Here is a 57,671-nt window from a genome sequence, read left to right on the forward strand (position 1 = left end):
CCCGCAATTGGCCGAGTTGATCAAGAGCGGGAAAGTGGGCCTGGTGGACAGCCGCGCGCCGGACCTGTCCATCGACGAAATCGTGCAGCTGCTTCTCGGTGAAATCAGCCGGTTGAACGCCACCCGTGTAGTGATTGACTCGCTGTCAGGCTTTGAACTGGCGTTGGCGCCTACCTTCCGTGCGGATTTTCGCGAGTCGCTGTCACGCATGGTGACGGCGCTGACTGCCGTTGGGGTCAGCGTGTTGTTGACCTCGGAGCTCGAAGACCGTTACACCGACCTGCGCTTCAGCCCTTATGGCACGGCGTTTCTGACCGACGCGATCATCGTGCAGCGCTATATCGAGGTGCAGAGCCGGTTACTGCGCATCATGGCCGTGGTCAAGGTGCGCGCCAGCGCCCACTCCGACCAACTGCGCCAGTACCACATCGACGATAACGGCCTGCAGATTCGCGACATGCTGCCGGAGCAGGAAGGGTTGCTGGGTGGGCACCCGACCCGGCAGGTTTCGGCGAAAACCAAACATGTGTGAGCCCGACTCATGAGTGGCGGCGACGGCAAGCATGAAAGTGAGCTGACCACGGCGGCTCACGAGCTGTTCCTGATTGGCCAAAAAACCGTTGAGGCACGTGCGGCGCTTGCGGCGCTGCAGCAGCAACTGACTGACGCCAGCAGCCGTCTGGTGGATACCCAGCACGTCGAGCAGGTGATTGAGGCTAACCAGCAGTTGGTGCTGGCGATTCTCCTTGCGCAGTCGGACGCCGCCAGCCCGCCGCCCATGGAGGAACAACGCCTGTACCAGGAGCTTCGCGAGGCGAATGCGCAGTTGGTGATCGCGGCCCTCAGTGCGCAAGACTTGCAGGCCACGGCCGAGCGCGCGTTGAGTCAGCAAAAAAACATCCTGGCGATGGTGGCGCATGAGCTGCGCAACCCATTGACGCCGATCAGCATGATCGCCGAGCGCATGGTTCGCATGCCCAGCGACCAGCTGCCGCGCATGCGTGCGCTGATTGAAGGTCAGGTGCAGCATATTTCACAGTTGGTCGACGACTTGCTGGACGTGTCCCGCGTCAGCACCGGCAAGCTGCGCATCGATCGACGCGATGTGGACATGCTGCAGATCCTTAGAAGTGCCATTGATGCCTGCGGCCCGGTGATGCGGGCGAAAAGACAGCAATTTGATGCCCACCTGCCTGACGGCCAACTGATGGTGAGCGCAGACCCCGGGCGCCTTGCGCAGATTCTGCACAACCTGCTGGCCAACGCGGCCAAGTACACGCCGGTGGGTGGCTCGATTGTGCTGTCTGTGACCGCGACGGACGCGCTGAGGATCAGCATTTGTGACAACGGCATCGGCGTTTCAGCCAAGGCACTGCCGCTGATCTTTGACCCTTACGTGCAGGATGAACACGCCATCGGCTTCAACGGCTCGGGCTTGGGGATCGGGCTCACGGTGGTGCGCGAGCTGGTTGAAGCACATGGCGGCAAGGTCACCGCCAAAAGCGCGGGCAAGGGCAAGGGCAGTGAGTTTGTGGTGACGCTGCCGTTGTTGAACGGCTGACTCGTGTATTCCTGCCCGGCATAAGGTTTATGCCTGCGACCGGCCTACTGCTTGCCCTGGCTGATAGGGAATGCTCCACGACACGCGGTGACACACGCCTGCGCCACTAGGTCGATATTCCTACAGGTAAAACCATGCAAACAAACCGGGTAACGCGCCAGCAAGTGCTGGAAGCGAGTAAGGGCATGCTGCAAAAGCAGTTCTATGTGGTGTTTTCAACGCCAACCGACGGGCTTGGCCCGGTGATGCAGAACCTGCCGATTCACCTTGAGCATCAATGCCAGATCGAGCGCGACGGTATCCTCGTCGCCGCCGGGCCGCATTGGAGTGAGGACGAGCAGTATTGGGACGGCGACGGCATGTTTGTGATTCGTGCAACGTCGCTTGAGCATGCCAAGGCCATCGCCGCGCAAGACCCGATGCATCAGTGCGGCGCGCGCAGGTTTTCGATTCGGCCGTGGTTGGTGAATGAAGGGAGGCTTAATTTGAAGGTCGAGTTTTCAACCGGAAAGGTCACTGTGGACTAATCCACAAACACCGCAGATCAACGGTGGGAGCTGGCTTGAGTGGGAGCGGGCTTGCTCGCGAATGCAGTCTGTCAGTCGACAAATTTGCCAACGGATACACCGCCTTCGCGAGCAAGCCCGCTCCCACAGTTGGAGGGTGTTGACTGTTTTATTTGCGATCCAGCCATACGGTCTGTGCGTTGCAGAATTCACGCACACCCACCTACACCGCAAATCAAAGGTGGGAGCTGGCTTGAGTGGGAGCGGGCTTGCTCGCGAATGCAGTCTGTCAGTCGACAAATTTGCCAACGGATACACCGCCTTCGCGAGCAAGCCCGCTCCCACCGTTGGAGGGTGTTGCCTGTTTTATTTGCGGTCCAGCCACACGGTCTGCGCGTTGCAGAATTCACGCACGGCCACCTACTCCGCAAATCAAAGGTGGGAGCTGGCTTGAGTGGGAGCTGGCTTGCTCGCGAATGCAGTCTGTCAGTCGACAAATTTGCCAACTGAAGCACCGCTATCGCAGGCAAGCCAGCTCCCACAGTTGGAGGGCGTTGCCTGTTTTAGTTGCGATCCAGCCATAAGGTCTGCGCGTTGCAGAATTCACGCACGGCCACAAACACCGCAGATCAAAGGTGGGAGCTGGCTTGCCTGCGATTGCAGTGTGTCAGCCAAAGAGTTGTCACTGATGCACCGCTATCGCAGGCAAGCCAGCTCCCACGGTTGGAGGGGGTTGCCTGTTTTAGTTGCGATCCAGCCACACGGTCTGTGCGTTGCAGCATTCACGCACGGCCACAAACACCGCAAATCAAAGGTGGGAGCGGGCTTGCTCGCGAATGCAGTCTGTCAGTCGACAAATTTGCCAACGGATACACCGCCTTCACGAGCAAGCCAGCTCCCACAGTTGGAGGGTGTTGCCTGTTTTATTTGCGATCCAGCCACACGGTCTGCGCGTTGCAGAATTCACGCGCGGCTACAAACACCGAAGATCAAAGGTGGGAGCTGGCTTGCCTGCGATTGCAGTGTGTCAGCCAAAGAGTTGTCACTGATCCACCGCTATCGCAGGCAAGCCAGCTCCCACAGTTGATGGGGGGTTGCCTGTTTTAGTTGCGATCCAGCCACACAGTCTGTGCGTTGCAGAATTCACGCCCACCCACCTACACCGCAAATCAAAGGTGGGAGCTGGCTTGAGTGGGAGCGGGCTTGCTCGCGAATGCAGTCTGTCAGTCGACAAATTTGCCAACGGATACACCGCCTTCGCGAGCAAGCCAGCTCCCACAGTTGAAGGATGTTGCCTGTTTTATTTGCGATCCAGCCACACGGTCTGTGCGTTGCAGAATTCACGTACGCCAAAGTGGGACAGTTCGCGCCCGAACCCACTCTTTTTCACTCCGCCAAACGCTACGCGCGGGTCGGACACGCTGAACGAGTTGACGAATACTGCGCCAGTTTCCAGCTGGTTGGTGATATCCCGTGCCTTCACCGCGTCGGTGGTGAAGATGCTTGCTGTGAGGCCGAATTCGCTGTCGTTGGCCAGGGCCACGGCGTGGTCGGCATCGCGGGCGGTGATGATCGAGGCCACGGGGCCGAACAGTTCCTGTTTGAACGAGGTCATCTGGTCGGTGACGTCGGCCAGCACGGTCGGTTCGTAGTAGTTGCCGGCACCGGCGACTTTGTTGCCGCCCAGCAGCAGGGTTGCGCCTTCTTCCAACGTGGCCTGCACCTGGCCGTGCAGCTCGTCGCGCAGGTCGAAGCGGGCCATTGGGCCGACGTAGGTGCTGGCGTCGGTCGGGTCGCCCATCACCAGGGCGCGGCTGGCGGCGAGGAATTTGGCGGTAAAGGCTTGCACCACACCTTCTTCGATGATCAGGCGCTTGGCGGCAGCGCAGACTTGGCCGCTGTTCTGGAAACGCCCGATCACGGCGGCCTGGACGGCGGCGTCGAGGTCGGCGTCGTTGAGCACGATGAACGGGTCGGAGCCGCCCAGTTCCAGCACGCATTTCTTCAGCGCGGCGCCGGCCTGAGAGCCGATGGCGGCGCCGGCGCGCACGCTGCCGGTGAGGGTGACCGCGGCGATGCGTGGGTCGGCGATGGCCTTGGACACGCCGTCGTTGGTCACGTTGGCCACTTCAAACAGGCCATCGGCGAAGCCGGCTTTTTGAAACGCCGCCTTCATCAGGTAGGCGCTGCCCATCACGTTGGGTGCATGTTTGAGCACGTAGGTGTTGCCGGCGAGCAGGGTCGGCACGGCGCCGCGCAGCACTTGCCAGACCGGGAAGTTCCACGGCATGACGGCGAGGATCGGGCCCAGTGGGCGGTATTCGATCTGGGCGCTGCCGTTGTCCACCAGCGTCGGCTCCGGGGCGAGCATGGCCGGGCCGTGGGCGGCATACCATTCGCTGAGTTGCGCGCATTTTTCGATTTCGGCGCGGGCCTGGGCGATGGGTTTGCCCATTTCCAGGGTGATCATCTGCGCCATGTCTTCGGCTTGCTCACGCAACGCATCGGCCAGGGCCAGCAACAACTCGGCGCGCTGGCTTACTGGTTGGCGGCGCCAGGTGCGGAAGGCCTCAGTGGCGCGATTAAGCGCCGCGTCCAACTGCGCCTCGGTTTCGTAAGGGTAGCTGCCAACTGTTTCGCCAGTGGCGGGGTTGATCGACAAGGCGTGAGTCTGGTGAGTGATAGCGTTCATGGCACCGTCCGGCTGAATGAGTGGATGGGTTCAGCCTACGGGGCTGCATGTTTTCTGGAAACTGAATAATATTAAGCAATGCATTCACGATTGGAGAATGACTTGGACCTGGTGCAGCTGGAAATCTTCAAGGCCGTTGCCGAGCAAGGCAGCATCAGCGCCGCCGCGCAGTTGATTCATCGCGTGCCGTCGAACCTGACCACGCGCATCAAGCAACTGGAGCAGGACCTGGGCGTTGAGTTGTTTATCCGTGAGAAGAGCCGCCTGCGCCTGTCGCCGGCCGGGTGGAATTTCCTCGGCTACACGCGGCGCATTCTTGATCTGGTGCAGGAAGCCCGCGCCACGGTGGCGGGGGAGGAGCCCCAGGGCGCGTTTGCGCTGGGTTCGCTGGAGAGCACGGCGGCGGTGCGCATTCCGGCGTTGCTCGCGGCGTATAACCAGAAGCACGCCAAGGTTGAGCTGGACCTGAGCACCGGGCCGTCCGGCACGATGATCGAGGGCGTGTTGTCGGGACGCCTGGCGGCCGCGTTTGTCGACGGGCCGGTGCTGCATGCCACGCTGGAAGGCGTGCCGGTGTTTGAGGAGGAGATGGTGGTCATTGCGCCGCTGCACCATGCGCCGATCACGCGCGGGCAGGATGTGGCGGGGGAGAGCATCTATACGTTTCGCTCGAACTGCTCGTATCGCCATCACTTCGAGCGCTGGTTCTCACAGGATGGCGCGGTGCCGGGCAAGATCTTTGAAATGGAGTCTTATCACGGCATGCTCGCCTGCGTCAGTGCCGGGGCCGGCCTGGCGCTGATGCCGCGCAGCATGCTGGAGAGCATGCCAGGGTTCACGGCGGTGAGTGTGTGGCCGCTGAGCGACGCGTTCCGCATCCTCAATACCTGGCTGATCTGGCGCCGGGGCACGGTGTCGCAGAGCTTGAACAGTTTTGTGAAGCTGTTGGAGGAACGTGGTCTGGTAGCCGCTTAGATCTGATGTGGGAGCTGGCTTGCCGGCGATGGCGGTGTATCAGCCAAGGCCGTGCAGGCTGGGCTGACGCCATCGCAGGCCAGCCAGCTCCCACCGGTTGATCGTGTTTTCAGCCGCCAAATTGCAGGGTGCCCATGGCGAGTTTTGCCATGATGGCCGTGGCGCCCAGTTGTACCAACCAAAGGGCCAGGCCACCGAGGAACACACCCAGTGCCACTTGCAGCACCAGGCTTTTCTGGCGCTTGGCTTGCGGCGCGCGCGGGGTGAAGTCATGCAGTTCGTCGCGGTCGGCACGCAGGTCCAGGTCGTCGTTTCTCATAAGGCTCTCACAGCAAAGGGGCAGTTGGGGTTCAGTCTAGGGCTGGTCGCGGCAAGCGGCGAGGTTTTCCTCTTGTGGCGAGCGGGCTTGCCCCGCGTTGGGCTGCGCAGCGGCCCCTTGTTCAGGCACCGGGTTCTTTCAGTAAGTTCACGGGGGGGCTTTATGGAGCTGCTTCGCAGCCCAACGCGGGGCAAGCCCGCTCGCCACAGGAAGCCTGTTTGCCACGGGAAGCCTGCTGGCGACAAAAAAGGGGAAGCCATTGAATGACTTCCCCTTTGTCACCACCGTTGCAGGCTTACAGCACCTGAACAATCGCTTTGGTCACCGCACCAATGTTCGACTGGTTCAGCGCCGCTACGCAGATGCGGCCGGTGTCGAGCGCGTAGATACCAAACTCGGTACGCAGGCGGGTGACTTGCTCCACGGTCAGGCCGGAGTAGGAGAACATCCCACGCTGGCGGCCAACGAAGCTGAAGTCGTGACCTGGGGCAGCCTTGGCCAGTTCAGCCACCATCTGCTCACGCATGCCACGGATGCGCAGGCGCATTTCGGCCAGTTCCGCTTCCCACTGGGCGCGCAGCTCAGGGTTGTTCAGCACCGCCGCCACAATCGCCGCGCCGTGGGTCGGCGGGTTGGAGTAGTTGGTGCGGATTACGCGCTTGACCTGGGACAGGATGCGCGCGCTTTCTTCCTTGGATTCGCTGACGATCGACAGCGCACCTACGCGTTCGCCGTACAGCGAGAACGACTTGGAGAACGAGCTGGACACAAAGAAGGTCAGGCCCGACTCAGCAAACAGGCGCACGGCTGCGGCGTCTTCGTGGATGCCATCGCCAAAGCCCTGGTAGGCCATGTCGAGGAACGGCACCAGGTTCCTGGCCTTGACCACGTCCAGCACGTTTTGCCAGTCGGCCGGGCTCAGGTCGACGCCGGTCGGGTTGTGGCAGCAGGCGTGCAGCACCACGATGGACTGTGGCGGCAGGGCGTTGAGGTCTTCGAGCAGGCCGGCACGGTTGACGTCGTGGGTGGCGGCGTCGTAGTAGCGGTAGGTTTGCACCGGGAAGCCGGCTTTTTCGAACAGCGCCTGGTGGTTTTCCCAGCTCGGGTCGCTGATGGCAACCACGGCGTTGGGCAGCAGTTGCTTGAGGAAGTCTGCGCCGATCTTCAGCGCGCCAGTGCCGCCGACGGCTTGCGCGGTGATCACACGGCCAGCGCTGAGCAGGGGCGAGTCGGCGCCGAACAGCAGCTTTTGCACCGCCTGGTCGTAGGCGACGATGCCGTCGATCGGCAAGTAGCCACGGGCGGCGTGTTGCGCCACGCGAATGGCTTCCGCTTCGGCAACGGCACGCAAGAGTGGAATCTTCCCCTCCTCGTTGCAGTAAACGCCCACGCCAAGGTTGACCTTGGTGGTTCGTGTGTCGGCGTTGAATGCTTCGTTGAGGCCCAGGATTGGATCGCGTGGTGCCATTTCGACAGCGGAGAACAGGCTCATTTTTGCGGCAGCTCTATGGGGGAATGGAGGGACGTGTCGCGCTCCAGCCGAATGCACTAGAGCGGTGCACAAACGGGGAGCTAGTATAGAGGCCATCCAGGCTCAGGGCGACAACCGAAACGGCTTTTCGGCCAAGTTTTTCGGTTTATTTGCCGACCGTTAGTCTTATTGCAACAGAGGGCGGCGACGGCAGGTAGGACGATTGCCTTGAAACCCGTCACATTCGCCTCCACTTCTACAGCTATCATGGTTTTTTCCTGCAACCTGCGTTGACTATTCGCGGGTTGCTGAGCTTTTTCGTCCCTGGCGGTTTCGAGTCTGGGGTGACTACACGAGGTACGTTATGTCGGATTTCCAGCTCGTCACCCGCTTTGAACCCGCCGGCGATCAACCCGAAGCCATTCGCCTGATGGTTGAAGGCATTGAAGCCGGCCTGGCGCACCAGACGCTGCTTGGGGTGACCGGTTCAGGCAAGACCTTCAGCATTGCCAATGTGATTGCGCAGACCAATCGCCCGACCCTGGTGCTGGCGCCGAACAAAACCCTGGCCGCCCAGCTGTATGGCGAGTTCAAGGCGTTTTTCCCGAACAACGCGGTGGAGTACTTCGTTTCCTACTACGACTACTACCAGCCCGAAGCCTATGTGCCATCCTCTGACACCTTCATCGAGAAGGACGCGTCGATCAACGACCACATCGAGCAGATGCGGTTGTCGGCGACCAAGGCGCTGCTGGAACGCAAGGACGCGATCATCGTCACCACGGTGTCGTGCATCTACGGCCTGGGCAGCCCGGAAACCTATTTGAAGATGGTGCTGCACGTCGATCGCGGCGACAAACTCGACCAGCGCGAGCTGCTTCGGCGCCTGACGAGCTTGCAGTACACCCGCAATGACATGGATTTTGCCCGCGCCACGTTTCGTGTGCGCGGCGATGTGATCGACATCTACCCGGCCGAATCCGACCTGGAAGCGATTCGCATCGAGCTGTTCGACGATGAAGTCGAAAGCCTGTCGGCCTTCGACCCGTTGACCGGTGAGGTGATTCGCAAGCTGCCGCGCTTCACCTTCTACCCCAAAAGCCACTACGTAACGCCGCGCGAAACGCTGATGGGCGCCATTGAGGGCATCAAGGCCGAACTGGTGGAGCGCCTGGATTACCTGCGCGCCAACAACAAGCTGGTGGAAGCCCAGCGCCTGGAGCAGCGCACGCGGTTCGACCTGGAAATGATCCTGGAGTTGGGTTACTGCAACGGCATCGAAAACTACTCGCGCTACCTTTCGGGTCGCGAATCCGGGCAGGCGCCGCCCACCTTGTTCGATTACCTGCCGGATGACGCCTTGCTGGTGATCGACGAATCCCACGTCAGCGTGCCGCAGGTGGGCGCGATGTACAAAGGTGACCGCTCGCGTAAGGAAACCCTGGTGGAATACGGTTTCCGCCTGCCGTCGGCGCTGGACAACCGGCCGATGCGTTTCGACGAGTTTGAAAGCATCAGCCCGCAGACGATCTTCGTCTCGGCCACGCCGGGTAACTACGAAGCCGAACACGCGGGCCGCGTGATTGAGCAACTAGTGCGCCCGACAGGCCTTGTGGACCCACAAATCGAAATCCGCCCGGCGCTGACCCAGGTCGATGACTTGCTGTCGGAAATCACCAAGCGCGTGGCCCTGGAAGAGCGGGTGCTGGTGACCACGCTGACCAAGCGCATGTCCGAAGATTTGACCGATTACCTGGCCGACCATGGCGTGCGCGTGCGCTATTTGCACTCGGACATCGACACCGTGGAGCGCGTCGAGATTATCCGCGACCTGCGCCTGGGCACCTTTGATGTGCTGGTGGGCATCAACCTGTTGCGTGAAGGGTTGGACATGCCGGAGGTGTCGCTGGTGGCGATTCTGGACGCCGACAAGGAAGGCTTCCTGCGCTCCGAGCGCTCGCTGGTCCAGACCATCGGCCGGGCGGCGCGTAACCTCAATGGCCGGGCGATTCTGTACGCGGACCGTATCACCGGCTCCATGGAACGCGCGATTGGCGAGACCGAACGCCGCCGTGACAAGCAGATCGCGTTCAACCTGGAGAACGGCATCATCCCCAAAGGCGTGTTCAAGGACGTCGCCGACATCATGGAAGGCGCCACCGTGCCGGGCTCGCGCAGCAAGAAGCGCAAGGGCATGGCCAAGGCCGCTGAAGAAAGCGCCAAGTACGAGAACGAATTGCGCTCGCCGAGTGAGATCACCAAGCGTATCCGGCAGTTGGAAGAGAAGATGTACCAGCTGGCGCGTGACCTTGAGTTTGAAGCGGCGGCGCAGATGCGCGATGAGATCGGCAAATTGCGCGAGCGGTTGCTGGCTGTTTGATTTGCGGTGAATGGGCGGGCCTCATCGGGGGCAAGCCCCCTCCCACACGTTGGCGTGTGAACGCCGGCAAATGTGGGAGGGGGCTTGCCCCCGATGACCGCGCCTCGGTTTTCCAGAAATCCCCCAGGCTGTTACCATTCGCCCCTTGTTTCAATTTTCAGTTATATCGCCCATTCGAGACCTGCCATGACCACCGTCCGCACGCGCATTGCGCCATCGCCTACTGGGGATCCCCACGTCGGCACTGCTTACATCGCCCTGTTCAACTACTGCTTTGCCAAGCAGCACGGCGGTGAATTCATCCTGCGGATCGAAGACACCGATCAACTGCGTTCGAGCCGTGAGTCGGAACAGCAGATTTTCGATGCCTTGCGCTGGCTGGGCATCACCTGGGCCGAAGGCCCGGACGTCGGCGGCCCGCACGGCCCGTATCGTCAGAGCGAGCGCAGCGACATCTACAAGCAGTACACCCAGCAATTGGTCGACATGGGCCATGCGTTCCCGTGCTTCTGCACTGCCGAAGAACTCGACCAGATGCGTGCCGAGCAACAGGCCCGTGGCGAAACCCCGCGTTACGACGGCCGCGCGCTGCTGTTGTCCAAGGAAGAAGTGGCCCAGCGCCTGGCTGCCGGTGAGCCTCACGTGATTCGCATGAAAGTGCCGAGCGAAGGCGTGTGCGTGGTGCCGGACATGCTGCGCGGTGACGTCGAAATTCCCTGGGACCGCATGGACATGCAGGTGTTGATGAAGACCGACGGCCTGCCGACGTACTTCCTGGCCAACGTGGTCGACGACCACCTGATGGGCATCACCCACGTGCTGCGCGGCGAAGAATGGCTGCCGTCGGCGCCGAAACTGATCCTGCTCTACGAATACTTCGGCTGGGAACAGCCGCAGCTATGCTACATGCCGCTGCTGCGTAACCCGGACAAGAGCAAGCTGTCCAAGCGCAAGAACCCGACCTCGGTGACGTTCTACGAGCGCATGGGCTTCATGCCCGAAGCGATGCTCAACTACCTGGGCCGCATGGGCTGGTCGATGCCGGACGAGCGTGAGAAGTTCTCGCTGCAGGAAATGGTCGACAACTTCGACCTGTCCCGCGTATCCCTGGGCGGGCCGATTTTCGATATCGAGAAGCTGTCGTGGCTCAACGGCCAGTGGCTGCGTGACCTGCCGGTAGAAGAATTCGCCAGCCGTGTGCAGCAGTGGGCGTTGAACCCCGAGTACATGATGAAGATCGCGCCGTTGGTGCAGGGCAGGGTGGAGACGTTCAGCCAGGTTGCTCCGTTGGCCAGCTTCTTCTTTGCCGGTGGCGTGAACCCGGATGCCACGTTGTTTGAGTCCAAGAAGCTCTCGGGCGATCAGGTTCGCCAACTGATGCAATTGATCCTGTGGAAGCTCGAAAGCCTGCGTCAGTGGGAGAAGGATGCAATCACTGCGACGATTCAGGCGGTGGTCGAGTCCCTTGAGCTGAAACTGCGCGATGCCATGCCTCTGATGTTTGCAGCGATCACCGGGCAGGCCAGTTCGGTGTCGGTACTGGATGCGATGGAAATTCTCGGCCCGGACCTGACGCGTTTCCGTCTGCGCCAAGCCCTTGATTTGCTTGGTGGTGTGTCGAAGAAAGAAAACAAAGAGTGGGAAAAGCTGCTGGGCGCTATCGCTTAAGTCGGCTGTTGTTACGACGAAACCCCGGTTTTCCGGGGTTTCGTCGGTAAGTGATTGTTATCCCGGCAAAAAATTTTGGAAATAGTTGAAAATAAATTTGACACGTTTCCAAACCGCCATTAAGATTCGCCCCGTCCTCACCGATGAGGGGCTATAGCTCAGCTGGGAGAGCGCTTGCATGGCATGCAAGAGGTCAACGGTTCGATCCCGTTTAGCTCCACCAATTTACAGGTTCAAGGTCTGGCCACACCGTCCTTGAATCGATCAGCTCTCAGCGCTGGTCAGTTGTATAGAAGGTTTGTGTCCCCTTCGTCTAGTGGCCTAGGACACCGCCCTTTCACGGCGGTAACAGGGGTTCGAGTCCCCTAGGGGACGCCACGATTACCCGCTCTGCGGGATTTTTAAGGGTCATTCAATTATTGAATGGCCCTTTTGTTTGTCTGGCGTTTGGGTTTTCGCGCAGCCGTTTACGGCATCCTGCGTACCACGTTGGCGGTGCGCAGGGATTTGTTGATGCGCGCCAGCTCTTTTTGCTGATCAACCTGTGGGCCTCTGTTCTGGGCATTCTCCAGTGCGACGTTCCACATTTCGACGCGAATGCCGGGCAAGCGTGAAATCGCACGCAGGCAGCCCTGGTCTATTTCGTCGTTGGGGTGGTAGATATTCGCGGTTTCAATCACCAGCCGGGTGTTTGGAAAGCGCAGCAGGATGTCTTCCATGAACTGCTTGAACAGCACGCAGCATTGCCGACACGGTGAGTTGTTGATGCTCACCACGATCTCCTGATACCCCGCATCGAATACCCAGTCATTGGCGCGCAGGGCCTCCAGGAAGTTGGCCTCGGCATGCCCGTCGGCGTCGTTGAAGAATTTGCCAAACGGCTGGTTGCCCACGCCTTCGCCTTCAACCTTGGCGATCAGCACCGTGCGAAAGCCGCTGATGAAGTTCGCGGTGTACTCGTTGGCGAACACGTAGGGGGCTTCTCCGGCTACCCACGCGCAGTTCTGGTTTTGCTGCCGCCAGGCCATGTCGTTCTCTCCGATGTGCAGTTCATTGCAATGAGAACGGCTGGGGCGAGCGGTTTATTCCCTTGATGTGATCTGTGCTGCTCGGACGAGCGGTCATGCGGGTGGCTTGCGAAATATTATTATGGTAATAATATTCAACCCATGAGAGACGGAGGCAACGATGAGCGATAAAAAAGCGCAAACCCGCGAACGCATTTTGCAGGCTGCCAGCGCGGCGTTGATCCAGCGCGGCCCGGCCGAACCGAGTGTCGGCGAAGTCATGGGCGCGGCGGGGCTTACGGTCGGCGGTTTCTACGCGCACTTTGAAAGCAAGGACGCGTTGATGCTGGAGGCCTTCACCCAGTTGCTCGCCCGGCGACGCGCGTCGATTGACGACATGGACGCGCAACTCACCGGTGAGGAGCGCAGAGGCCTGGTGGCGGCGTTTTATCTGTCGCGCAAGCACCGTGACTCCACGGACCAGGCCTGCCCGATACCAGCCACCGTGGGCGAGATGAGCCGCTTGCCGGATGAGTTTCGCCAGGCGCTCAACGAGCACACGGAGCTGATGGCCGCGCAGTTGGCCGCCAGCCCGGAGGACACCGACAAAGCCCTGGCGGATATGGCCTTGATGATTGGCGGCCTGGCCTTGGCTCGAGCGCTCGGGCCGGGCGAGTTGTCGGACCGCGTGTTGCGCGCGGCCAAATCGGCGGTGCGCTGAAAAAGGAGTCGCCTGATGGGCGCGTTGACCTGGATCCGAGGCTTTAATGGCACCGTCGGCCGCGTGGCGCCGCACCTGGTGGCCAGCAAGTTGCGCCGTACCTTCATGACGCCACGCACTCTGCCGCCGCGCGACTGGGAGTTGCCGCTGTTGGCGCAATCGGAGCGCATCACCTTGCGTTTCGGCTTGTCGGCGTTGCGCTGGGGCCAGGGCCCCGCCGTGCTGCTGATGCACGGATGGGAAGGGCGCCCCACGCAGTTCGCCAGCCTGATCACGGCGTTGGTGGATGACGGTTATTCGGTGATTGCCCTGGACGGCCCGGCCCATGGCCGTTCACCGGGGCGCGAGGCGCATGTGCTGCTGTTCGCCCGCGCCATGCTCGACGCCGCCGCTGAGTTGCCGCCGTTGCACGCGGTGGTGGGGCATTCCATGGGCGGTGCAAGCGCGATGCTGGCGGTGCAACTGGGCCTGCGCACCGAGGCGCTGGTGAGCATTGCGGCGCCTTCGCGCTTTCTCGATGTGCTGCGCGGTTTCGCCGGCATGGTCGGGTTGCCGCCACGGGCGCGCTCGGCGTTTATCCAGGAAGTCGAATTGGCCTTCGGCATGCCGCTCAAACACCTGGACGTGGCTCACTACCAGATGAATATCCCCGGTTTGATCGTGCACGCCGAAGACGACACCTTTGTGCCGGTCAGAGCCTCGCAAGCCATTCACGAGGCCTGGTTCGACAGCCGCCTGCTGCGACTGGAACAAGGCGGGCACCAGAAAGTGCTGGCCGACCCGCGGGTGATCGAGGGTGTGCTTGCCCTGTTGGCCGGCCGTCGTCTACAGGCGCGGCAAACTGCCTGATACACTGCCCCGCCGACATCAATCGACTGGAGCAAGGCATGGGCTGGGATTTGGCAACGCCATTCATCATCGATCTGCAGGTTGGCGCTGAAGACATCGACGGCCTCGGGCACGCCAACAATGCGGTGTACGTATCCTGGCTAGAGCGCTGCGCCTGGCGCCATTCCCAGCGCCTGGGGCTGGACCTTACCGAATACCGCCGACTCGACCGCGCCATGGCCGTGGTGCGCCATGAGATCGACTACCTGGCGGCCGGCTACGAAGGTGATGAGCTGCAGCTGGCGACCTGGATCGTCGACTGGGACCAGCGCCTGAAAATGACCCGCCGTTTCCAGCTGGTCCGTCCTCGCGACGGCGCGACCTTGCTGCGCGCCCACACCACGTTTGTCTGCATCGAACTCTCCACGGGCAAGCCCAAGCGTATGCCGGCCGAATTTCTCGACGGCTACGGTCCCGCGCTGACAGGGGGTTAACGTTTCTTGCAGGAAACCCAGTAAACTGCGCCACGATTTTTGTTGAGTGTTTTCCATGCAAATTGCTTTGGCGCCCATGGAGGGGTTGGTCGACAACATCCTGCGCGATGTGCTGACCCGCGTGGGCGGTATTGACTGGTGCGTGACCGAGTTCATCCGCGTCAACGACCGCCTGCTGACTCCCGCCTATTTCCACAAGCTCGCCCCGGAACTGCTGCACGGTGCCCACACCGCAGCGGGCGTGCCGCTGCGTGTGCAGTTGCTGGGTTCGGACCCGGTGTGCCTGGCCGAAAACGCCGCGCTGGCGTGCGAGCTGGGTTCCCAGGTGATTGACCTTAACTTCGGCTGCCCGGCCAAGACGGTCAACAAGTCGCGCGGCGGCGCCGTGCTGCTCAAGGAGCCGGAGCTGCTCAACCAGATTGTTGAACATGTGCGCCGTGCCGTGCCCGCGCATATCCCCGTGACCGCCAAGATGCGCCTTGGTTTCGACAGCCCGGACGGTGCGCTGGTGTGCGCCACGGCGCTGGCTGAAGGCGGCGCAGCGCATATCGTGGTGCATGCGCGTACCAAGACCGACGGCTACAAGCCGCCGGCCCACTGGGAATGGATCCCGCGGGTGCAGGACGTGGTCAACGTGCCGGTGTTCGCCAATGGGGATATCTGGAGCGTCGAAGACTGGAAGCGTTGCCGTGAAATCAGCGGCGCCGAAGACATCATGCTCGGCCGTGGCCTGGTGGCACGGCCTGACCTGGCGCGCCAAATTGTGGCAGCCAAGGCGGGCGAAGAGGTGGTGGAAATGACCTGGGCGCAGATGCAGCCGATGCTTCAGGCGTTCTGGAGCCAATCAGTGGCGCAACTGACTGAAAAGCAGGCGCCGGGCCGGCTGAAGCAATGGCTGGCGATGCTGACGCGCAATTATCCCGAGGCGGTGGCGCTGTTTACCGCATTGCGGCGCGAGACGGATTTAAAACACGTCAGCCACCTGCTGGGCATGCAGCACCCCGTTGCAGCCTGATTGTTCACGTTCACTAAAAAAGGGTGCCATTGGCGCCCTTTTTTCGTTTGTGGGCTAGCACAAAAGAGTGGCGAACAGGCGGTTTAATCTTGTCGGTGAGTTGCATGCCCGCAGTGTATTAACGGGTGTGACGATTCTTCAGCGTCACGAGGGGCTTGCGCCAAGGCCCTGTCGCGATAGTTCATGCGGCAAAGTCTGATAACGCGCATTGGTTTCCTTATATGAGCTGCGATTAGCGGAACTCGATAGCCTAACTTCCCACGTAAGTAAGGACTGTGAAGCAACGTTGTTGTTCTCAGCTGTTGACACGCTCACTTCTCTGGCCCGCTGATCGGCCAGGCACTGTTAAATAAGGAATTGCTAAATGTCGCTGTCGGTTAATAATCCATCGTTCATGAAAGTTAATGCGTCTGTGCTGGATCGCAACAGTATTTCATCCGCTAAGTTGGCGGAAACAACAGACGTGCAGGTTTCCGGAGTGCGTGTTGCCACCACGCCGCTGAGCACTGACAACGTCCGGTTCTCGCCCAACGAACTGATGATTCCGGGTGCCGCGCTCACGCGGTTATTTGACATGCTCGAACAGGTTTTCAAGGCTATACGTGAAATGGTCTCCGGAAAGGATTTGACGCCCGCGCTGCTGTCCGGCCCAGGCGTTGTGCCAGACGCCAAGCCTGAGGCGCGCACATTGCCGGTGAGTTTCGATGTCGCCAAGCAGCCGAGTACGCCGGAGGTGGGCAACTTGCCGGCCGAACCGCAGGCGCCGCAGCCGCAAGCAAAGCGGCAGCTGATGGACGCTGCGGTGCTAGTGCCCTCGGCACTCAAGGCGCCAGTGGCGCTGCCACATCAGCCCGCGTCCGAGCCGGCGATTACCGTGACGAATGACGGCAAGACCAACGTACACGTCAATGTGAATGCCGGTCATTGCCATTGCACGGATGCGCAGGCGGTTGTGAACAACGTGCCCCAACTAAAGCGTGTGCTGGATCTGTCGCCATTGCCTGAAACCGCCCCGCAGCCGGGGATCAAGCCAGGTGTGACACCGGACGTGAAGGCTGACATCACGCCAGAACCTGCCCCTGAGGTGCCCGGCACGGTCACGCCTGAGGTCGAGTCGGGTATCAAGCCTGGCGTGCCGCCAGCGCCAAACACCGAGATCAAGCCAGACCACACACCGGCGGTGCCAGGCAGCGTCACGCCGGTGGTCACGCCAGAGCCAGCGCCCTCGGTGATGCCGGACATCACTCCAAAGCCCTTGCCTGATACGCCGGTTCCGGACTTAACCAGCCCAGGCCCGGTTGAAGATCATTTTGATCCAAGAAACTGGCGGTTAAATACCAGGCCAGTGTTCAAGGCCTGATCGTCCCAAACCCGTTTTAACTTCTTGAAGAAAACAGGCACCTCTTTGGCTGTAAGTTGCAAAGAGGCGCCTGCCCATGGGGGGCATATGTCTAACTGTTTAATTAATAATATTGCGCGTGTCATCGATGTCAGGCAGGCGATCAATAGTGATTTAAGAAGTGCCAATCATCCAGCGGATATTCACTTGAACCTGATTGAACAAAAGACTGCGGCGACTATTTGTCGTCCCTCTGTCAGTCATTCAGAGCGCCGGGTGCGCGGCGATAATGAACGCGATGCTGTTCAATCGTTTGCTGCGCTGTTGAGTTCTTTATTGACTCAGATACTGAGGGTGTTGTCGGCCGACAAAGATAAGTCCGTCCCCGTTATACCCACGCCACCGGTCAATCCGTCGGTGGTGCATGAGCCGATCACCCCCAGGCCCAATTCCGAAGCCGCGATCCCGTGCCTCTCAAACAAGCGCGGCGGTGCGAAGCCGGACAACATCTGGGGTGGGTTTCGCCAAGGCCCCGATGGCAATTGCGTAACGGTGTCGGCGATCAAGGCGGCGATGCACCGATTTGGCCAGAGCCCCACGGATATCTACCAGCACGTCACCCGCCTCAGCGGCGGTTATCGAGTGGTGATGCGCGATGATTTTCAGCTCACCCTGACTGACCGTGAATTGGCCGAAGGCGCGCGAGGCGCGAAGTTCAGAGGGCAGGACAAGGGCATGCTCAAGGATGCGCAATTTCTGTTTGCGGTCAGTGCCAAGCGCGCACAGATGGAAAACAACGATTACACGGCGGGCAGAAGTTATCAGGCTGCGATTCGCAGCCTGAACAACGGTGAGGATGAGCATGGGCCGGGGGAGGGGTTCATGCGACTGGGGCTGCGCAAGCACATGAAAACGGTCTCTGTGCGCGAGCTCGCCCGTGGGCAATTGGGCATGTGCAATCGCACCGGGCATTCGGTGGCGGTGATCAACGGCCGCGAAGAGTTGTGGGGACGCAGGGGCGCCACGCCTGCCCGCGGTCAGGCGATAGCACTTTTCTAGGGCGCGACCACAGGCGATGCGGGCTGCTCACCCCAGCGCAACGCCGCCCCGATTGTGTTTTGCAGGTTATTGCTTCGGTAAGTCTCAGGAATCAGTGAATGAATATCACAGCAAGTAATGGCCCAGGCTCGCCGGCCAACGGGTACGACGACGCGGCTTCGGTGTTTTCGTCAAAACGTGCGGGGGAAAAACCTGCGCAGATCATCCGTGCATTCAATGCGGCGCACGGCCAGTTTGGCGAGCACTTTGACACCAGCACCCACGCAGCCGTCATCAAACTGATGATGACAACCTTCGGGCAACACCCGGCTGGCATGTTCAATGCGCTGACTGCCACGGGCGATGGGTACCACATCACCATGAAGGACGAGTTCAAGGTTCAGTTGTCTCGCCAGGAGTTGGCGCAGGCGACGCAAGCCTCAAGGTTCAGCGGTGACGATCGCGGGGCAGTCAAGGACGCCAACTTTGTGTTCGCGGCGTTCGTAAAGCGCAAGCAACTGACCGGGAATTACCCGACGTTTGAAGCCGCGCTGGCAAAAACACTGGAGGGCGAGACCGTCCAGCGGTGTTTGCAGGGCATGGGCCTGTTCGGCCTGTGCCAGTACGTGGCGTCAAGTGCCATGCAGGCAAAGGGCGCGGTGGGGGTCATGGGGACCCACAACTTTGGCTCGGCGCTGGTGATGGAGGGCGTAAGCCATCATTACCACGAGCGGCGCACGGTCAAGCAGGGTTACGGGTACGTGTTGTTCGACGACAAACCGGCGGCCCCCGACAACGCCAGGCAGGTGTCCGATGTGGTGTCCGGCATGACGCCCGAACAGATCTGGGGTGGTTTTTATCAGGGCGTGGAAGGCAATTGCGTCACGGTGTCGGCGATCAAGGCGGCGATCATCCGGTTCTGGCAGGACCCTCAGGGGATCTATAAGCGCATCCAAGTCACCGCCGACGGTTTTGAGGTGGTCATGAGGGACTCCTTCACGCTGACGGTGACCCATGATGAACTGCGCCAGGCCATCGTCGCGTCAAATTTCCATGGCAGTCATACGCAGCTGATCAATTACGCCAACTTCTTGTACGCGGTCAGTGCCAAGCGCGCGCACATGGAGAATAACGACATGCGCGCCGGGCAGAGCTATGCAACGGCCCTGCACACCCTCAACGACGGCGAGTACCCGGGGGAGGCGCTGCGGCGGCTTGGGTTGTACGCCTATATGCGTGAAAGCACGGTTGAAGAACTGGCCCGGGGCGCGGTCGGCACGCTGGCGGACACGGGCCACTCGGTCGCGGTCATCAATGGCGCGCTGGACTTTTATGGGCAAAAGCAGGACCTGGCGTCATCGCGATGGATGAACACCGGGTTTCGCGCATTGAAGCTCGTGTAAGGGTCAGCCCAGTAGCTTCCTGAACGCCTCGATGGGCAGAGGCCGGCTGTGTAAATACCCCTGGAACAAATGGCAGCCCAGCTTTTGCAGGAATGCCAGTTGTTCCGGGGTTTCCACGCCCTCGGCGATCACATCCAGGTTCAAGCTGCGCGCCATGGCGACGATGGCGCGGATGATTTCGGCATCGTTGGGGTCGTGGGTGGCGTCGCGCACAAAGGACTGATCGATCTTCAACGCATCCACCGGCAAGCGCTTGAGGTAGGTCAGCGACGAATAGCCGGTGCCGAAGTCGTCCATGGCAAAGCTCACGCCGAGTTTTTTCAGGCGGCGCATCTTGGCCACAGTGTCATCCAGGTTCTGGATCACGATGCCTTCGGTAATTTCCAGTTTCAGCAGGCTATACGGCAGGTGATGGTGCTTGAGGCTGCGCTCCACCCGCTCCACGAAGTCGTTCTGGCGGAACTGGCGCGGGCTTATATTCACGCACAGGCTGAAATTCAACGGGTCTACCAAGCCATCGGCGATCAATTGGGCAAATGCGCCGCAGGCTTCATCAAGAATCCAGGTGCCGACTTCCAGGATCAGGCCGCTGTCTTCCAGCACTTTGATAAATTCGGTGGGTGACTGCGCCCCCAGTTGCGGGTGCTGCCAGCGCACCAGCGCTTCGGCACCGATGATGCGATTGCCGCGCGCATCCACTTGAGGCTGGTAATGCACGCTGAACTCACCGCGTGACAGCGCCAGACGCAGGTCGGTCTCCATGCGCAGGCGTTCACTGGCGGTTTTCTGCATGCTGTTATGAAACATCTGCGTGGTGTTGCGTCCTGAATCCTTGGCCCGATACAGCGCAATGTCGGCACGCTTGAGCAGGTCTGCGGGTGTCGAGCCATGGTCGGGGATCAGCGCCACGCCAATGCTCGGCGTGACCTGCAGGCGATGGCCATCGAGGAACATCGGTTCCGAGAGCAATTCGCGCAGGGTGTCCGCCAGTTCCTGTACCTGGGCGCTGACTTCCACGCGTGTACCTTCCAGGCCGCTGAGCAGCACCACGAACTCATCGCCGCCCAGGCGCGCCACCGTATCTTCCATGCGCACGCTGGCTTCGAGGCGTGCGGTGACGATTTTCAGCACGGTGTCGCCCACCGGGTGGCCGAGGGAATCGTTGATGTGCTTGAAATGGTCGAGGTCGAGAAACAGCAGGGCGCCCCGCAGGTTATGGCGTTTGAGCAGGGCGATCTGCTGGCTCAGGCGGTCCATCAGCAGCGCACGATTGGGCAGGTTGGTCAGCGGGTCGTGATAGGCCAGGTGACGAATCTGCGCCTGGGCGTTTTTCAGCAGGCTCACGTCTCGCGCCGTCAGCAGCAGGCACGGCGTTTCATTGAGGGTGATCGGTTCGACCGATACCTCCACGGCCAACAATTCGCCACGTTTGTTGTGCCACAGCATTTCCAGGTGATGAATACGGCCCTTGATCTGCAGTTCGGCCAGCAGCGCCGCGCGCTGATTCTCATCGGCCCAGATGCCGATCTGATACAGCGTCAGCCCGATGGCCTCCTCGGCGCGGTAACCGGTGAGGCGGCAGAAGCCGTCATTGACCTCCACATAACGGCCGGTGTCACGTTCGGTAATGGAGATGGCGTCGGGGCTTGAATGGAAGGCCTTGGCGAATTTTTCTTCGCTGGCCTTAAGGGCGGCCTCGGAGCGTTGTTGCTGGGTGATATCGCGCAGGGTCGTGACAATGCAGGGTTGGTCGCCGACCTTGATCAGGCGGCTGGAAATCACGCAGGTCAGGCTTTGGCCGTTTTTGTGATGCACCACAATGGCGACATTGTTTAACGACTGCTCGCGAATGACCCGTTCGATACGTTGCAGGCGCTTGCTCGAGTCATCCCACAGCCCGATTTGGTCGGCGCTTTTGTCGATCACCTCGGCGGCGGTCCAGCCAAAGGTCTGAGTGAACGCGGGGTTGATTTCGATAAAGGCGCCGCTGTCCAGATAGGTCACGCAGATTGGGTCGGGGCTGGCCTGGAACAGGCTGGCGAACTTTTCTTCGGAGGCGGTGATGCGCTGCTCGCGTTCCACCTGGTCGGTGATATCCAGCAAGGTGCCGGCCATGCGCAACGGTTTGCCCGATTCGTCGCGATACAGCCGCGCGCGGCTTTCCAGGTAACGAGCGCTGCCGTCCTCCATCTGTACGCGGTAGGTCAGCTGGTAATTGCCGTCCGGGCCTTCACGCAGGCTGCGATAGGCGTTGCGCATGCCCTCGCGTTCTTCATCGGACATGCCTTCAAAAAACGCATCGAAAGGTTCGTGAAACGGCAACGCCTCCAGGCCGTGCAGTTGCGCCGCGCGGGCCGAGCCATACAGCATGCCGCTGGGGATATGCCAGTCCCAGGTGCCCAGCTGTGCCGAATCCAGGGCCAGGTCGAGGCGCTCCTGGCTGTCCTTGAGCGCCTGCTCGGCGTTTTTGCGCTCGGTGGTGTCGACAAACGTGCTGATCAGGTAGGCCTCGCCCTCCAGCTCGACTTTTTGTGCGCTCAAGGTGCCGTCGTGGATCTGGCCGTTGCTGGCGCAGAACTGCACTTCCATGCTGATGGGTTCGCCCTTGCGTTGGGTGGCCCTGACCAGCAGGGCGCGCTGTTGCGGGTCACGCCAGAGGCCCAGGTCCAGCGTGGTGCGGCCGATGGCCTGGGCCACGGGCCAGCCGAAAAGCATCTCGAAATACTGGTTGGCTTCGCTGATCAGGCCGTCGGCCTGGCGGGTCAGCAGGACCATATTCGGGCACAGATGAAACAGTGTGGCGAAGCGTTTTTCCGAGTGGATAAGGGCGTGTTCGCGCTCGCGCTGGCGAGTGGTTTCGCGAATCACGCCGATCATGCGGCGCCGGCCGGTCTTGTCCGGTGCCAGGCTGCCGTTGATTTCCAGCCAGTGGTGGCTGCCATCGGGCCACTGGATGTGGTGGTGCATGGCCTGTTCAAACGGCTCGCCCGCCAGCACGGCGTGAAAGGCTCGCACCACGCGCGCGCGATCCGAAGGCGCGAGCAGATCCAGGTAATCCAGGTCTTTGGGTAGCGGCTGGCGCGGATCGTAGCCGAACAGCGCCTGGGTGCCGCGTGACCAGCTGATCCGGCCGGTGTCGATTTCCCAGCACCACGCGCCCAGGCGGGCAGCGTTGAGGGCTGCCAGCAACTGCGGGGCGCTGTCCCAGCTTTGTTCCGCCTCTTGAGGGTCCAGGGCGTAAATGCGGGGCAGGGGTGGCACGGAATCGACGGGGTTGCGCATTATCAAAGGGCCTTGGCTCAATGGGCGTTCGGCGCGGTTTATTCAGACCTTGAGGCCGCACAGCTTCATGCCGGTGTCCCTGGCAGATCGACCTGTGCATCCAATAGGCTCATGAAAGCCCGCGCAGCGTTCGACAGCGTCCTTTCGGTGTGCACGATATAGCCTAGCTGGCGACTGAGCTGTATGCCCGGCAAAGCGATACTTGCCACCTGTTCATCGAGCATGGTGCGCGGCAACACACTCCAGGCCAGGCCGATGGACACCATCATCTTGATGGTTTCCAGGTAGTTGGTGCTCATGGCGATGTTCGGTGTCAGGCCCTGGGCTTCAAACAAGCGGCTGACAATATGGTGGGTAAAGGTGTTGCCACCGGGGAATACCGCCGGGTGTTTGGCGATATCGGCCAGGTTGACCGTGCCATTGGCGGTCAGGCTGTGCTCGGGCGCCACCACGAAATCCAGCGGGTCGTCCCACACCGGCGTGGCGCGTACCAGGTTGTGCGGGTCGGGCGCCAGGGTGATAACGGCCACTTCAGCGCGACCATGGAGGATTTCCTCGTAGGCCACTTCCGAATCGAGGAACTGAATATCCAGCGCCACGTTCGGGTACTCGCGGGTAAAGGTGCGCAAAATCGGTGGCAGGCGGTGCAGGCCGATGTGGTGGCTGGTGGCCAATGTCAGGCGGCCGCTGACTTCGCCGGTCAGGTTGGTGAGCGCGCGGCGGGTGTCGTCCAGCACATTGAGAATCTGGTAAGCACGCGGCAGCAGAGCGCGCCCGGCCTCGGTCAGGCCGACTTCACGGCCCAGGCGGTCGAATAAACGTACCTTTAATTGTTGTTCCAGACCGGCAATGCGCTTGCTGATGGCCGGTTGGGTCAGGTGCAGGCGTTCGCCGGCGCCGGAGAAGCTGCCGGTCTCAGCGATGGCAATAAAGGCATTAAGGTTGGCCAGGTCCATTGTGGTATTCCAGTTGGTAATCCAAAGCATAAAAAATATGAATTTGAGTTATTTAATGTAGCGCCATACCATCAGCCTCACAAGCCAAAGGGTTATTGAATGTCTCAAAAGCCCGGGGCATAGAAAGACCGATGATGAGGACCGACTGATGGCCGGCAAAACGCTTTACGACAAGCTTTGGGATTCCCATGAAGTGAAACGGCGCGACGATGGCTCGTCGCTGATCTATATCGACCGTCACATCATCCATGAAGTGACCTCGCCCCAAGCGTTTGAAGGCCTGCGGCTGGCCGGGCGCAAGCCCTGGCGCGTCGACTCGATCATCGCCACCCCGGACCACAACGTACCGACCACCCCGGAGCGCAAAGGCGGCATCGAGGCCATTGCCGACCAGGTGTCGCGTTTGCAGGTGCAAACCCTCGACGACTATTGCGATGAATATGGCATTACCGAATTCAAGATGAATGACGTGCGTCAGGGCATCGTGCACGTGATCGGCCCGGAGCAGGGCGCCACCTTGCCGGGCATGACCGTGGTCTGCGGTGACTCTCACACCTCCACCCACGGCGCATTCGGCGCCCTGGCCCATGGCATCGGCACCTCCGAGGTGGAACATGTGTTCGCCACCCAGTGCCTGGTCGCCAAAAAGATGAAGAACATGTTGGTCAAAGTCGAAGGCACATTGCCATTTGGCGTGACCGCCAAAGACATAGTGCTTGCCGTGATTGGCAAGATCGGTACCGCCGGCGGTAACGGCCATGCCATCGAGTTCGCCGGCAGCGCCATCCGCGACCTGTCCATCGAAGGCCGCATGACCATCTGCAACATGTCCATCGAAGCCGGTGCCCGTGTCGGCATGGTCGCGGCGGATGAAAAAACCGTTGAATACGTCAAAGGCCGTCCTTTCGCTCCGCAAGGCGCCGATTGGGAGGCTGCCGTAGAGGCCTGGAAAGACCTGGTGTCCGACGCCGATGCTGTCTTCGACACCGTGGTTGAGCTCGACGCCGCGCAGATCAAGCCGCAAGTCAGCTGGGGCACCTCGCCGGAGATGGTCCTGGCCGTCGACCAGAACGTGCCGGACCCGGCCAAGGAAACCGACCTGGTCAAGCGTGGCTCCATCGAGCGCGCCTTGAAGTACATGGGCTTGAAGGCCAATCAGGCGATCACCGACATCCAGTTGGATCGCGTGTTTATCGGTTCCTGCACCAACTCGCGGATCGAAGACCTGCGCGCCGCGGCGGTGATCGCCAAGGGCCGCAAAGTGGCCTCGACCATCAAGCAAGCCATCGTGGTGCCAGGTTCGGGCCTGGTCAAAGCGCAAGCCGAAGCCGAGGGCCTGGACAAGATCTTCCTTGAGGCCGGTTTTGAATGGCGCGAGCCGGGCTGCTCCATGTGCCTGGCGATGAACCCGGACCGTTTGGAGTCGGGCGAGCATTGCGCGTCCACCTCCAACCGTAACTTCGAAGGGCGTCAGGGCGCCGGCGGGCGTACCCACCTGGTCAGCCCGGCCATGGCCGCTGCCGCTGCCGTCAACGGTCGTTTCATCGACGTTCGCGAATTGATCTGAGGAAAACCCGATGAGAGCTTTTACCCAACACACCGGTCTTGTCGCGCCGTTGGACCGTGCCAACGTCGACACTGACCAGATCATCCCCAAGCAGTTCTTGAAGTCGATCAAGCGCACCGGCTTTGGTCCGAACCTGTTCGATGAGTGGCGCTACCTGGACGTGGGCTACGCCTACCAGGACAACTCCAAGCGCCCGTTGAACAAGGACTTCGTGCTCAACGCCGAGCGTTACCAAGGCGCCAGCGTATTGCTGGCCCGCGAGAACTTCGGCTGCGGCTCCAGCCGTGAACACGCGCCGTGGGCCCTGGAAGAATATGGCTTTCGCAGCATCATCGCGCCGAGCTACGCCGACATCTTCTTCAACAACAGCTTCAAGAACGGCTTGTTGCCGATCATCTTGAGCGACGCCGAAGTGGATGAGTTGTTCAAGCAGGTCGAAGCCAATGTCGGCTACCAACTGACCGTTGACCTGGCTGCGCAGACCGTGACCCGCCCGGACGGCAAGGTGTATCACTTTGAAGTCGATGCGTTCCGTAAGCACTGCCTGATCAATGGCCTGGACGATATCGGCCTGACCTTGCAGGACGGCGACGCGATTGCAGCGTTTGAAACCAAGCACCGGGCGAGCCAGCCCTGGTTGTTTCGCGACGCTTGATTTGAGGTAGGCCGTGCGGCCCCCATCGCGGGCAAGCCCGCTGCCACATGTTGACCTGTGAACACGGTCGAGTGTGGGAGCTGGCTTGCCTGCGATAGCGGCCATACCAACACCACAAAACCCAAGGAAAACCACCATGACCAGCACCGCCCACACCCAAGTCGTGCAAAAACAGTTCGGCGAACAGGCCTCGGCCTACCTGAGCAGCGCAGTTCACGCTCAAGGCACCGAATTCGCGCTACTCCAGGCCGAATTGGCCGGGCAGGGCGCTGCGCGACTGCTGGACCTGGGTTGCGGTGCCGGGCATGTGAGCTTCCACGTTGCGCCGCTGGTTAAAGAAGTGGTGGCCTACGACCTGTCCCAGCAGATGCTCGACGTGGTGGCAGCCGCCGCAAAAGAGCGTGGCCTGAACAACATCCACACCGTGCACGGCGCCGCTGAGCGCCTGCCATTCGCCGATGGCGAGTTCGACTTCGTGTTCAGCCGCTACTCGGCTCACCATTGGAGCGACCTCGGCCTGGCCCTGCGTGAAGTGCGCCGGGTGCTCAAGCCCGGCGGCGTGGCCGCGTTCGTGGACGTCTTGTCACCGGGCAGCCCGCTGTTGGACACTTACCTGCAAACCGTCGAAGTGCTGCGCGATACCAGCCACGTGCGCGATTACTCCGCCGCCGAATGGATGCGCCAGCTCAGCGAGGCCGGCCTGCACGTACGCAACAGCAGCCGTCAGCGCCTGCGCCTGGAATACACCTCGTGGGTGGAGCGCATGCGCACCCCAGAGGTATTGCGCGCCGCGATCCTTGAGTTGCAGCAGGCGATGGGCCAGGAAGTACGCGATTACTACGAGATTCAAGCCGACGGCACCTTCAGCACCGACGTGCTGGTGGTCTTTGCCGAACGCTGATTAATTTTCCCGACCTGCCCACGGGCGGGTCGCTTGATGAAATGAGGAACGCATGAGCAAGCAGATTCTGATTCTTCCTGGCGACGGTATTGGTCCGGAAATCATGGCCGAAGCGGTCAAAGTCCTGGAATTGGCCAACAGCAAGTACAGCCTGGGCTTCGAATTGAGCCACGACGTGATTGGCGGCGCCGCCATCGACAAGCACGGCGTGCCCCTGGCCGACGAAACCCTGGACCGCGCCCGTGCTGCCGACGCCGTATTGCTCGGCGCCGTGGGCGGCCCGAAGTGGGACAAGATCGAGCGTGACATCCGCCCGGAGCGCGGCCTGCTGAAAATTCGCGCGCAACTGGGCCTGTTCGGCAACCTGCGTCCGGCGATTCTCTACCCGCAACTGGCCGATGCGTCGAGCCTCAAGCCGGACGTGGTGGCGGGCCTGGACATCCTGATCGTGCGTGAGCTGACCGGCGGTATTTACTTCGGCTCGCCACGCGGCGTGCGCACCCTTGAAAATGGCGAGCGTCAGGCCTACGACACGCTGCCGTACAGCGAGAGTGAGATCCGCCGTATCGCCCGTGTCGGTTTCGACATGGCCCGCGTGCGTGGCAAGAAGGTCTGCTCGGTCGACAAGGCCAACGTACTGGCCTCCAGCCAACTGTGGCGCGAAATCGTCGAAGAAGTGGCCAAGGACTACCCGGACGTCGAACTGAGCCACATGTACGTCGACAACGCCGCCATGCAGCTGGTGCGTGCACCCAAGCAGTTCGACGTGATCGTCACCGACAACCTGTTCGGCGACATCCTGTCCGACCAGGCGTCGATGCTGACCGGTTCCATCGGCATGCTGCCGTCGGCGTCGCTGGACACCCACAACAAGGGCATGTACGAGCCGTGCCACGGTTCGGCGCCGGACATCGCAGGCCAAGGCATTGCCAACCCGTTGGCGACCATCTTGTCGGTGTCGATGATGCTGCGTTACAGCTTCAACCTGAGTGAAGCGGCGGATGCAATCGAGAAGGCTGTGAGCCTGGTACTGGACCAGGGTTTGCGCACCGGCGACATCTGGTCGCAGGGTTGCACCAAGGTTGGGACGCAAGAAATGGGCGACGCAGTAGTCGCCGCGCTGCGGAATCTGTAATCTCTCGGGCCCGCTTGCAGTTGTTGCTGCAAGGCGGCCCACTTTTTAACAAGGTGTAGTTGCGATGAAACGTGTAGGTCTGATCGGTTGGCGCGGTATGGTCGGTTCCGTGCTCATGCAGCGGATGCTGGAAGAGCAGGATTTCGATCTTATTGAGCCGGTGTTTTTCACCACGTCGAACGTGGGTGGCCAAGGGCCGTCCGTGGGCAAGGATATTGCTCCGCTCAAAGACGCCTACAGCATTGAAGAGCTCAAAACCCTCGACGTGATTTTGACCTGCCAGGGTGGCGACTACACCAGCGAAGTCTTCCCCAAGCTGCGCGAAGCCGGCTGGCAGGGTTACTGGATCGACGCCGCCTCGAGCCTGCGCATGCAGGACGACGCCGTGATCATCCTCGACCCGGTGAACCGCAAGGTTATTGACCAGCAGCTGGACGCTGGCACCAAGAACTATGTGGGCGGCAACTGCACCGTCAGCCTGATGCTGATGGGCCTGGGTGGCCTGTTCGAAGCTGGCCTGGTCGAGTGGATGAGCGCCATGACCTATCAGGCGGCCTCCGGCGCCGGCGCGCAGAACATGCGCGAGCTGATCAAGCAAATGGGTGCCACCCACGCGGCCGTTGCCGATCAATTGGCTGACCCTGCCAGCGCGATCCTCGACATCGACCGTCGTGTGGCCGAAGCCATGCGCAGCGATGCCTACCCGACCGAAAACTTCGGCGTGCCTTTGGCCGGTAGCCTGATCCCGTGGATCGACAAGGAATTGCCGAACGGCCAGAGCCGCGAAGAGTGGAAGGCCCAGGCTGAGACCAACAAGATCCTCGGTCGCTTCAAGAACCCGATCCCCGTGGACGGCATCTGCGTGCGCATCGGCGCCATGCGCTGCCACAGCCAGGCGCTGACCATCAAGCTGAACAAAGACGTGCCGATCGCCGATATCGAAGGGCTGATCAGCCAGCACAACCCGTGGGTCAAGCTGGTGCCGAACAACCGCGACATCAGCATGCAGGAGCTGAGCCCGACCAAGGTTACCGGCACCCTGAATGTGCCGGTTGGCCGTCTGCGCAAGCTGAACATGGGTACTCAGTACCTGGGCGCGTTCACCGTCGGCGACCAACTGCTGTGGGGCGCGGCTGAACCGCTGCGTCGCATGCTGCGGATTTTGCTGGAGCGTTGATCGCTGCTGGTGAGTAAGAAACCCGCGTTCTGGTGACAGGCGCGGGTTTTTTATTGCCCTTCAGGGCCTCTTTGCGGGCAAGTCCACTCACATTCGATCGCATTTCAACGTTGGGAGGCGTTTGAATGTGGGAGCTGGCTTGCCGGCGATGAGGCCATCAGCCACGCCAACAACCCCAGGTCAATTGCCTCACTCCCCACCACCCGGTAAAGTGCCGCTCCCCCCGCAATGCCCGAGGCAGCCACCATGACCCAGACCTTTGAAATCGCCGTGATCGGTGCAACCGGCACCGTGGGTGAAACCCTGGTGCAGATTCTCGAAGAGCTGGATTTTCCGGTAGGCACCCTGTATCTGCTGGCGGGCAGCAACTCGGCCGGCGCCTCGGTGCCGTTTCGCGGCAAGAATGTGCGGGTCAAGGAAGTTGATGAGTTCGACTTCAAAAAAGCCCAGTTGGCCTTCTTCGCGGCAGGCCCGGCGGTGACCCTGAGTTTCGCGCCACGCGCCACGGCGGCCGGTTGCTCGGTGATCGACCTCTCCGGCGCCTTGCCGGCCGATCAGGCACCTCAGGTCGTGCCGGAAGCCAACGCGCATATTCTCAAGGGCCTGAAAAAGCCCTTCCAGCTTGGCAGCCCGAGTCCGTCGGCCACCAACCTGGCGGTGGTTCTGGCGCCGTTGCGCGGCCTGCTGGAGATCCAGCGCGTCAGCGTCACTGCCAACCTGGCCGTTTCGGCCCAGGGCCGCGAGGCCGTCAGCGAGCTGGCCCGGCAGACCGCCGAGTTGCTGAACGTGCGCCCGCTGGAGCCGAAGTTCTTCGATCGGCAGATGGCCTTCAACCTGTTGGCGCAAGTCGGCACGCCTGACGCCCAGGGTCATACAGCCCTGGAGAAACGCCTCGTACACGAGTTGCGCGCGGTGCTGGAAACACCTCTGCTAAAGATTTCCGCAACCTGCGTTCAAGCCCCGGTGTTTTTTGGCGATAGCCTGACAGTGTCATTGCAGTTGGGCGCGCCGGTCGACCTGGCCGCTGTCAACCGTGCACTGGAGGCCGCGCCGGGGATCGAGCTGGTGGAAGAGGGCGACTACCCCACGGCCGTTGGGGATGCGGTCGGCCAGGATGTGGTCTACGTTGGCCGAGTGCGTGCGGGCGTGGACGACCCGGCGGAACTAAATCTGTGGCTGACGTCAGATAACGTACGCAAAGGCGCGGCATTGAACGCCGTGCAACTGGCGCAGTTGTTGATAAAAGGCCTTGTGTAAAAGATACTTGGCGGCAATTTGTAGATTGATTCTAGCCAAGCGCTATGCTTGGCCCCAAGCGAAACAGAAGCGCGTCGGTAACCTATCGGCTCGCCATGCCTTATGGCAGCGGTTACCAACCTTCTCGCAGGCCGGGGAGTGTTCAAACAAAGGATGAGGCTATGGTTCAAGTTCGCAAACTGGTGTTAGCAATAGCGGCCGCCTCGGCGCTGTCTTCCGGTATGGCGCAGGCGCTGCAGCTTGGGGAGATGACCCTCAAGTCGAAGTTGAACCAGCCGTTGGCGGTGGAAATCGAATTGCTCGATGTCGGCGGCCTCACTGCCTCCGAGATCACCCCGAGCCTGGCGTCTGACCAGGCGTTTGTGGACGCCGGCGTGGATCGCCAGGCGTTTCTGAATGACCTGACGTTTACCCCGGTGATCAACCCCAATGGCCGCAGTGTGGTGCGCGTCACCTCCAGCAAGCCGCTGCCTGATTCCTACGTACGGTTTCTGCTTCAAGTGCAATGGCCCAACGGCCGCCTGATGCGCGACTACAGTGTGCTGCTCGACCCGGCCAAGTTCGAGCAGCCGGCACCGACCGCCAGCGCACCGGCACCGCGCTTGAGTGCGCCGACCCAGTCGGCACCTGCCAGCACGGCGCCCACGGTCAGCAAAGCTGCGCAGCACACCACGACGTCTCGCGATACCTTGTGGGAAATTGCCGCGAAGAACCGCAACGGCGCGTCGGTCCAGCAGACGATGCTGGCAATCCAGGCGCTCAACCCTGATGCCTTTATCTACGGCAATATCAACCGCCTGAAAACCGGCCAGGTGCTGCGTCTTCCGGATCGCCAGCAAGCCACCAGCCTGCCGCAGCCGGAAGCGATTGCCGAAGTCACTGCGCAAAATGCCGCCTGGCGCGAGGGCCGTCGCACGACCAATAATCAGGCCGCCGGCAAGCAACAACTGGACGCCACTCGGCGCACCCAGGCAGGCGACGCGCCCTCGAGCACCAATGCCAAGGACAACTTGAGCCTGGTGTCGGCCGAGTCCGCCAAGAAAGGTGCCAAGGGCAGGGCCGCTGACGGGCGTGCATTGAGCGACAAGCTGGCGATGACCCAGGAAGAACTGGACACCACGCGCCGCGACAATGCCGAGCTGAAAAGCCGCGCGGCCGACCTGCAAAGCCAGTTGGACAAGCTGCAAAAGCTGATTCAATTGAAAAACGATCAACTGGCCAAGTTGCAGGCTCAGGGCGGTAACCCGGCAGTGCCGGGCACTGCGCCGACGACGGCAGCCATCCCGGCGCAGCTGCCAGGCGAGCCTGCGGCGACTGCAGCGACTGCGCCGGCGCCCGATGCGACGCCGGCTGCCGTGGTAGCTACGCCCGAGCCGATCAAGCCGGATACCGCGCCTGCCAGCAGCACCGAAGGTAAATTCAACGATCTGCTGACCAACCCGATTGTTCTCGGGGTCATCGGCGGTGCTGCCGGCTTGCTGGTGTTGTTGCTCCTGCTGCTGTGGGCCCGTCACCGCAATGCCCGCCTCGAAGAGGAAAAGCACCTGCGTATGGCGCGGGCGCTGGCTGAAGAACCACAGTTTTCGCCGAATGTGGATCACGACCTGCCACCGGACAGCTTCGAAGGCCTGGAAGTGCCGCCGCCGAACGTCAAGCTGGCGGCCGCGCCTGCGCCTGCCCCGGTGGTTGAGCCTGTCGTGGTGCCGAGCGTGGCTTCCGTGCTGGCGCCGTTGGCCGTCGCCGTGGCCCCGGAAAATTCCAGCGATGCGCTCGCACAAGCCCAATCCCATATCGACCGTGGTCACCTGAATCAGGCCGCCGATGTGTTGGAGCAGGCGATCAAGCGCGAGCCCAAGCGCAGTGACCTGCGCTTGAAGCTGATGGAAGTCTACGGTCTGCAAAGCGATAAGGACGGCTTCGTCACGCAAGAGCGTCAACTGGTGGCCACGGGCGAAAACCACGCCCAGGTCGAGCAGCTCAAGAGTCGCTTCCCGGCCATGGCCGTGTTGGCCGCGGGCGTCAGCGCTGCGGTGGCTGCGGCGGCGCTGGACGCTCAATACGTGAAGAACTTGCTTGAAGACAAACCGGCAGCGCCGGCGCCGGAAGCCGACGCGTTCGACACGGATTTCGACTTGAGCCTGGACGATCTGGAAGCCGCTTCGCCGGCCGTGGTCAGCCCCAAGGATGAGTCGAGTTTCGAGTCTGTCCTGCAGCGCCAGACGCAAGCCAAGCCTGCGGCGGATGATGTGTCGGACTTCGATCTGGACCTGCAGCTGGACGCGCCGTCGTCCACGCAATCGGACGATGACTTCCTCTCGGGCCTTGAAGACCAGATGAAGGATGTGCCGGCCGTTGAGCCGCCGACCCTTACCCCTGCCGCACTGGATGATTTCGACCTGCCGGAAGACTTCGACCTGTCCCTGGCTGACGAACCGCAAGCGCCGCCGGCCGCCAAGCCGGATGCCTTCACATCCGAGCTGGACGACGTCAACGCTGAGCTCGATCGCCTGTCCCAGAGCCTCGAGCATCCGCCGATCGAGCCTTCCTTTACCGCCGAAGATGCGGCGTTGGGCGCTGATGAGCCGGAGTTTGATTTCCTCTCTGGCACCGATGAGGTGGCCACCAAGCTCGACCTGGCCCAGGCCTACATCGACATGGGCGATGCCGACGGCGCGCGCGACATTCTGTCCGAAGTGCTGACTGAGGGCGATGAAGCCCAGCGCGGTGAAGCCAAGGAAATGCTCGGCAAAATCTGAACAGTGGTGTAACGCCAATGTGGGAGCGGGCTTGCTCGCGAGCGTGACGTGTCGGTGAGCGGATTGAGCGCCTGGCACGTTGCATTCGCGAACAGGCCCGCTCCCACAGTTGCTTTGGCGCGTGGCCTCGCAACAAAAGCGCCCCTCATGCGTGCTCCGCCTTTATAATGGGCGCCTTTGCGCAACTCATCGGGCTCTCAGTTCTTGGCAAATCTAGATAACGCGGCCGCCGAAATGGCGGCCGCAGGCTTTAACCGCATCGCCCTGGGCGTGGAATACAAAGGCTCGCGCTATCGCGGCTGGCAGCGCCAGGCCTCGGGTGTGCTGACGGTGCAGGAAACCCTCGAAAACGCCTTGTCGAAGGTCGCCGACTCGCCGGTGTCGTTGATGTGCGCCGGGCGAACCGACGCCGGTGTGCATGCCTGTGGCCAGGTGGTGCACTTCGACACCCAGGCCGAGCGCACGATGAAAGCGTGGGTGATGGGCGCCAATATCAACTTGCCCCATGACGTCAGCGTCACTTGGGCCAAGGTCATGCCTGCGCATTTTCATGCGCGCTTCAAGGCCATTGCCCGGCGATATCGCTACGTGATCTATAACGACCAGATCCGTCCGGCGCACCTCAACCAGGAAATCACCTGGAACCATCGCCCGCTGGATGCCGAGCGCATGGCCGAGGCCGCGCAGCATTTGGTCGGTGTGCATGATTTCAGCGCGTTCCGTGCCGGCCAGTGCCAGGCCAAGTCGCCAATCAAGGAAGTCCATCACTTGCGCGTGACCCGTCACGGCAAGATGATCGTGCTGGATATCCGCGCCGGTGCCTTCCTGCACCATATGGTGCGCAATATTGCAGGCGTGTTGATGACCATCGGCACCGGCGAGCGCCCGGTGGAGTGGGCCAAAGAGGTGTTGGAAAGTCGCATCCGCCGCACAGGTGGGGTGACGGCGCATCCCTTTGGCCTGTATCTGGTGGACGTGGAGTACCGCGACGAGTTCGAATTGCCGGATCGCTTCATCGGGCCACACTTTCTCACAGGTTTCAGCGAACTTGGCGGCTGACGCCCGGAATAGCTTTTGTTACCATCCGGGACTTTCTCGGTTCAACCCCTGAGGTTTCTACGACATGTCAGCCGTTCGCAGCAAGATTTGCGGGATCACCCGCATAGAAGACGCGCTGGCGGCAGTCGAGGCGGGGGCGGATGCCATCGGTTTTGTGTTTTATGCCAAGAGCCCACGGGCGGTGAATGTGCTGCAGGCGCGTGCAATCATCGCCGCGTTACCGCCGTTCGTGACCACCGTCGGCTTGTTCGTCAACGCCAGCCGCTGCGAGCTCAACGAAACCCTGGATGCCGTGCAGCTGGACATGCTGCAGTTTCACGGCGATGAAAGCCCCGACGAGTGTGAAAGCTACCAACGCCCGTATATCAAGGCGCTGCGCGTCAAGGCCGGGGATGACATCGCCGCTGCGTGTGCTGCCTATACTGGCGCTCGTGGCATTCTGTTGGACACCTATGTCGAAGGCGTGCCGGGTGGTACGGGCGAAGCATTCGACTGGACGCTGATTCCCGAGGGGCTGAGCAAGCCGATTATCCTCGCCGGCGGGCTCAACCCCGCGAATGTCGGAGCCGCCATCGAGCAGGTTCGGCCGTACGCCGTGGACGTCAGCGGTGGGGTGGAGCAGGGCAAGGGCATCAAGGATCACCACAAGATTCGCGCATTCATGCAAGCGGTGCGCAACAGCAATGGTGTGATGTGACGGCTCGCAGTCTGCCGCCGTCCATAACTACCACTGTGTAAAACAGCATCGGCGCCGCCTGCGGGAGGCCCGGAAACGTAGTGGCAACCCGCGCTGCGGGTTGTCTGGACGGCTGAGGATACAGGCAGGAAATGGCTGGTCGAACGTCTGACCCCGTCCCGCCTGTGTCATCGCCACATATGAATTTAGCTCAAGGGCATACGCGGGGCTGTGTTCAAGCCACCGGTACTGGAGAAAGAAAGCATGAGCAACTGGTTAGTAGACAAACTGATCCCTTCGATCATGCGTTCCGAGGTGAAGAAAAGCTCGGTTCCTGAAGGTCTGTGGCACAAGTGCCCATCCTGCGACGCGGTGCTGTATCGCCCGGAGCTGGAAAAGACCCTGGACGTTTGCCCCAAGTGCAACCACCACATGCGTATCGGCGCCCGCGCCCGCATCGACATTTTCCTCGACGCCGATGGCCGTGCCGAGCTGGGCGCTGACCTGGAGCCGGTTGACCGTCTCAAGTTCCGCGATGGCAAGAAGTACAAGGATCGCCTCACCGCCGCGCAAAAGCAGACCGGTGAAAAGGACGCGCTGATTTCCGTCAGCGGCAAGTTGCTGGGCATGCCCGTGGTGGTGTCGGCGTTTGAGTTTTCCTTCATGGGCGGTTCCATGGGTGCCATCGTCGGTGAGCGTTTCGTACGTGCCGCCAACTACGCGCTGGAAAACCGTTGCCCGATGATCTGCTTCGCCGCTTCCGGTGGCGCGCGCATGCAGGAAGCGCTGATTTCCCTGATGCAAATGGCCAAGACCTCTGCGGTACTGGCGCGTCTGCGTGAAGAAGGCATTCCGTTCATCTCCGTGCTGACAGACCCGGTCTATGGCGGCGTTTCTGCCAGCCTGGCGATGCTGGGTGACGTGATTGTCGGCGAACCCAAGGCCCTGATCGGCTTTGCCGGCCCGCGCGTGATCGAGCAGACGGTTCGTGAAAAACTGCCGGAAGGTTTCCAGCGCAGCGAGTTCCTGCTGGAGCACGGCGCGATTGACATGATCATCGCCCGTGGCGAGCTGCGTCCACGCCTGGGTAACCTGCTGGCGCAAATGATGGGCCTGCCGACGCCTGTGTACGTCGCGCCTAAAGTCGAACCGATCGTTGTACCGCCGGTGCCTGCAAACCTATGACCCAACGTACCCTTGGCGAATGGCTCGCCTACCTTGAGCAGTTGCATCCGTCAGCCATCGACATGGGCCTGGAGCGCTCGCAACAGGTAGCGGCCCGCCTCGGGTTGGGCCGGCCGGCACCGCGCGTGATCACGGTGACCGGCACCAACGGCAAAGGCTCAACCTGTGCCTTTGTCGCGGCGCTGCTGCAAGCCCAAGGGCTGAAAGTTGGCGTCTACAATTCTCCGCACCTGCTGCGTTACAACGAGCGGGTGCAGCTCAATGGCGTCGAAGCCACTGATGAGCAGCTCTGCGAAGCCTTTGCCGCACTGGATACCGGGCGCGGCGAAATTTCCCTGACCTACTTCGAAATGGGCACCCTGGCGGCGTTCTGGCTGTTTGAGCGTGCGCAATTGGATGTGGTTGTTCTGGAAGTCGGCCTGGGTGGGCGTCTGGATACCGTCAACGTGGTGGATGCCGACATGGCGCTGGTCACCAGCATTGGCGTGGACCATGCCGACTACCTGGGCAATACCCGCGAGTCGGTGGCCTATGAAAAGGCCGGGATCTTCCGCCAGGGCAAGCCTGCGCTGTGTGGTGATCTGGACCCGCCGCAACCCTTGCTCGACAAGGTGCGCGAGTTGGATTGTCCGTTTTACCTGCGCGGCCGCGAATTCAATCTCGACATCGGTGCTCAACATTGGCAATGGTGTGGGCGTGATGCGCGCGGGCAGGCGGTAGAGCTGCATGATCTGCCGCTGCTGAACCTGCCGATGGAAAACGCTGCGCTGGCGTTGCAGGCCTACCTGCTGCTGGATCTGCCGTGGCATGCCGAACAAATTGCCGCGACATTGCTGGCCACTCGGGTGGTCGGGCGCCTGGATCGTCGCACCTTCGAGTGGGAGGGCAAGCGCCTGAACCTGCTGCTGGATGTGGGGCATAACCCGCATGCCGCCGAGTACCTGGCGCAACGCCTGTCGCGTACGCCACCGGTGGGTCGCCGCCTGGCGGTATTCGGGCTGTTGGCTGACAAAGACCTGGGCGGCGTGGTTGCGCCGTTGCTGGGCGATGTGCAGGCTTGGGCGGTGGCGCCGCTGGATACGCCGCGCAGTCGGCCGGCCGCCGAATTGGAAACGGCCTTGCAGAACCTTGGTGCGCCAGTGGCGTCGTATGCAAGCGTCACCGCCGCGCTTGAAGCGCAGTGTGCGGTGGCAACGGCCGAGGACGAGATTCTGTTGTTCGGATCATTTTATTGTGTTGCCGAGGCGCTAGAGTGGTTGGCCCGGCGCTCCACGGAGGAAGCTGCACATGGCATTACTGGATAGCGCATACAAGCAGCGAATGGTTGGAGCCCTGGTGTTGGTGGCGTTGGCGGTGATTTTTCTGCCGATGCTGTTTTCGCGTCAGGATGAGCAGCGCCAGGTAGTCGTTGAGGCACCGGCTGCGCCCCAGGCGCCGACGGTACCGCAAGTTCAGGTCGAGCCGGTGGTGGTGCCCGAGCCGCAGGCGTTGCCTGAGGAGCCTGTGCCGAGTGATGCGGATGTGGCTGCGCAGCAGGCGCCGAGCATGCCGGTGCAGCCGAGTGTGCCGGTGGTCAAGCCCGCACCTGCACCTGCGCCGGCAGCGCCTGTGGTTGCCGCCAAACCGGCCGCGCCGGCGCCAGCGCCCAAGCCGGTTGCGCCGCAACCTGCCGCGCCGGGCAAGCCGGACGTTGGTCAAAGCCGTATCGATCCCAATGGTCTGCCGATCACTTGGTCGATCCAGCTCGCCAGCCTGGCCAATCGCGAGAGCGCCGAAGCCTTGCAGAAAAAGCTGCGCACTCAGGGCTACAACGCTTATATCCGCAGTGCCGATGGCAAGAACCGCGTGTTTATCGGGCCGCTGATCGAGCGCGCCGAGGCCGATCGTCTGCGCGACTTGCTGGGTCGCCAGCAGAACCTGAATGGTTTTGTGGTGCGTTTTCAGCCTGAGCGCGGCTGATTTCACCCCCGTTTCAGCTTGGAATGCACTCAATGTGGGAGGGGGCTTGCCCCCGATGGCGGTAGGTCAGTCAGCCTCTCTGATAATGACCCGTCGCTGTCGGGGGCAAGCCCCCTCCCACATTGTATTGGGTGGTCCTGAGGGGCCTTCGCCCTACTCAACCCATTGATTTGCAAAGCACCCGCAATCACAGCTTACCGACAGCCCGGCGCTCTGCTAAAATGCGCCGCCTTATCCGTACGTAGGCTGCACTGTGCCATTTACCTGGGTTGATTGGGCGATCGTTGCAATCGTCGCCATCTCCGCTTTGATCAGTCTAAGCCGCGGCTTCGTAAAAGAAGCACTGTCGTTGCTGACCTGGATCATCGCAGGAGTCGTAGCCTGGATGTTCGGTGGTTCATTGTCGGTTTATCTGGCCGGTTACATCGAGACACCTTCGGCTCGCGTCATCGCGGGCTGCGCCATCATGTTCATCGCCACGCTGCTGGTGGGGGCAATGGTCAATTATCTTATTGGCGAGTTGATACGTGTCACCGGCCTCTCCGGGACCGATCGATTTCTCGGCATGGCCTTCGGCGCTGCGCGTGGCGCGTTGCTGGTGGTCGTGGCGGTCGGGCTGTTGAGCCTGGGGCCGGTACAGCAGGATTCGTGGTGGCAGGAGTCGGTACTCGTGCCAAAATTTCTATTGGTTGCAGATTGGTCCAAGAACCTCATTCTGGGGTGGAGCAGTCAGTGGCTGGCCAGCGGAATCAGCGTACCCGCTGATCTTCCGTTCAAGGAACACCTCTTGCCGGCCAAAACGCCTCAGTAAGCAGTGTTCAGTCAAGATTCATTAAGTAGGGGTTGCGTCGCATGTGTGGCATCGTCGGTATCGTCGGTAAGTCGAACGTGAATCAGGCGCTGTATGACGCGCTAACCGTCCTCCAGCACCGCGGCCAGGACGCTGCCGGTATTGTGACCAGCCACGACGGCCGGTTATTCCTGCGCAAGGACAATGGCCTGGTGCGTGACGTGTTCCATCAACGTCACATGCAGCGCCTCGTCGGGCACATGGGCATTGGCCATGTGCGTTACCCGACTGCGGGCAGCTCGACCTCGGCCGAAGCTCAACCGTTTTACGTCAACTCGCCTTACGGCATTACCCTGGCGCACAACGGTAACCTGACCAACGTTGAACAACTGGCCAAGGAGATTTACGAATCTGACCTGCGCCACGTCAACACCAGTTCCGATTCGGAAGTGCTGCTCAACGTGTTCGCCCACGAGCTGGCCCAGCGCGGCAAGCTGCAGCCCACCGAAGAAGACGTGTTCGCCGCCGTGACTGACGTGCACAACCGTTGCGTCGGTGGTTACGCGGTCGTGGCCATGGTCACCGGTTACGGCATCGTCGGTTTCCGCGACCCGCACGGCATCCGCCCGATCGTGTTCGGCCAGCGCCACACTGACGAAGGCGTCGAGTACATGATCGCCTCCGAAAGCGTGTCCCTGGACGTGCTCGGCTTTACCCTGATCCGCGACCTGGCCCCGGGCGAAGCGGTGTACATCACCGAAGACGGCAAGCTGCACACCCGTCAGTGCGCCGTGGCGCCGAAACTCACCCCGTGCATCTTCGAACACGTCTACCTGGCGCGTCCGGATTCGATCATCGACGGCGTTTCGGTGTACAAGGCGCGTCTGCGCATGGGCGAGAAGCTGGCGGAGAAAATCCTGCGCGAGCGTCCTGAGCACGACATCGACGTGGTAATCCCGATTCCGGACACCAGCCGCACCGCTGCGCTGGAGCTGGCCAACCATTTGGGCGTCAAGTTCCGCGAAGGCTTCGTCAAGAACCGCTACATCGGCCGTACCTTCATCATGCCGGGCCAGGCAGCGCGCAAGAAGTCGGTCCGCCAGAAGCTCAACGCCATCGAGCTGGAGTTTCGCGGCAAGAACGTGATGCTGGTGGACGACTCCATCGTACGTGGCACCACCTGCAAGCAGATTATTCAGATGGCCCGTGAAGCGGGCGCCAAGAACGTGTACTTCTGCTCCGCTGCGCCTGCTGTGCGGTACCCGAACGTGTACGGTATCGACATGCCGAGCGCCCACGAGCTGATTGCCCACAACCGTTCGACCCAGGACGTTGCCGACCTGATCGGCGCCGACTGGCTGATCTACCAGGACCTGCCGGACCTGATCGAAGCGGTTGGCGGCGGCAAGATCAAGATCGAGCAGTTCGATTGCGCCGTGTTCGACGGCAAGTACGTGACCGGCGATGTCGATGAGGCTTACCTGAACAAGATCGAGCAGGCGCGCAACGACTCGTCGAAGATCAAGACCCAGGCGGTCAGCGCGATCATCGATCTGTACAACAACTGAGTAAACACCGGCCCTGAGGGGCCGGTTTTGTATCTTAAATAAAGAATTGAGTAAGGAGTCGCAGCATGAGTCAGGAATGGGATGCCGGTCGGTTGGACAGCGACCTCGATGGCGTAGCTTTCGATACCCTGGCTGTGCGCGCCGGCCAGCACCGTACCCCGGAAGGTGAGCACGGTGACCCGATGTTCTTCACCTCCAGCTATGTGTTCCGCACCGCCGCCGACGCTGCCGCGCGTTTTGCCGGTGAAGTGCCGGGCAACGTCTACTCGCGCTACACCAACCCGACCGTCCGTGCGTTCGAGGAGCGTATTGCGGCCCTCGAAGGCGCTGAGCAGGCGGTGGCCACGGCGACCGGCATGGCGGCCATCCTCGCCGTGGTGATGAGCTTGTGCAGCGCTGGCGACCATGTATTGGTATCACGCAGTGTGTTCGGTTCGACCATCAGCCTGTTCGAGAAGTACTTCAAGCGCTTCGGTATTGAAGTGGACTACGTACCGCTGGCAGACCTGTCCGGTTGGGACGCGGCGATCAAGGCCAACACCAAATTGCTGTTCGTCGAGTCGCCGTCCAACCCGCTGGCCGAGTTGGTCGACATCGCCGCATTGTCTGAAGTGGCGCACGCCAAAGGCGCGATGCTGGTGGTCGACAACTGCTTCTGCACGCCTGCATTGCAGCAGCCGTTGAAGCTGGGCGCAGACATCGTCGTGCACTCGGCCACCAAGTTCATCGACGGCCAGGGCCGTTGCATGGGCGGCGTGGTGGCTGGGCGTGGCGAGCAGATGAAAGAAGTGGTGGGTTTCTTGCGCACCGCCGGCCCGACCCTGAGCCCGTTCAACGCCTGGATCTTCCTCAAAGGCCTGGAAACCCTCAGTCTGCGCATGAAGGCCCATTGCGCCAATGCCCAGGCCCTGGCCGAGTGGCTGGAGCAGCAGGATGGCATCGAGAAAGTGCATTACGCCGGCCTCAAGAGCCACCCGCAACACGAATTGGCTCAACGCCAGCAGCGTGGTTTCGGCGCCGTCGTCAGCTTCGAAGTGAAGGGCGGCAAAGAGGGCGCCTGGCGCTTCATCGACGCCACTCGCTTGATTTCCATCACCGCCAACCTGGGCGACAGCAAGACCACGATCACGCACCCGAGCACCACCTCCCATGGTCGCCTGGCGCCGCAAGAGCGCGAAGCGGCCGGCATCCGCGACAGCCTGATCCGCATCGCGGTGGGCCTGGAAGATGTGGCCGACTTGCAGGCTGACCTGGCCCGCGGGCTGGCGGCCTTGTGATCGAGTGGTCCATGGATGCTGCAGCGGTCGGTAACGGCCGCGTCGCACTGGTGACCGGCGCGGCGCGGGGCATTGGTCTCGGGATCGCGGCGTGGCTGATCAGCGAAGGCTGGCAAGTGGTGTTGACCGACCTGGACCGCGAGCGTGGCTCCAAGGTGTCCAAGGTGCTGGGCGACAATGCCTGGTTTATTACCATGGACGTCGCCGACGAAAAACAAGTGGCCCAGGGTGTCGCAGAAGTACTGGGGCAGTTCGGGCGGCTGGACGCGTTGGTGTGCAACGCGGCGGTGGCCGACCCGCGCAATATCACCCTGGAAAGCCTCGACCTGGCGTATTGGAACCGCGTGCTTGCGGTGAACCTCAGTGGGCCGATGCTGTTGGCCAAGCACTGCGCGCCGTACCTGCGTGCCCATGGCGGTGCCATCGTCAACCTGGCATCGACCCGGGCGCGTCAGTCGGAGCCGGACACCGAGGCCTATGCGGCCAGCAAAGGCGGCCTGCTGGCCCTGACGCATGCATTGGCCATGAGCCTGGGGCCGGAGGTGCGGGTCAATGCCGTCAGCCCTGGCTGGATCGATGCGCGTGATCCGGCGGCCCGGCGTGCCGAGCCGTTGACGGATGCCGACCATGCCCAGCATCCGGCGGGCAGGGTGGGTACGGTGGAAGACGTGGCGGCGATGGTGGCGTGGTTACTGTCGCGCCAGGCGGGGTTTGTCACCGGGCAAGAGTTTGTGGTGGACGGTGGCATGAGCAAGAAGATGATTTACAGCGAGTAGGGCAGATAGCCGTCTTGAAGCAATTTTGTCTTTTTCAGAAAAACTTCAAGCAGGCTATTGACTTAGGTCCGCTACCTGCGTAAATTTCGCGGCCTCAACGAAGCAAAGGGTGATTAGCTCAGCTGGGAGAGCATCTGCCTTACAAGCAGAGGGTCGGCGGTTCGATCCCGTCATCACCCACCACTTCTTGAGAGTTTTGCCCTAGGGCAAGACGCAACGTTAAAGGTTGCACCGACGCGCAGCGGTAGTTCAGTCGGTTAGAATACCGGCCTGTCACGCCGGGGGTCGCGGGTTCGAGTCCCGTCCGCTGCGCCATATCTGCCTCAAGGCCCACTGAACGCCTTGAAGCACAAAGAAAGTCCTAGGCTGACTTTGATCCGATAGCAAAAACCCTGGTCGAGAGACCGGGGTTTTTTGTTTCTGCGATTTGGCTTTCGGCTGCAAGAGCCGGCAAGCCGGCTCCCACTGTGTGGTCAGAACCCCAGTTTGTCCCGCAACCCGTAATACCAGGCGCCCAGCGCCGCAAATGGCGTGCGCAACAGTTGCCCGCCCGGGAACGGGTAGTGCGGCAGGTCGGCAAACGCATCAAAACGCTCCGCCTGACCTCTCAGTGCCTCCGCCAGCACCTTGCCTGCCAGGTGCGTGTACGTCACGCCATGGCCGCTGCAGCCTTGTGAGTAATAGATGTTGTCGCCCAGGCGACCCACCTGCGGCAAGCGCGACAAGGTCAGCAGGAAATTGCCGGTCCAGGCGTAATCGATTTTCACGTCCTTGAGCTGCGGGAAGGCCTTGAGCATCTTCGGGCGGATGATCGCTTCGATGTTGGCCGGGTCACGTGCGCCATACACCACGCCGCCGCCGAAGATCAGGCGCTTGTCGCGGGTGAGGCGGTAGTAGTCGAGCAGGTAGTTGCAGTCTTCGACGCAATAATCCTGCGGCAGCAGCGTCTTGGCCAGTTCATCACCCAGTGGGGCGGTGGTGATGACCTGTGTGCCGCAAGGCATCGATTTGGCCGCCAGCTCCGGCACCAGGTTCCCCAGGTAGGCGTTGCCCGCGACGATGATGAACTTGGCCCTGACCTTGCCTTCGGCGGTGTGCACCACCGGGTTCGCGCCGCGCTCGATGCGCACCGCAGCCGATTGCTCGTAGATCGTGCCGCCCAGGGATTCAACAGCCGCCGCTTCGCCCAGCGCGAGGTTGAGTGGGTGAATGTGCCCGCCGCTCATGTCGAGCAGGCCGCCGACGTAGTTGTCACAGGCCACTACTTCGCGGATACGGCGTTCGTCCAGCAACTCAAGTTGCGTATGCCCGTAGCGTTCCCACAAGCGTTTCTGCGATTCCAGGTGGCCCATGTGCTTGCTGTTGAGGGCGGCGAACACGCCGCCATCCTTCAGGTCGCACTGGATCTGATATTTGGCCACGCGCTCGCGAATGATCCTGCCGCCCTCAAACGCCATCTGCCCCAGCAGCTGCGCTTGCTTGGGGCCGACGCTGCGCTCGATCACATCGATGTCGCGGCTGTAGCTGTTGACGATTTGCCCGCCGTTACGGCCCGACGCACCAAACCCCACCTTGGCGGCTTCCAGCACGGTGACGCGAAAACCGTTTTCCAGCAGAAACAGCGCGCTGGAAAGGCCGGTGTAGCCGGCGCCAATCACACACACATCGGTTTCGACGTCACCTTGCAGTACCGGGCGAGGCGGAACCGCATTCGCGGACGCGGCGTAATACGACTGGGGGTAAGGGGTGTTCGCCATCCTGGAACCTCTGTTTTATATTTTTTACGAGTGCGCCGATCCTACCTGAGTTGAAAATTGCCTGCCAGCCACCCGAAAAATCACCGGTGCACCCGGCGCAAATAAATAATTCGCATATTCATAGGGTTAGCTGCAAAAAAGATGTTGACACCCCTCCGGAATTCCGTAGAATGCCGCCTCACAGCAGGCACGTAGCTCAGTTGGTTAGAGCACCACCTTGACATGGTGGGGGTCGTTGGTTCGAGTCCAATCGCGCCTACCAAACAAAATCCGCTCTGCTGGGCGGTCTAGAAGGGCTCACCGAAAGGTGGGCCCTTTTTTGTTGCCTGCGATTTACCAATGCCCCGTCCGGTGCCCGCCTTCTTGTTCAAATTGCCCTGAGTGCATCGGTACTGATCACATGCTGCGTCGACGTGGTTGAGGTTTACTCAAAATAGCCTATACCGGTGTGGGCGCGTTCGAGTGAGCGGCGTCGTGCTATTCTCGCGCGCACAAAAACAGACGGATTTGATCACGCTGCCAGCGAATGTGGCGTGACAGGGGCGCGAAAAGAACAATGAGAAAAGAACTGAGTGCTGGACTGGATTTCACCCGCATCATCGCTTGCTTCATGGTCGTTGTTCTTCATGTTTCCGCCACCGGGGTTGCAGCGTTCGGTCATGACTGGGCTTATTTCAATGCGTATGACTCCCTCGTCCGGTCGTGTGTGCCGCTCTTCTTGATGTTGTCGGGTGCGCTGCTGCTTGGCAGAGAGGAAGGGGTAAAGGCGTTTTATACAAAGCGCTTTATCAGGATCTTCCCGCCGCTGATCTTCTGGTCGGTGTTCTATGTGCTGTGGAAGACGCGGTTGACGGGTGATTACAGCGGGTTAATTGCCTCGATGGTTTCGGTGTTCAAGGGCCCTGCTTATTTTCACCTGTGGTACTTATATGCGCTGGTCGGGATCTACCTGTTTATTCCGTTCATGGCCAAGATCTACCGACATTCCACCGACGCGGAAAAACTCATCTATTTATCCATCTGGTTTGTTGTTGCCAGCGTTATTCCGTTGGTGACTTATTTTTATCCGGGTGTTGGCGATCTTGCCTCTGTATACGGGCTGTCGTCCTTTGCAGGGTTAAGCGGGTTCGTGTTTCTCGGGGCTTACGTGTTTGATCGAATACAGACGCAGCAAGCGCCCACCGTGCTTGTGGATGCCGCAGGATTTCTGATTTGTGCGGTGTGCACAGCGTTGGCCACGTATGGGTTGTCGTTGCGCGACGGCGTGCCCAATCAACTGTTTTTCTCTTACCTTTCGCCTTTTGTCGTGGTCGGCTCTATTTTCGGCTTTCGCCTGTTTGTTGAACTAGGCGCGCGCCTGGCCCGACATGCCAAGGTCTTGAATGTTCTGGCGGGCTCAACCCTGGGTGTGTACTGCTTGCATATCTTTGTGATGAATAGACTGAGCATCGTCTATGGGCCTTTGATCGAAGGGCATTCGATGCTCTGGATAATTCCCGCGCTGGTCTTCTCTGTCTTCCTCATCACACTTGTGCCGATATTCATTGCGCGGCTGTTCACGCCCTTGAGGCATATTATTTAAGATTTTCAGCGCGAATGCGGCCCCCGCGCGGTTATGCGCAGCGGAGGTTGAAAGGCATTACTGATGGGTCAGCAGAACAGCGTGGCAACCGACAACAGGCAGATGATTTGAACAACCATCTGGCAGCGTATTTCACCATTTGTTGTCGTCATATTCATTTGTCCGGCGTACATAGCGGCTACCTCTTGGTCGGCAATACTGCCGTGAGCGGTGCGCAAAACGCGCCACCGCTCAATGGAGTATAGGTCTGGAACAGGATTCTTCACGGTCCCGTCGTTTTGGCGCGATTCAGCACGCTTTCCCCGGCGCCCACCGGTAAACGATACACGTCAATCAATCCCGCGAGCCCAAGCAGCGCCACGCCCACGAAGGCCACCCGAAAGTCCCCGACGGCCGCGTGCACGGCGTGCCCTTGCACGGCCATCGACGCCCGTAGCAACAGCGCCGCCATGGAAACCCCCAGACCCATCGCCAGCTGGAACGCCATGCTGAACAGCGCCGACGCCTCGCTCATCCGCGCCTTGGGGACGTCGGCGAAGCCAATTGAGTTGTAGCAAGTAAACTGCATCGACCGTGACAGCCCACCCACGAACAGCACGGCCGCCATCAGCGGCAACGGCGTTTGCACCGTGAACAAGGCGCAGGCGGCAACCAATGCGACGCCAATGGCGCCATTGACCAGCAGCACCGGGCGAAACCCGAAGCGTTGCATGATTGGCGTCGTGAAGGGTTTCATTGCCAGGTTGCCGGCAAACACCGCCAGCACCAGCAAGCCGGCATCCACCGGAGAAAGGCCGAAACCCACTTGAAACAACAAGGGCAGCAGAAAGGGCAGGGCGCTGATGGCGAGACGGAACAGCGACCCGCCAAGAATACTCACGCGAAAGGTGCCGATGGACAGGGTCTGAAGCGGTAATAACGGTTCAGCATGCTGGCGGCAATGACGCACGGCCCATGCCGCGAGCAACGTGCCCGTGGCCACCAGTACAAAACCCGGGATCAGCGTTTCGCTGGTCTGGTTGCCCAGCCATTCCAGCCCGCCAAGCACTGCCACGCACGCACCGGCCAGCAGAACAAAGCCTTTGGCGTCGAACCGCCGTACGCTGGCCTCGCGCCCCTTGGGCACCAGCCACAAGGCGGCAACCAGGGCCAGTATCCCCAGAGGCAGATTCACGTAAAAAATCCACGGCCACGTTGCGTGGGTCACGATCAAACCACCCACCACCGGCCCTAGAATCGGCGCGACCAGCCCAGGCCAGGTGATCACCGCAATCATGTTCACCAAGTCTTTTTTGTCGGTATTGCGCAGCACCGCCAGGCGCCCCACCGGCACCATCAGCGCACCGCCCACGCCTTGCAGCACGCGGGCGATCACGAACATTTCAAGGCTCTGGCTCAACCCGCAAAGCAGCGAAGCCAGGGTGAAGATGATGATCGCAGCGGCGAACACCCGACGTGCGCCAAAACGGTCGGCGATCCAACTGGACAACGGGATGAAGATCGCCACGGCAAGAATGTACGCGGTGATGCCGATATTCATGTCGACCGCCGTGACCCCGAACGCCGACGCCATGGTGGGCAAGGCGGTGGCGATGACGGTGGCATCGAGGTTCTCCATGAAAAAGGTCACGGCGACCACCAGGGCGATCAAACGGGTCTGCACGCTTGAAACAGGTGTAACGGATGAAGTCACCGGCGTTGGCCTTTTTCAGTGAAGGTCGATCGCACTCGACAATACCGGGTCAGCCCTGGGCCCGCACGCTCGAATTACCGCGTCTGCGTCACCTTCTTCAAATACCGCGGCTGATCCGGATTGCGCCCGCGCGCCACAGCCAGCTGCGCTGCGCTCAGATAGAACCCTTGAATCATCGTGAAGGGCTCCAGTAGCGCATGTGCGGTCGGCACGCTGGGCAACAGGCCTTCGCAAACCGTACCGCGCGGCGCCACCACCAGCACGCGGGCACCGCGGGCGCGCATTTCCGCGGCAAAAGCCAGAGTGCCCGGTTGCTCCGGGCCGCTGGGCGCGAAGACCAGCACCGGGTAGCCCTCTTCGATGATCTCCATCGGGCCATGGCGCACTTCCGCGCTGGAAAAAGCTTCAGCCTGGATGCCGGAAGTTTCCTTGAGTTTCAGCGCGGCCTCCTGGGCTATCGGCAACGCGGCGCCGCGACCGATCACAATCATTTTGTCGGCGTTTGTGAGCATGCCAAGCAGTGGCGACCAGTCCTCGGCAGCAGCGTTATGCAGATGGCCCGGCAAGTGTTGCAGAGCCTCGCTCAGGCCGGTGTCGATGGCCAGCGCATCTGCCAGGCTGGCGACCGCCTGGGCGCCGGCCATTAACATCGCCACGTAGCTTTTGGTGGCGGCCACACTCTGTTCCAGGCCGGCAGGCAGCAGGATTTCATGCTCGCTCATGGCCGCCAGCGGTGAGCCGGCGGTGTTGACCAGCGCCACCGAATGCGCGCCGCGCTGATGCAGGTAATGCACGCTGTCAATCAGGTCGGGGCTTTTGCCGGACTGGGAAAATGCCGCGACCCAGCTGTTCTTCAAGCGCAGCGGCGGTTGTTGCAAGCTCACCAGTGACAGGGGAATCGACACGCTGGGGATGCCGACCTGACTCATCAGTGCATAGCTGAAATACGCGGCGGCATGGTCGGAGCTGCCGCGCGCGACGGTGATCATCAACTCGGGCAGCGTCTGCGCCCATTGCCGGGTCAGCGCATGGATCGCGCTGTCATCCTCGAGCATGCGTTGCACGATCGCCGGGATGGACAAGGTCTCACTCAACATCAATGACATGATTAAACTCCTGGCGCGTCGAGGGTCTTGCCGGCCGCGATCAGTTGCTGCGCAAGGGCGTTCAGCCCGGCCGCGTCCATCGCCATGCTCAAGGCGCCCCACAGTGGCGCATCGTGGGTGAAGTGCGCAGCGGCGAGGGTGGGTGGGAAGGGCACCGCGCGCTGGATCAGCGTTTCGATCAACGGCGCCAACAGCGCCGCCTGGCGGTAGAGGCCGCCGCCAATCACGATACGCTCGACGTCCAGCGCCACGGCGAGGTTGGCGATGTGCACCGTACAAGCGGCGATGCGCAGCGCCAAGGCCTTGCGCACGGCGGGGTCAGCGCTGGTAAACAGGTCCTGGGCGTGATGCCCGTGTCCCAGCATTTCACCCGCCAGCTGGCTGAGGGCATTGCCGGAGAACAGCTCCTCCAGCGGTGCGTTGCCGCTCTGATAGGTCGCCCATTGATCAGGGTGCTCCGGGTTCAGAAACGGCGACAACAGGTAGCCGATTTCCATGGCTGCGCCGTTATGCCCACGGATCAACCTGCCATTGGCGATGGCTGCAGCGGAAAGCCCGGTACCGAGGTTCAGGTAGATCGCGTTATCAATACCCGCCAGCGACCCCCAGCGCACTTCGGCCAGGGCGCCGGCCTTGACGTCGTTATCGAGGCGCACGGGGACGTTGCCGAATGCTTGGGCGATCAACGAGTGCAGGTCGAGCCCTTCGAACCCCGGTGTGTTGGGCGCCATCAGCAACGTCGGGCCGCGCACCACACCGGGGAATACCGCCGCCACGCTCAACACCGGGGCGTTGCCCCATTCGGTCACACAATCGCGCGCGGCCGCGAGGATGCGATGCAGGGCGGGCGTGCCGGACAAACCGTCGGCATGGGTGGCGAGAATCCGCGTGTTCATGCGCTGGCGGGCGGTGTCGTAGCAGGCGACCTGAGTCTTGGTGCCGCCCACGTCAATCGCCAGCAGCAAGCCTTGCCGGGGCGCCGTAGCGCCCGTTGATCTGACTGATTCATGCATTGCGTTAATCACTTGTTAAAAGGCCATAGTCGCTGAACACGCGCCCAGAACAGATAAGCCACGCTGCCGGCCAGCACCCAGACCAGCGACCATTGGATGGGGTAGGCGCCGGGCGCGTTGTGGTTGGACGCCATGTAGATATACACCCAGCCCAGCAGCGCGATGAGCGCAGGCACCGGGTAGAGCCACATTTTGTAAGGCCGGGCCAGATGCGGTTTGGTTTTGCGCAGCACCAGCAACGAGACGATCTGTGCCACTGACTGCACCAGAATCATCACCGTGGTCAGCAGTTGAATCAGGGTATTCAAATCGGTCAGTCGCCCGATCATGAAGCCCACGGAAGTCAGCGCACCCATGCTCAAGATGCCCCAGGTAGGAAACGCATGCTTGGGATGGGTCTTGCTGAAGGCGTTGAAGAACACGTTGTCCTTGGCGGCTTCGAAGGGCACGCGGGAGCCGCCGAGCAAGCCGGCAAATACCGAGGCGACTGCGGTGATCAGTATCAGCACGGTGACGATACCGGCGGCCGTACTGCCCCAGGTTTCGCTGAGTACCACCGAGGCTACCGACTTGTAGGCGGCGGATTCGGGGTCGAGCATGCGGTGCCAGTCGACCACGCCCAGTACGCCGACTTGCATCACCAGGTAGATGACCAGGATGCCGACGATCGACAGAATGATCGACTTGGGAATCACCCGGCCCGGTTGTTCGACTTCACCGGCCAGGTACGCCGAGGTGTTGTAACCCAGGTAGTCATAGATGCCGATGGTCAACCCGCCGGCCATACCAAACCAGAAACCGCTGTCGGCCAGGTTGAACGCGCCTTCGGGGAAGGTGAACGCCAGGTCGGCGTGGAAATTGGACAGTGCAGCGGCAATCAGCGCGCCGATGCTGATCAGCATGATCACCCACAACACGATGCTCAACTTGGCAATGGACTCGATCTTGCGCCACAGCATCACGATGATCAGCCAGATCACCACCAGGCCGATCAGGTTGCCGGCGGTCTGGCTCATGTCGGGCCAAAACCAGGTCAGGTATTGCACAAATCCGATGATGCCGGTGGACATGATCAGCGGAATGAACAGCATCGCCGTCCAGACGAACAGAAACGGCAGCAGCTTGCCGGTTCGTTTGCCGAACGCCTCACGCAGATAAACATAAGTGCCGCCGGCACCTGGCAATGACGCACCGAGTTCGGCCCAGACCAGCCCGTCACACAGGGCCAGCAGGGCGCCAAGGATCCAGCCCAGGTAGGCCTGGGGGCCACCCATGATTACGATCATCGCCGGGATGGTGATAAAGGGGCCCACGCCGCACATCTGGCTCATGTTCAGGGTGATGGCGGGGAATAGACCGATTTTGCGTTTGCTGTTGGGTAAATCCGGGTCAACGGGTGTCAGCGTGCTCATGGGGACGACCTCTTGTTCGAGTGACAGGCGCGTGAGGGCAGAGTGCAAAGGGGGCTGCTTGCCATCGAGGGTGCTGTCGACCCGTCATTATTGTTATGGGGCGTAACCGGCATTCGCAGTGGATGCGAGAGACCGAGGCGCTTAGAAAACCACAGCAAGAGTATTAATTCAACTTGATTTAATTAATCGGCTGCGCGGATTATCCGCCCATGAAAACGCCTCAGAACAAACGCACGCTCACCACTGGCACGAATGCCGAACACGCCCGGTTGCACAACCGTCGGGTGATTCTCGAGGCCATCCGCCAGAACGGCCGGCTGACCCGCGCCGACCTCACGCGGCTCACCTCGCTGACCGCGCAGACCATTTCCAATATCGTCACCGAGTTGCACGAAGAAGGCGTCCTGCTCGCTCATGCGGCCGAGAAGGGTGGGCGAGGCCAACCGCCGGTGCCGTTGTCGCTGAACCCCGACGGTGGTTATTCCATCGGCTTTCATATCGAACAGCACCGCATCATCGGCGTGCTGCTTGATCTGCTTGGGCAGACGGTGGCTCAAGTCACGCTGACCGTCAGCTACCCAACGTTCGAGCAGGCATTACCGTTGGTGCTGGACGCGGTGAAAGGTTTTCGGCAGCAGAGGCCGGCCGGGCGCTTTCTGGGTGTGGGCATTGCCCTGCCGGGCCCTTTCAGTGTCGAAGGCATGACGGCGGTCGGGCCGACGGCGATGTCCGGCTGGGACGCGCCGGATATCGCTGAGCGCTTGCAGCGGGAAACCGGCCTGGCGGTACTGATAGAAAACGATGCCACGGCGGCGACCATGGGTGAGCGCCTGTATGGGGTCGCCAGCGAGCTGACGAATTTTGTGCACCTGTTTATCGGCAGCGGTCTTGGTGCCGGTTTGTACCTGGATAACCGCCTGTATTCCGGCCACTGGCACAATGCTGGTGAGATCGGGCACATGACGGTGATTCCGGGTGGCAAGGCGTGTTCCTGCGGTAACCAAGGGTGCCTGGAGCGCTACATCTCCATTGCCGCACTGTTGGAACACCTGGGCCTGCCGGCCGAGCACGACCTCTGCGCGTGGGACGCCAACGATCAGGCGCTGGACGCAAACGTAGAGGTTTGGCTGGCGGAAGCGGCGCAGGCGTTGCGCCAGGCGATCAACATCCTGGAGTCAGTGCTTGACCCGCAGACCATCCTGATCAGCGGCTTTTTGCCTGAGGCCATCCTTGCCCGCCTGATAACCCGCCTTGAGCCATTGAGCCGTTCCGTCAGTAGCCGTGCCGAACGCCAGTACCCGCGCATTCAAATGGGGGCCGCAGGGCAGGACGCAGTGGCATTGGGGGCGGCAGCCTTGATGATCCTGGCGGAGATCAGCCCGGATTACGAGGCGCTGCTCAAGCCGCAGTAAGGCTGCATACTGGCCGCCGACTCAATTCATACCAGGGAGCACGTTATGGAAGTGGCAATGGAAGTGTCGTTCGACGTAACGGCGCAGGAGCGTGAGGCCATCCTCAAACCGCTGAGGGCTTACAACCTTGGTCACACGGGCAACATGGCGTTCGAAACCGTCGGGATTTTGTTGCGAGACCCCGCCACGCAAGACGTTGTCGGTGGCCTTTATGGAAAAATTTCCTACGGGTGGTTGTTCATTGAGCTGTTGAGCATCCCGGATCAGATGCGTACCCAAGGTACCGGCACGCGTTTGATGCGCGCCGCCGAAGACCTGGCCCGTGAACGGCAATGTGTTGGCATTTGGCTGGACACCTTCAGCTTTCAGGCGCCGGGGTTTTATCGAAAGCTGGGCTTCAGTGAATTTGGCCATATTGCTGATTACCCGGCGGGTCACCAGCGGCATTTTTTCCAGAAACGCCTCGGCTGAATCTTCGTACGGCGCCGACTCGCCCGGCGCCAATCACCCACAAAATTTATTGGTTTGCAGCAACAATTTTTCTTGTTGGACACCTCCCGCCCCCAGGCAGCAAAGTTGCCGCCACTGACGCTCGACCTATCGGGTCAACAATAAAAACCGCGCCGGGCTGCATGCCACTTTCATGCTGTGAACCCTTGGTTCACATCCTGCTGTAATGGCGCCGCAGCGCGCATTCAAGGACCTCTCCGTCATGCAAACTGTTGTGAACCTATGGCCGTTGATCGGCGTACTTGTCATCGTGGTTGGCTTCGTCTTGCGCTTCAATCCGCTGTTGGTGGTTACCGCCGCTGCCATCGCCACCGGGCTGGCAGCCCACTTCCCGCTGGAAAAAATCCTCGCCAGCATGGGCGAAGGTTTCCTTCAGACCCGCGCGCTGCAACTGATCCTGTTATTGCCCCTGGCTGTCATTGGCCTGCTGGAGCGCCATGGCCTGCGCTTGCATGCGCAAAACTGGATCGCGCGTTTCGAGCGAGCCACAGTGGGGCGCCTGTTGATCATCTACCTGTTTGTGCGCGAGTCCACCGCCGCCATGGGCCTGACCAGCCTGGGCGGCCATCCGCAAATGGTGCGGCCGCTGCTGGCGCCCATGGCCGAAGGGGCGGCGGAGAAACGCTACGGCAAGCTGCCGGACAGGTTGCGCCACAAAGTGCTGGCCATGTGTGCGGCAACCGATAACGTCGGGCTGTTTTTCGGTGAGGACATCTTTGTCGCCTTTGGTGCGATCGCGCTGATGCACACCTTCCTGTTGGGTTCGGGGATTGATGTGGAGCCACTGCACATTGCCGTGTGGGGCATCCCGACGGCGATTTGCGCCTTTATCATCCATGCCATTCGCCTGCACCGGTTTGATCGCAGGCTTACGCGCGACATGACGCCCGCCGCCACGCCGGTGGAGGCTGCACAATGATCATCTCCATTGAGTACCTGTACTGGCTTGCCGGTGTGCTATTGCTGATAACTGCGGGAATGATCCTGCTGGATCGCACCCATCCCAAACGCTGGTCGACTGCGCTGTTCTGGCTCTTGTTTGCTGTGCCGTTCCTGGTGGGGGAGCGCCTGCCGTCGGTGGTCATTGGTGTTGGCGTGGTGGTGATGGCGCTGATCGCAGGCTTGGGTGGCGTCGGCCGCGGCAAGCCTGCCGAACTGCATGACAAGGCCTCCCGCGCGAGTGCCGGGCGCCTGGGGCATAAACTGTTTATTCCCGCGCTGGCCATTCCCCTGACCACCGTGATTGGCTCGGTGTTGCTCAAACACACCGAGATCGGCGGCGTACCGCTGCTGGACCCGAAAAACACCACCTTTGTATCCTTGGGCATCGGCTGTCTGATCGCCCTCGGTCTGGCTTGCTGGCTGACCCGCGACACACCGGTGCAAGCCTTGCGTGAATCCCGACGCCTGACCGAGGCCCTCGGCTGGGCCATGGTGTTGCCGCAGATGCTTGCAATGCTGGGGCTATTGTTTAATGAAGCCGGGGTGGGCACGGCCGTTGCGCATGTCACCACTACCTACATCAACCTCGATTTCAAGTGGGTGGCGGTGATGGTCTACGTGTTGGGCATGGCGCTGTTCACGGTGATCATGGGTAACGGTTTTGCGGCGTTTCCGGTGATGACCGGCGGTGTCGGCGTACCGGTGTTGGTGGGCGTGTATGGCGGTAATCCGGCGGTGATGGCGGCGATCGGCATGTTCTCCGGTTATTGCGGTACGTTGATGACGCCCATGGCTGCCAACTTCAATATCGTCCCGGCGGCGTTGCTGGAGTTGCCAGACAAAAACGCGGTGATCAAGGCTCAACTGCCGACTGCGTTGATGATGCTGGTGGTCAATATCGTGCTGCTCTACCTGTTGATGTGAGGCCAAAAATGCAAACTGTGTTGCTGACGGGCTTCGAGCCCTTTGACCAGGACCTGATCAACCCGTCCTGGGAGGCGTCGCGCCAGTTGGACGGCGTGCGACTGAGTGAAAACGTGCACATTGTCGCGCGTCGACTGCCCTGTGCGTTTGCCACGGCGGGGGCGTGCCTGACGCGATTGATCGCTGAATTTGACCCGGTGATGGTGATTGCCACAGGCCTCGCCCCCGGTCGTAGCGATTTCTCCATGGAGCGGGTGGCGATCAACGTGAACGACGCACGCATCCCTGACAATTTGGGCGCACAACCGGTCGATACCCCAGTGGTGGTCGGAGGGCCGGCCGCCTACTTCACGACCTTGCCGATCAAAGCGATGGTCAAGGCTGTGCGCGAGGCCGGGATCGCGGCGTCGGTTTCACAGACGGCGGGGACCTTTGTGTGTAATCAGGTGTTTTACCTGTTGCAGCATGCCCTAGCCGGCACGGCGATACGCAGTGGCTTTATTCACGTGCCCCCCAGCCTGCCGGAGCAGGTTTCTGGTGCGGCGCAGCCTTCGATGGCGCTGGTGACAATGGTTGAAGGTTTGCGGATTGCGCTACAGACGGCGTGGGACACGCCGGTGGATATCGTGCAAACCGGTGGGCAGGTCAGCTGACCTGCCCTGTTTGAAATGGCGATCAGCTTCTCTTTCATGTCAGCCAGCCCTTTTTCCAGTAAACCCAAGCGTTTTTCCATAGCAGAATTTCCGTTATTACCTGCACCGGCTCTGCCCTGAGTCAGCGTCTCGCGCCGCCTGATTGATGCGGTTTGTTCACCAAAGCGTGATACCTGTTTTGAATGATCCGAGAGAGCGCTCCGGGCGAGAGTAGAGGCAGATGGGGACGGCTACGACCTACAAAACTGTGAAAAATCACAGCAGGCTTCTGGCACGCACTGCTCAGTGTTCCCGCCTCGGAAAAATCAGCTCAAAACATGTCAATGCGCCTTCACTGGTGACGCTGTAGCGGCCGTTATGCAGCTGCATGATGGTGGCGACGATCGATAAACCCAGCCCGTTGGACTGGGCCGAGCGCTCCCGCGATTCGTCCACCCGATAAAACCGTTCGAACAGCCTGGGCAGGTGTTCGGCAGGGATGGTCTCTCCCTGATTGATGACGCTCAGCCGGATGCCTTCGGCGTTTGGCGTGGCTTGAATCACCAGCTCCGAACCGGGTGCACCGTATTTGATGGCATTGGCACACAGATTTGCCAGCGCCCGGCGCAGCAGCATCGGTTCAGCCCAGATCACGCCTTCGCCCTGCGCGAGGATGCTGATATTCACATCGCTCGCCAACCCTTCGAAGTAATCAGCCATGCGTTGCACCTCATCCGCCGCATTGAGCTCCTGGCGCTGGCGCAAGGCGCTGGCCGGATCGGTGCGGGCGAGAAACAGCATGTTGTCGAGCATCCGTGCCAGGCGTTCGAGCTCTTCGACATTGGAGGCCAGCAATTGCTGATAGCTTTCGATGCTGCGGCTCTGCTGGAGCGCGACCTGGGTTTCGCCCAGCAGGTTGTTGATCGGCGTGCGCAGTTCGTGGGCCATGTCGGTGGACACCTGGCCCAGTTGCACAAAGCCCTTGGCCAGTCGCTCGAGCATGGTGTTGAAAGAGTCGATCATCGGCAGAAGTTCTTTCGGTGCACCGTGGCTGTCGAGTCGTTCGGCAAGGTTGCCCACGCCGATGCCTTGGGCGTGTTTGGCCAGGCGTCGCAACGGCAGCAGGCCTCGGTACACCAGCAGGTAACCGACCAGGGCGAGGATAATTGCCGCGATGCTGGCCAGGATAAATACGCTCAGGCGATAGCTGGCAAGCATGGCGGTGCGTTCGGTCATCAAACGTCCCGTGGTGACTTGCAGGCTTCCCAAGTCTCCGGAATCAATCGAGGCGGCCACGGTGGCGAAGGGTACGCCGTTTACACCAGGTAAGTGGTGCACGTCGGAAAAGCCCAGCTCATGGTCCTTTGGCACGGGCGTTACGTTCGGCATTTCGATGTTGCCCGGGTTGACCAGCAGTAGCGGCTTCTGCCCCGGCGCCGCGATACTCAGCACCGACTCGCTGTTGCCCAGCATGTTCTGGAACAGTTCCGGCTTGGTCTTGATCAGGTCCAGGGTGTTGCTGTCGTTGAGCAGGTTGCGCAACTGGTCGGCGCGATAGATCAGCGCGGCATCGTCACGCTTGATCAGTTCACGCTCAAGCTCGCGGTACAGCGCTACGCCCAGGGTAGCCAGCAGGGCAAAAGCGAGCAGGGCGAAGATCAGCGCCAGGCGCAGGGTCAGCGAGTAGTGGCGGCGGCTGTTCATGGCTGGGTGTCGAAGCGGTAGCCAATGCCCCGCACGCTGTGGATTAACTTGAGCTGGAACGGGTCGTCGATTTTCAGGCGCAGGCGCCTTACGGCGACGTCGACCACATTAGTGTCGCTGTCGAAGTTCATGTCCCAGACGCGCGAGGCGATCATCGAGCGTGACAGCACCTGGTCCTGATGGGTCGCGAACAGGTGCAACAGGGCGAACTCTTTATTGGTCAGGGTAATGCGCGTGCCGGCGCGGGTGACACGGCGTTTGAGCACGTCGATTTGCAGGTCGGCGATGTGCAGCTGTTCTTCTTCGCGGCTCGGGCCGCGGCGGGTCAAGGTGCGCAAACGCGCGACCAGTTCGGCGAAGGAGAACGGTTTGATCAAGTAATCGTCGGCACCCAGTTCAAGGCCTTTGATGCGGTCGGCAATGTCATCGCGGGCGGTGAGAAACAGTACCGGCGTGTCGGCCTCCTTGCGCAGGCGGCGCAGCACTTCCCAACCGTCCATTTTCGGCATCATCACATCCAGCACGATCACGTCGAATGACGTTTCCAGCGCCTGGTGCAACCCGTCCACACCGTCACGGGCGAGGCTCACG

At 61.1% G+C, this 57,671-nt stretch carries 48 protein-coding genes and 5 tRNA genes (2 of these 53 running past the window's edge); 40 read left to right on the forward strand and 13 right to left on the reverse strand.

The features are described from left to right. The 3 genes from AACV02_RS24690 to AACV02_RS24700 form a co-directional block, all read left to right on the forward strand. On the forward strand, nucleotides 1–532 hold the end of the coding sequence (locus AACV02_RS24690; RefSeq protein WP_119742595.1) for an ATPase domain-containing protein. The gene continues 935 nt to the left of window position 1, outside the view; only the last 532 of its 1,467 coding nucleotides appear in the window; its start codon lies beyond the left edge, outside the window; the stop codon is at nucleotides 530–532. Between the two features lie 9 nt (nucleotides 533–541). Then, nucleotides 542–1,561, forward strand: a complete 1,020-nt coding sequence (locus AACV02_RS24695; RefSeq protein ID WP_119742597.1) for a sensor histidine kinase — start codon at nucleotides 542–544, stop codon at nucleotides 1,559–1,561. Nucleotides 1,562–1,695: 134 nt separating this feature from the next. After that, nucleotides 1,696–2,088 (forward strand): YciI family protein, encoded by a 393-nt coding sequence (locus AACV02_RS24700; RefSeq protein WP_119742599.1) that lies wholly within the window; start codon nucleotides 1,696–1,698, stop codon nucleotides 2,086–2,088. A gap of 1,279 nt (nucleotides 2,089–3,367) precedes the next feature. Here the strand turns inward: AACV02_RS24700 and AACV02_RS24705 are convergent. Then, a complete protein-coding gene (locus AACV02_RS24705) occupies nucleotides 3,368–4,759 on the reverse strand; it encodes an aldehyde dehydrogenase family protein (protein ID WP_119742607.1) in 1,392 nt (463 codons plus the stop codon). A gap of 102 nt (nucleotides 4,760–4,861) precedes the next feature. Here AACV02_RS24705 and ptrR point away from each other — a divergent pair, with 102 nt between their 5' ends. After that, entirely contained in the window at nucleotides 4,862–5,734 is an 873-nt protein-coding gene (gene ptrR / locus AACV02_RS24710; RefSeq protein ID WP_119742609.1) for a putrescine utilization regulator PtrR, read from the forward strand. A 109-nt stretch (nucleotides 5,735–5,843) separates the two neighbouring features. On the opposite strand, the gene AACV02_RS24715 is transcribed toward ptrR, so the two are convergent. After that, on the reverse strand, nucleotides 5,844–6,053 hold the full coding sequence (locus AACV02_RS24715; protein WP_078738148.1) for a hypothetical protein: 210 nt from the start codon (nucleotides 6,051–6,053) through the stop codon (nucleotides 5,844–5,846). 295 nt (nucleotides 6,054–6,348) lie between these two features. After that, complete coding sequence (locus AACV02_RS24720; RefSeq protein WP_106576668.1) at nucleotides 6,349–7,545, reverse strand: amino acid aminotransferase; 1,197 nt, start codon at nucleotides 7,543–7,545, stop codon at nucleotides 6,349–6,351. 343 nt (nucleotides 7,546–7,888) lie between these two features. On the opposite strand from AACV02_RS24720, the gene uvrB reads away from it, so the two are divergent. The 4 genes from uvrB to AACV02_RS24740 all read left to right on the forward strand — a co-directional run bounded on the left by uvrB (nucleotide 7,889) and on the right by AACV02_RS24740 (nucleotide 11,950). Beyond that, a complete protein-coding gene (gene uvrB, locus AACV02_RS24725; RefSeq protein ID WP_119742611.1) occupies nucleotides 7,889–9,904 on the forward strand; it encodes an excinuclease ABC subunit UvrB in 2,016 nt (671 codons plus the stop codon). A 186-nt stretch (nucleotides 9,905–10,090) separates the two neighbouring features. Further along, on the forward strand, nucleotides 10,091–11,572 hold the full coding sequence (gene gltX / locus AACV02_RS24730) for a glutamate--tRNA ligase (RefSeq protein ID WP_119742613.1): 1,482 nt from the start codon (nucleotides 10,091–10,093) through the stop codon (nucleotides 11,570–11,572). 147 nt (nucleotides 11,573–11,719) lie between these two features. Then, nucleotides 11,720–11,795: transfer RNA gene (locus AACV02_RS24735), tRNA-Ala, on the forward strand. 79 nt (nucleotides 11,796–11,874) lie between these two features. Then, nucleotides 11,875–11,950: transfer RNA gene (locus AACV02_RS24740), tRNA-Glu, on the forward strand. An 89-nt stretch (nucleotides 11,951–12,039) separates the two neighbouring features. Here AACV02_RS24740 and AACV02_RS24745 read toward each other — a convergent pair. Next, a complete protein-coding gene (locus AACV02_RS24745) occupies nucleotides 12,040–12,600 on the reverse strand; it encodes a hypothetical protein (protein ID WP_106576671.1) in 561 nt (186 codons plus the stop codon). Between the two features lie 160 nt (nucleotides 12,601–12,760). Here AACV02_RS24745 and AACV02_RS24750 point away from each other — a divergent pair, with 160 nt between their 5' ends. The 7 genes from AACV02_RS24750 (at nucleotide 12,761) to AACV02_RS24780 (ending at nucleotide 19,417) form a co-directional block, all read left to right on the forward strand. Beyond that, nucleotides 12,761–13,300, forward strand: a complete 540-nt coding sequence (locus AACV02_RS24750) for a TetR/AcrR family transcriptional regulator (protein ID WP_083357717.1) — start codon at nucleotides 12,761–12,763, stop codon at nucleotides 13,298–13,300. Between the two features lie 15 nt (nucleotides 13,301–13,315). Further along, the gene (locus tag AACV02_RS24755; protein ID WP_119742615.1) at nucleotides 13,316–14,149 is read left to right on the forward strand and encodes an alpha/beta hydrolase; all 834 of its coding nucleotides are present in this window, start codon (nucleotides 13,316–13,318) and stop codon (nucleotides 14,147–14,149) included. A 38-nt stretch (nucleotides 14,150–14,187) separates the two neighbouring features. Continuing rightward, nucleotides 14,188–14,622, forward strand: a complete 435-nt coding sequence (locus AACV02_RS24760; RefSeq protein ID WP_106576673.1) for an acyl-CoA thioesterase — start codon at nucleotides 14,188–14,190, stop codon at nucleotides 14,620–14,622. 55 nt (nucleotides 14,623–14,677) lie between these two features. Continuing rightward, the gene (locus tag AACV02_RS24765; RefSeq protein ID WP_119742617.1) at nucleotides 14,678–15,637 is read left to right on the forward strand and encodes a tRNA dihydrouridine synthase; all 960 of its coding nucleotides are present in this window, start codon (nucleotides 14,678–14,680) and stop codon (nucleotides 15,635–15,637) included. Between the two features lie 364 nt (nucleotides 15,638–16,001). Next, nucleotides 16,002–16,997, forward strand: coding sequence for a hypothetical protein (locus tag AACV02_RS24770; RefSeq protein WP_119742619.1), 996 nt, complete (start codon nucleotides 16,002–16,004; stop codon nucleotides 16,995–16,997). Nucleotides 16,998–17,312: 315 nt separating this feature from the next. Continuing rightward, a complete protein-coding gene (locus AACV02_RS24775) occupies nucleotides 17,313–18,035 on the forward strand; it encodes a hypothetical protein (RefSeq protein ID WP_372239741.1) in 723 nt (240 codons plus the stop codon). A 98-nt stretch (nucleotides 18,036–18,133) separates the two neighbouring features. Then, nucleotides 18,134–19,417 carry a hypothetical protein gene (locus tag AACV02_RS24780; RefSeq protein WP_119742621.1) on the forward strand — a complete coding sequence of 428 codons (1,284 nt, stop codon included), beginning with the start codon at nucleotides 18,134–18,136 and terminating at the stop codon, nucleotides 19,415–19,417. A gap of 3 nt (nucleotides 19,418–19,420) precedes the next feature. Here AACV02_RS24780 and AACV02_RS24785 read toward each other — a convergent pair whose 3' ends face one another. Both AACV02_RS24785 and AACV02_RS24790 read right to left on the reverse strand, forming a co-directional pair. Beyond that, entirely contained in the window at nucleotides 19,421–22,699 is a 3,279-nt protein-coding gene (locus AACV02_RS24785) for an EAL domain-containing protein (protein ID WP_119742623.1), read from the reverse strand. Nucleotides 22,700–22,764: 65 nt separating this feature from the next. Then, nucleotides 22,765–23,655 carry a LysR family transcriptional regulator gene (locus AACV02_RS24790; RefSeq protein ID WP_106576678.1) on the reverse strand — a complete coding sequence of 297 codons (891 nt, stop codon included), beginning with the start codon at nucleotides 23,653–23,655 and terminating at the stop codon, nucleotides 22,765–22,767. Nucleotides 23,656–23,803: 148 nt separating this feature from the next. Here AACV02_RS24790 and leuC point away from each other — a divergent pair, with 148 nt between their 5' ends. The 18 genes from leuC to AACV02_RS24880 all read left to right on the forward strand — a co-directional run bounded on the left by leuC (nucleotide 23,804) and on the right by AACV02_RS24880 (nucleotide 42,708). Beyond that, nucleotides 23,804–25,222, forward strand: a complete 1,419-nt coding sequence (leuC, locus tag AACV02_RS24795; RefSeq protein ID WP_106576679.1) for a 3-isopropylmalate dehydratase large subunit — start codon at nucleotides 23,804–23,806, stop codon at nucleotides 25,220–25,222. Between the two features lie 10 nt (nucleotides 25,223–25,232). After that, nucleotides 25,233–25,877 (forward strand): 3-isopropylmalate dehydratase small subunit, encoded by a 645-nt coding sequence (gene leuD / locus AACV02_RS24800; RefSeq protein ID WP_106576680.1) that lies wholly within the window; start codon nucleotides 25,233–25,235, stop codon nucleotides 25,875–25,877. A gap of 136 nt (nucleotides 25,878–26,013) precedes the next feature. Continuing rightward, complete coding sequence (locus tag AACV02_RS24805) at nucleotides 26,014–26,778, forward strand: class I SAM-dependent methyltransferase (protein WP_119742625.1); 765 nt, start codon at nucleotides 26,014–26,016, stop codon at nucleotides 26,776–26,778. A 52-nt stretch (nucleotides 26,779–26,830) separates the two neighbouring features. After that, complete coding sequence (gene leuB, locus AACV02_RS24810; protein ID WP_119742627.1) at nucleotides 26,831–27,913, forward strand: 3-isopropylmalate dehydrogenase; 1,083 nt, start codon at nucleotides 26,831–26,833, stop codon at nucleotides 27,911–27,913. A 64-nt stretch (nucleotides 27,914–27,977) separates the two neighbouring features. Continuing rightward, nucleotides 27,978–29,090 (forward strand): aspartate-semialdehyde dehydrogenase, encoded by a 1,113-nt coding sequence (gene asd / locus AACV02_RS24815; RefSeq protein ID WP_058412147.1) that lies wholly within the window; start codon nucleotides 27,978–27,980, stop codon nucleotides 29,088–29,090. A 246-nt stretch (nucleotides 29,091–29,336) separates the two neighbouring features. Further along, nucleotides 29,337–30,347, forward strand: coding sequence for an aspartate-semialdehyde dehydrogenase (locus AACV02_RS24820; RefSeq protein ID WP_106576683.1), 1,011 nt, complete (start codon nucleotides 29,337–29,339; stop codon nucleotides 30,345–30,347). Nucleotides 30,348–30,508: 161 nt separating this feature from the next. Continuing rightward, nucleotides 30,509–33,103 (forward strand): FimV/HubP family polar landmark protein, encoded by a 2,595-nt coding sequence (locus AACV02_RS24825; RefSeq protein ID WP_119742629.1) that lies wholly within the window; start codon nucleotides 30,509–30,511, stop codon nucleotides 33,101–33,103. Between the two features lie 234 nt (nucleotides 33,104–33,337). Next, complete coding sequence (gene truA / locus AACV02_RS24830; protein WP_106576685.1) at nucleotides 33,338–34,162, forward strand: tRNA pseudouridine(38-40) synthase TruA; 825 nt, start codon at nucleotides 33,338–33,340, stop codon at nucleotides 34,160–34,162. 64 nt (nucleotides 34,163–34,226) lie between these two features. Continuing rightward, entirely contained in the window at nucleotides 34,227–34,859 is a 633-nt protein-coding gene (locus AACV02_RS24835; protein WP_106576686.1) for a phosphoribosylanthranilate isomerase, read from the forward strand. 243 nt (nucleotides 34,860–35,102) lie between these two features. Further along, nucleotides 35,103–36,023 (forward strand): acetyl-CoA carboxylase, carboxyltransferase subunit beta, encoded by a 921-nt coding sequence (gene accD, locus AACV02_RS24840; RefSeq protein ID WP_106576687.1) that lies wholly within the window; start codon nucleotides 35,103–35,105, stop codon nucleotides 36,021–36,023. Next, the gene (gene folC, locus AACV02_RS24845; RefSeq protein ID WP_119742631.1) at nucleotides 36,020–37,327 is read left to right on the forward strand and encodes a bifunctional tetrahydrofolate synthase/dihydrofolate synthase; all 1,308 of its coding nucleotides are present in this window, start codon (nucleotides 36,020–36,022) and stop codon (nucleotides 37,325–37,327) included. The genes accD and folC overlap by 4 nt, the downstream gene beginning before the upstream one ends. Further along, nucleotides 37,311–37,982 (forward strand): SPOR domain-containing protein, encoded by a 672-nt coding sequence (locus AACV02_RS24850; RefSeq protein WP_119742634.1) that lies wholly within the window; start codon nucleotides 37,311–37,313, stop codon nucleotides 37,980–37,982. The genes folC and AACV02_RS24850 overlap by 17 nt, the downstream gene beginning before the upstream one ends. 253 nt (nucleotides 37,983–38,235) lie before the next feature. Next, nucleotides 38,236–38,793 carry a CvpA family protein gene (locus AACV02_RS24855; RefSeq protein ID WP_003192538.1) on the forward strand — a complete coding sequence of 186 codons (558 nt, stop codon included), beginning with the start codon at nucleotides 38,236–38,238 and terminating at the stop codon, nucleotides 38,791–38,793. Between the two features lie 41 nt (nucleotides 38,794–38,834). Then, nucleotides 38,835–40,340: an amidophosphoribosyltransferase gene (gene purF, locus AACV02_RS24860; RefSeq protein ID WP_058426877.1), complete on the forward strand. Its 1,506-nt coding sequence runs from the start codon at nucleotides 38,835–38,837 to the stop codon at nucleotides 40,338–40,340. Between the two features lie 65 nt (nucleotides 40,341–40,405). Then, complete coding sequence (locus AACV02_RS24865; protein WP_099583998.1) at nucleotides 40,406–41,617, forward strand: O-succinylhomoserine sulfhydrylase; 1,212 nt, start codon at nucleotides 40,406–40,408, stop codon at nucleotides 41,615–41,617. An 11-nt stretch (nucleotides 41,618–41,628) separates the two neighbouring features. After that, the gene (locus tag AACV02_RS24870; RefSeq protein ID WP_106576690.1) at nucleotides 41,629–42,393 is read left to right on the forward strand and encodes an SDR family oxidoreductase; all 765 of its coding nucleotides are present in this window, start codon (nucleotides 41,629–41,631) and stop codon (nucleotides 42,391–42,393) included. A 107-nt stretch (nucleotides 42,394–42,500) separates the two neighbouring features. Next, nucleotides 42,501–42,576, forward strand: a tRNA-Val gene (locus AACV02_RS24875). A 55-nt stretch (nucleotides 42,577–42,631) separates the two neighbouring features. Further along, nucleotides 42,632–42,708, forward strand: a tRNA-Asp gene (locus tag AACV02_RS24880). Nucleotides 42,709–42,866: 158 nt separating this feature from the next. Here AACV02_RS24880 and AACV02_RS24885 read toward each other — a convergent pair. Further along, nucleotides 42,867–44,150 carry an NAD(P)/FAD-dependent oxidoreductase gene (locus AACV02_RS24885; protein WP_106576691.1) on the reverse strand — a complete coding sequence of 428 codons (1,284 nt, stop codon included), beginning with the start codon at nucleotides 44,148–44,150 and terminating at the stop codon, nucleotides 42,867–42,869. Nucleotides 44,151–44,335: 185 nt separating this feature from the next. Between AACV02_RS24885 and AACV02_RS24890 the strand changes: the two genes are divergently transcribed. After that, nucleotides 44,336–44,412: transfer RNA gene (locus AACV02_RS24890), tRNA-Val, on the forward strand. A gap of 294 nt (nucleotides 44,413–44,706) precedes the next feature. Further along, nucleotides 44,707–45,732 (forward strand): acyltransferase, encoded by a 1,026-nt coding sequence (locus tag AACV02_RS24895; RefSeq protein ID WP_157986862.1) that lies wholly within the window; start codon nucleotides 44,707–44,709, stop codon nucleotides 45,730–45,732. Nucleotides 45,733–45,994: 262 nt separating this feature from the next. Here the strand turns inward: AACV02_RS24895 and AACV02_RS24900 are convergent, their stop codons facing one another. The 4 genes from AACV02_RS24900 to AACV02_RS24915 all read right to left on the reverse strand — a co-directional run bounded on the left by AACV02_RS24900 (nucleotide 45,995) and on the right by AACV02_RS24915 (nucleotide 50,956). Further along, nucleotides 45,995–47,350 (reverse strand): MFS transporter, encoded by a 1,356-nt coding sequence (locus tag AACV02_RS24900; RefSeq protein WP_119742835.1) that lies wholly within the window; start codon nucleotides 47,348–47,350, stop codon nucleotides 45,995–45,997. 149 nt (nucleotides 47,351–47,499) lie between these two features. Next, nucleotides 47,500–48,534, reverse strand: a complete 1,035-nt coding sequence (locus tag AACV02_RS24905) for an SIS domain-containing protein (RefSeq protein WP_372239335.1) — start codon at nucleotides 48,532–48,534, stop codon at nucleotides 47,500–47,502. Next, entirely contained in the window at nucleotides 48,534–49,544 is a 1,011-nt protein-coding gene (locus AACV02_RS24910; RefSeq protein WP_119742640.1) for an ROK family protein, read from the reverse strand. Before AACV02_RS24910 ends, AACV02_RS24905 begins: the two co-directional genes overlap by 1 nt. Before the next feature lie 8 nt (nucleotides 49,545–49,552). After that, nucleotides 49,553–50,956, reverse strand: coding sequence for an APC family permease (locus AACV02_RS24915; RefSeq protein ID WP_119742642.1), 1,404 nt, complete (start codon nucleotides 50,954–50,956; stop codon nucleotides 49,553–49,555). A gap of 209 nt (nucleotides 50,957–51,165) precedes the next feature. Between AACV02_RS24915 and AACV02_RS24920 the strand changes: the two genes are divergently transcribed. From AACV02_RS24920 to pcp, 5 genes are all read left to right on the forward strand, one after another. Then, on the forward strand, nucleotides 51,166–52,368 hold the full coding sequence (locus AACV02_RS24920; protein ID WP_119742644.1) for an ROK family transcriptional regulator: 1,203 nt from the start codon (nucleotides 51,166–51,168) through the stop codon (nucleotides 52,366–52,368). A 45-nt stretch (nucleotides 52,369–52,413) separates the two neighbouring features. Beyond that, nucleotides 52,414–52,839, forward strand: coding sequence for a GNAT family N-acetyltransferase (locus AACV02_RS24925; RefSeq protein ID WP_106580512.1), 426 nt, complete (start codon nucleotides 52,414–52,416; stop codon nucleotides 52,837–52,839). Between the two features lie 241 nt (nucleotides 52,840–53,080). Beyond that, on the forward strand, nucleotides 53,081–53,797 hold the full coding sequence (locus tag AACV02_RS24930; RefSeq protein WP_106580513.1) for a DUF969 domain-containing protein: 717 nt from the start codon (nucleotides 53,081–53,083) through the stop codon (nucleotides 53,795–53,797). After that, nucleotides 53,794–54,744: a DUF979 domain-containing protein gene (locus AACV02_RS24935; RefSeq protein WP_106580514.1), complete on the forward strand. Its 951-nt coding sequence runs from the start codon at nucleotides 53,794–53,796 to the stop codon at nucleotides 54,742–54,744. Before AACV02_RS24930 ends, AACV02_RS24935 begins: the two co-directional genes overlap by 4 nt. 8 nt (nucleotides 54,745–54,752) lie before the next feature. After that, on the forward strand, nucleotides 54,753–55,397 hold the full coding sequence (pcp, locus tag AACV02_RS24940; RefSeq protein ID WP_119742646.1) for a pyroglutamyl-peptidase I: 645 nt from the start codon (nucleotides 54,753–54,755) through the stop codon (nucleotides 55,395–55,397). 282 nt (nucleotides 55,398–55,679) lie between these two features. Here pcp and AACV02_RS24945 read toward each other — a convergent pair whose 3' ends face one another. Both AACV02_RS24945 and AACV02_RS24950 read right to left on the reverse strand, forming a co-directional pair. Next, the gene (locus AACV02_RS24945) at nucleotides 55,680–57,080 is read right to left on the reverse strand and encodes a heavy metal sensor histidine kinase (protein WP_119742648.1); all 1,401 of its coding nucleotides are present in this window, start codon (nucleotides 57,078–57,080) and stop codon (nucleotides 55,680–55,682) included. Beyond that, nucleotides 57,077–57,671 carry the 3' portion of a heavy metal response regulator transcription factor gene (locus AACV02_RS24950; protein ID WP_106580517.1) on the reverse strand. Its footprint extends 77 nt past the window's final position, so 595 of the gene's 672 nt are visible here — the last part of the coding sequence; its start codon lies beyond the right edge, outside the window; it ends in the stop codon at nucleotides 57,077–57,079. The genes AACV02_RS24945 and AACV02_RS24950 overlap by 4 nt, the downstream gene beginning before the upstream one ends.

The sequence above is a fragment of the Pseudomonas sp. Larv2_ips genome, assembly GCF_963879675.1.
In the GTDB taxonomy this organism is placed as follows: domain Bacteria; phylum Pseudomonadota; class Gammaproteobacteria; order Pseudomonadales; family Pseudomonadaceae; genus Aquipseudomonas.

Coding starts and splice junctions, on each gene's coding strand:
- AACV02_RS24695 (WP_119742597.1), top strand. CDS start 542: ATGAGTGGCGGCGACGGCAAGCATGAAAGTGAGCTGACCACGGCGGCT.
- AACV02_RS24700 (WP_119742599.1), top strand. CDS start 1,696: ATGCAAACAAACCGGGTAACGCGCCAGCAAGTGCTGGAAGCGAGTAAG.
- AACV02_RS24705 (WP_119742607.1), bottom strand. CDS start 4,759: ATGAACGCTATCACTCACCAGACTCACGCCTTGTCGATCAACCCCGCC.
- AACV02_RS24715 (WP_078738148.1), bottom strand. CDS start 6,053: ATGAGAAACGACGACCTGGACCTGCGTGCCGACCGCGACGAACTGCAT.
- AACV02_RS24720 (WP_106576668.1), bottom strand. CDS start 7,545: ATGAGCCTGTTCTCCGCTGTCGAAATGGCACCACGCGATCCAATCCTG.
- uvrB (WP_119742611.1), top strand. CDS start 7,889: ATGTCGGATTTCCAGCTCGTCACCCGCTTTGAACCCGCCGGCGATCAA.
- gltX (WP_119742613.1), top strand. CDS start 10,091: ATGACCACCGTCCGCACGCGCATTGCGCCATCGCCTACTGGGGATCCC.
- AACV02_RS24745 (WP_106576671.1), bottom strand. CDS start 12,600: ATGGCCTGGCGGCAGCAAAACCAGAACTGCGCGTGGGTAGCCGGAGAA.
- AACV02_RS24750 (WP_083357717.1), top strand. CDS start 12,761: ATGAGCGATAAAAAAGCGCAAACCCGCGAACGCATTTTGCAGGCTGCC.
- AACV02_RS24755 (WP_119742615.1), top strand. CDS start 13,316: ATGGGCGCGTTGACCTGGATCCGAGGCTTTAATGGCACCGTCGGCCGC.
- AACV02_RS24760 (WP_106576673.1), top strand. CDS start 14,188: ATGGGCTGGGATTTGGCAACGCCATTCATCATCGATCTGCAGGTTGGC.
- AACV02_RS24765 (WP_119742617.1), top strand. CDS start 14,678: ATGCAAATTGCTTTGGCGCCCATGGAGGGGTTGGTCGACAACATCCTG.
- AACV02_RS24770 (WP_119742619.1), top strand. CDS start 16,002: ATGTCGCTGTCGGTTAATAATCCATCGTTCATGAAAGTTAATGCGTCT.
- AACV02_RS24780 (WP_119742621.1), top strand. CDS start 18,134: ATGAATATCACAGCAAGTAATGGCCCAGGCTCGCCGGCCAACGGGTAC.
- AACV02_RS24785 (WP_119742623.1), bottom strand. CDS start 22,699: ATGCGCAACCCCGTCGATTCCGTGCCACCCCTGCCCCGCATTTACGCC.
- AACV02_RS24790 (WP_106576678.1), bottom strand. CDS start 23,655: ATGGACCTGGCCAACCTTAATGCCTTTATTGCCATCGCTGAGACCGGC.
- leuC (WP_106576679.1), top strand. CDS start 23,804: ATGGCCGGCAAAACGCTTTACGACAAGCTTTGGGATTCCCATGAAGTG.
- leuD (WP_106576680.1), top strand. CDS start 25,233: ATGAGAGCTTTTACCCAACACACCGGTCTTGTCGCGCCGTTGGACCGT.
- AACV02_RS24805 (WP_119742625.1), top strand. CDS start 26,014: ATGACCAGCACCGCCCACACCCAAGTCGTGCAAAAACAGTTCGGCGAA.
- leuB (WP_119742627.1), top strand. CDS start 26,831: ATGAGCAAGCAGATTCTGATTCTTCCTGGCGACGGTATTGGTCCGGAA.
- asd (WP_058412147.1), top strand. CDS start 27,978: ATGAAACGTGTAGGTCTGATCGGTTGGCGCGGTATGGTCGGTTCCGTG.
- AACV02_RS24820 (WP_106576683.1), top strand. CDS start 29,337: ATGACCCAGACCTTTGAAATCGCCGTGATCGGTGCAACCGGCACCGTG.
- AACV02_RS24825 (WP_119742629.1), top strand. CDS start 30,509: ATGGTTCAAGTTCGCAAACTGGTGTTAGCAATAGCGGCCGCCTCGGCG.
- truA (WP_106576685.1), top strand. CDS start 33,338: ATGGCGGCCGCAGGCTTTAACCGCATCGCCCTGGGCGTGGAATACAAA.
- AACV02_RS24835 (WP_106576686.1), top strand. CDS start 34,227: ATGTCAGCCGTTCGCAGCAAGATTTGCGGGATCACCCGCATAGAAGAC.
- accD (WP_106576687.1), top strand. CDS start 35,103: ATGAGCAACTGGTTAGTAGACAAACTGATCCCTTCGATCATGCGTTCC.
- folC (WP_119742631.1), top strand. CDS start 36,020: ATGACCCAACGTACCCTTGGCGAATGGCTCGCCTACCTTGAGCAGTTG.
- AACV02_RS24850 (WP_119742634.1), top strand. CDS start 37,311: ATGGCATTACTGGATAGCGCATACAAGCAGCGAATGGTTGGAGCCCTG.
- purF (WP_058426877.1), top strand. CDS start 38,835: ATGTGTGGCATCGTCGGTATCGTCGGTAAGTCGAACGTGAATCAGGCG.
- AACV02_RS24865 (WP_099583998.1), top strand. CDS start 40,406: ATGAGTCAGGAATGGGATGCCGGTCGGTTGGACAGCGACCTCGATGGC.
- AACV02_RS24870 (WP_106576690.1), top strand. CDS start 41,629: ATGGATGCTGCAGCGGTCGGTAACGGCCGCGTCGCACTGGTGACCGGC.
- AACV02_RS24885 (WP_106576691.1), bottom strand. CDS start 44,150: ATGGCGAACACCCCTTACCCCCAGTCGTATTACGCCGCGTCCGCGAAT.
- AACV02_RS24895 (WP_157986862.1), top strand. CDS start 44,707: ATGAGAAAAGAACTGAGTGCTGGACTGGATTTCACCCGCATCATCGCT.
- AACV02_RS24900 (WP_119742835.1), bottom strand. CDS start 47,350: ATGGAGAACCTCGATGCCACCGTCATCGCCACCGCCTTGCCCACCATG.
- AACV02_RS24910 (WP_119742640.1), bottom strand. CDS start 49,544: ATGCATGAATCAGTCAGATCAACGGGCGCTACGGCGCCCCGGCAAGGC.
- AACV02_RS24915 (WP_119742642.1), bottom strand. CDS start 50,956: ATGAGCACGCTGACACCCGTTGACCCGGATTTACCCAACAGCAAACGC.
- AACV02_RS24920 (WP_119742644.1), top strand. CDS start 51,166: ATGAAAACGCCTCAGAACAAACGCACGCTCACCACTGGCACGAATGCC.
- AACV02_RS24925 (WP_106580512.1), top strand. CDS start 52,414: ATGGAAGTGGCAATGGAAGTGTCGTTCGACGTAACGGCGCAGGAGCGT.
- AACV02_RS24930 (WP_106580513.1), top strand. CDS start 53,081: ATGCAAACTGTTGTGAACCTATGGCCGTTGATCGGCGTACTTGTCATC.
- AACV02_RS24935 (WP_106580514.1), top strand. CDS start 53,794: ATGATCATCTCCATTGAGTACCTGTACTGGCTTGCCGGTGTGCTATTG.
- pcp (WP_119742646.1), top strand. CDS start 54,753: ATGCAAACTGTGTTGCTGACGGGCTTCGAGCCCTTTGACCAGGACCTG.
- AACV02_RS24945 (WP_119742648.1), bottom strand. CDS start 57,080: ATGAACAGCCGCCGCCACTACTCGCTGACCCTGCGCCTGGCGCTGATC.